Origin of the sequence: Streptomyces sp. S.PNR 29, from assembly GCF_030386795.1 — a bacterium.
Lineage (GTDB): Bacteria > Actinomycetota > Actinomycetes > Streptomycetales > Streptomycetaceae > Streptomyces.
The window spans coordinates 171,180-228,850 of the sequence record NZ_JANUQM010000001.1 but is presented as its reverse complement, the minus strand read 5'-3'; the positions used below and the strand labels follow the sequence as shown (position 1 = coordinate 228,850).

The window sequence follows — 57,671 nt, the reverse complement described above, 5'->3', positions numbered from 1 at the left end:
CCCTGGACTCGTTGCTCGCGCAGGACCATCCGCACTTCGAGGTCGTCGTCGTCGACAACGCGCCCGTGACGACCGAGACCCGGGAGCTGGTGGAGCGCAAGTACGGCGAGCGGGTCCGCTACGTGTGCGAACCGGTGCCCGGGCTCGCCATCGCGCACAACAGGGGAGTCGCGGCCGCCCGCAACGAGGTGGTGGCCTTCACCGACGACGACGTGGTCGCCGACCCGCGCTGGCTCACCGAACTGACCGCGCCCTTCGCCGCCGACCCGCGCCTCGGCTGTGCCACCGGGCTGATCCTGCCCGCGCGGCTGCGCACTCCGGCGCAGGTCCTGCTGGAGAGCCACGGCGGCTTCGCGAAGGGCTTCACGCCACGGACGTACGACCCGAAGAGCCCCCCGCCCGACGAGCCGCTGTTCCCCTTCACCGCGGGGCGGTTCGGCTCCGGCGCCAACATGGCCTTCCGTACGTCCGTGCTGCGTGCCGTGGGCGGCTTCGACCCGGCGATGGGCGCGGGGACGTACGCCAAGGGCGGCGACGATCTCTACGGTTTCGTCCGCGTCCTCGCCGAGGGGCACCGGCTGCACTACACGCCGCAGGCGCTGGTGTGGCACCACCACCGGGAGACCTGGCGGGACCTGGAGACGCAGGCGTACGGCTATGGCGCGGGCCTCACCGCCTACCTCACGGCGATCCTGGTCAACCGCCCCGGGCTGCTGCCGGCGTTCCTCGCGAAACTGCCGGGCGGCCTGGCGCACGCCCGCGCGCTGACGGCGGCCCGGGACACGGACGGCGGGGGCGGCGCACCGGGCGCCCACGACACCCGTACGCATCCCTGGCCTCGGCGTCTGTCCCGCCTGCAACGCCGGGGCATGCTGTACGGCCCCGTCGGCTATCTGCGCGCCCGGCGCGCGCTGCGCACGGTCACGCTGGAGTCGAGATGAGAACGAAGGGGCGGGGTGAGGGCACGGTGGACGACGGCGGCAGAGGATCGGCCCGGGGCCCCGCGCACCGTGCGGGCGGCCGTGCGGGCGCGCAGGCGGGTGCCGTCCGGGATCGTGGGACCATCCCCGTCTTCCTCTATCACGCCGTGATGGAGGACCCGCCGTCCTGGATCGCCGAGTTCACGGTCACGCCGAAGGAGTTCGCCGCCCACCTCGACGCGATCGTCGACAGCGGGCGCACGCCCCTCACCATCGGCGCGGTCGCCGACCACCTGACCGGGCGGGTGCCGCTGCCGCCCCGGCCCGTGCTGCTGACCTTCGACGACGGTTTCGCCGACCTTCCGGGCCCCACGGCCGAGGCGCTGGCCGCGCGTTCCCTGCCCGCCACCGCCTATCTCACCACCGGCGCCATCACTCCGGGCGGACGCAGTCTGCTGCCGCCCGCTCCGATGATGACGCTGGACCGCGCGGCGGAGCTGGAACGTTCCGGCATGGAGGTCGGCAGCCATACCGTCACCCACGCCCAGCTGGACACGCTGTCCGCGAAGGCCCTGGCGTACGAACTGCGCGTGTCCAGGTCCGTCCTGGAGGACGCCCTCGGCCACCCGGTCCGCCACCTCGCCTACCCGCACGGCTACAACAGCGTGAAGGTGCGGGCCATGGCGGCCGACGCCGGTTACGAGACGGCGACCGCCGTGCGGCACGCGCTCAGCTCGGACCGCGACGAGGCGTACCGCATCGCCCGGCTCATCGTGCGGCGCAGCCACACCGTCGCCGACGTCGAGGCCTGGCTGGCGGGCGAGGGCGCCCGTGTCGCGCCGTACCGCGACGGGCCGAAGACGGTGGCGTGGCGCTGGTACCGGCGGGCTCGCGCGGCCGTTCGGGGGCCGGAGTTCGCGGGCTGACGCCGATTGCCTCAGCGGCTCGGACCCGTCGCTTCAGCGGCCGGTCACGTCGACGGCTGGTTGAGGTACGGGTCCGACACCGCCTCGCGCAGGCTCGCCCACGCCTCGTCGTTCGCCACCGCCAGATCGCAGTGCGGGCCGGGGTCGCGGTAGTTCCACTGCAGCGCGGCCTTGACCCCGTCCAGGTTCTTGAGCACGCCCGGCACCTGGGCGTACCACTCGGCCTGCCGCTCGGGCCGGTCCGGATCAAACGCGCTGCCGAACTCGGACAGCATCAGCGGTTTGTCGTCGGAGAGGTTCTCGCGGATCCAGTCGTGCGTGGCGTTCTGGGTCTGGGCGAAGGTCAGCCAGTCGGTCTTGTGGCAGCGGTAGTAGTTGTACTGGTTGTAGCCGATCCAGTCGACGTAACTGTCGCCCGGATACATCCGCTTCATGAGGTCGGCGTGGTCCAGGTATCCGGTGGTGATCCACGTCCACACGACGTTGTCGACGCCGAGCTCGCGGAACCGGTCGTGGAGGTGCCGGTAGGCCTTCACATAGTCCTCGGGACTGCCGCTGGCCGGCGTGCGGGTGTCCATCTCCAGGTCGAAGGAGAGGAACACCTTCTTGCCGGTGCGCTGCCCGTACTCCTTGACGCGCCGGGCCTGGACGTCGATCACGGAGGCGTCCAGGTGCCCGTCCGCTATCTGCTTCCAGGTGGGCTGCTGCTGCTCGGTACCGCCCCACCACTTGCTCTCCCAGGACAGCAGCAGCAGATGGTCCCGGCCGACGCGCTGTTCCTCCTCGGTCAACAGCTGGCCCTCCCGCCGGGTGCCCTCGACCGCGGACATGTCGTGGTACGTGTACACGATGTCGAGCTCGCGGCCCACGCGCTGCTCGTAGGCGCGGACCTTCTCCCCCAGGTTCGTCCTGTCGTGCGGGACGAAGGCACCGAACCAGGCGCCGCAGGGCGGTTCGAGGAGCGCGGTGGGGCGGCACCGCGCGCCGGAGGTGTCCGCCCCCGGGTCCGGTCCCGAGGCGTTGCGGAGGGCGAGCACGGCCAGCATGACCGCGCAGGTGACGGTGGCGGATGTGATCAGCAGACGGCGCCGGCCCTTCGCCGGAGGGCCGGCCGGACCCCGCCCCGGCTTCGGTTTGCGGCGCCGTCCGGCCGGAACGGTCTGAACGGTCTGAACGGTCGTACGGCGTAAGGGACGGGCGAACCTCACAGGGGGGAACCCTTTCCTGTCCTCGGCGTCGGGGAGGCGCGCAGGCGCGGGCAGAACGCGGCGAGCGTGGTCAGCAGCGTGAGCGCCAGCAGCACGCGCTGCCCGCTGAAGGCGTGCGCGGCGATCAGTACCGTCGCGACGAGCATCGCGGCGCTCACGCTGGCCAGGACGGCCAGCATCAGCCGCTCCAGAAGGCCGGAGCGGCGTTCGAAGCCGGGGTCCCGGCGCTCGACGGGTCCTTCGGCGGGCCGCGCCCGCATCGCGGGCCCGCAGACACCGACGAGGGCCGCGCCCGGGCCGACGGCCAGGAAGAGGGCCACCGCCGCCCCCCGCAGCGGTGAGCCGCCGGGCAGGGCCAGCGCGGCGAGGGCGAGCCAGCCGCCGAAGGGGGGCAGCATGCGGACGACGAGTTCCTGCGGTGTCATCGGCGCTCTCCCCCCGTGCCGCTCGGCTGCTTCAGGGCGTAGACCACCCCGGCGCTGTTCTCCGCCACCAGCTCGAAACGCGGTGATGCGGCGACGGATCTGCGGATGCGGTCCAACTGGGCCTGGTCCAGCTGCCCGTTCATCTCGGAGTTGGCCGACTGGCCGTCGGTGAGCAGGAAGTAGGCCCGGCCCGGCGACTCGATGCCTGTCATGTCACGGGCGAGAGTGGCGGCCGGGTTCCGGACGATCTCGTCGACGTGGCGCCGGTCGTCGTCGAGGAACCAGTAGTGGTCGACGCTCCAGTACGCGTCGTAGGCGAGCGGGTAGTTCCGGTTGGCGGCGACCACGAGGGAGCCCTCGGCCGCCCGGTCGAAGAGCTGCCGCACGAGGGCGACTTCCTGCGGTGTGAAGTAGCTGATGCGGTCCTTGCCGGAGTAGCTCGGTACGAACGCGAGCGTGCCGCCGAGCAGCGTGAGCAGGGGCAGCCATGTGCCGTACCGTCCGATCGTGAGCCCCGAGCGCCTGGTCGTGCCGGGCTGCCGGCGACCGGCCTCCCTCGCGGCGGCGTCGGCGGCCAGGGTGCGCACCTGGGGCAGCAGCGCGGCGGCGGCGAAGAAGGCGGCGCCGGGCAGCATGAACATCAGGACCCGGAAGATCATCTCGCTGCCGTAGCTGCTTGCCGCGAGCATGGGCAGCGGGGCCGCCGCGACCAGCAGCAGGGGCAGCGCACGGTGGCGCAGCACGCGCTGGCGCAGCACTCCGAGGAGCGCGAGCAGCAGCACCAGGGCCGACAGCAGTCGTGCCGCCCAGGAGGTCGCGATCGCTCCGGTGCCGGTGGGGGTGGCCCCGTACCCGGTTTCGACGTTGGCGCCGACATCGCCGACGGAGCGGATCATGTCCGGCATCACGGCGGACAGGAAGGGCAGCGCGGCCGTCAGGCACCAGGCCAGGAAGATCACGACGGCTGTGACCGGCGGGACCCAGCCGCGGTACCGGCCGGTGAGGCACAGGGCGACCAGCGAGACGATCAGCATGCCGGGCGTCAGCTGGTGCGAGATGACGATGGCCACGAGCAGCAGGGTGATCAGCACCGTCCAGACGGCCGGCCGCTGTCCCTGCCGACCGCCCGAGCGGCCGTACCGGCGCAGGACGAGGGCCAGCACGCCGAGGTGCAGCGCGAAGGCGACGGACTGCGGGGAGAAGTAGTCCTGGCCGACCCAGTTGCCGATGCAGAACAGCCATACCGCGGTCCAGATGTGCCGCCGGTCCTCGGTGAAGGTGCGGTAGATCAGCAGCAGCGGGAGCAGCAGCATCAGGCTGGAGACCAGCGGCCACCACGCCATGTACATCGCGGCGTTGTCCACGCCCAGCAGCCGCACCAGCGCGGCCTGCGCGGCGAAGAACCCCGGCCACTGGTCGTACACGGCCATGTCGCCGAGTTGGTCCGCGGTCTGCAGCCGGCCCGCGGTCAGCAGGTGGTCGATGACCGCGTCGTGCTTCCACGCCCAGGCGTAGAGCGGCGTCGGGTAGACCACGGCCTGGGTGGCCCGCTCCATCACCAGCAGTCCCAGCACATACGCCGGCGACCAGCCGTTGCGGCGCCGCGGATCGCGGACGGTGAACCAGAACCCGGTGGTGAGCACCACGAGACCGGCCCAGAACGTCGGGTGCAGCGCGGTGACGAGCCCGAAGTCGTCGAGACGGGACACATCGGTGTGCCGCACCGCGTACACCCACAGGGCGAGCGCGACGAGCAGCGGGACGGCGGGCCGGGCGGCCAGACCGCGCGCGGGCAGGACAGGGGCGAGGTCGGAGAGGTCCGTCACGGGCTCGGCGGCGGAGCGGGACGGCTCCGGGGTGGTCATGGGGGCGTCCGAAGCGTCCGCGTCCTCCCTTGCGGGCATGGGTGGTTCGGGCCCGGATCTCTCCCGTGGAGTGGCTGGCGGACGCACGACGGTTCCCCCCTGGCGGTTCGGCTCTGTGCTCGATCAGTCCCTGGATCTGCCGTTCGGTCTGGTGCGGTGCGGGGGCTCGGTCGTCGGTGCGGAGGTCGTCGGGGCCGGGCGGCGCGGCGACACGAGCAGGGCGACGAGGACGAGCAGGAGCAGCAGGGGTGGCGCGTAGGGCGCGAGCGCGTGCTGCCCCACCCAGCCGCCCACCGCGGCGAGATACAGAACCCCCCAGCGTCCCGGCCACGGCAGCCGTCCGCCCGCGCGCGCGAGCAGCAGCCACAGCGGTACGAGACACAGCGGCTGGCAGACGAGCGGCGCCCAGCGCAGCAGCGGTTCGGGCCCGTCGAGCCACATCGCGTCCGCGAGGAAACCAGCCGTCTTCGAGTACCACGTCCCCTCGACCGCCCGCGGTTCCCGGCCGAGGGCGACGGGTGCCGCGTACAGGGCGAGGACGACGGCGCCCAGCGCGGCCCCGGGCAGCCACGGCTCGCGGCGGGCGCTCAGCGTCACCGCGGCCACGAACACGAGCAGCAGCACCGTCCCGGCGGCGAGTGCCGTCAGGGGCAGTCCGTCCAGCACCTCCCGCCCGGACAGGGCGGCTTCGGGCGCGCCGCTGAGCCACGGAAGGTCGCGCAGGGCCGCGCAGAAGAGTGCGGTGGCGGTGGCGAGCAGCGCCCACAGGGCCGGCCTGAGGGCGCGTTCGCCGGTTCCCTCCTCGGGAGCCGGCGCGTTCGGCTGCGCTGGAGTGCCGGATCCGGTCCGTCCGTCTCGTCCGGCCGGAGCCCCGGTGTGGGGCTGCGGGGGCCGGACGATCACCGCGAGGGTGTCCGCCTCCAGGGCCTCACGCTCGTACCCCGGGCGCCCTATGAACAGCGTGACCGTGTCCTGGTCCGGCTGCTCGTGCTCGTACGCCGCCCGGCGGGCCCAGCTCGTGCCGTACCCGGCGGTGGCGTTCAGCTTGGCCCAGCGGGTGCCGTAGGCGGGGGTGCCGACGGCACCGGCCGTCGCCCGGTCGGCACCGCCGATGCCCCGCAGTGCGGAGCGCAGTCCGGGCGCGCAGAGGGCGGCGACCACCGTCATGCTCAGCAGCACCGCCCAGCCGGCGCCCGCGATGCCGGCCGGGGTGAACAGCATGGCAGCGCTGCCCAGCACCAGGGCGCACATGACGCCCTGGACGGCGGCGAGCACGCCGGTGCGGCCCTGGACGCGCAGCACCCCGATGTACAGCTCGACGACGACCCTGGGCAACGCGCCGAGGGCGAGCAGCCGCAGCACCGTGGAGCCGTGTTCGGCGTAGTCCGGGTGGAAGGGGGCGAGGATCTGCGGGGCGAAGAGCACCAGCACCAGCACGACCGGCACCAGCAGCAGCGTCATGCGCCGCAGCGCCCCGCGGACGCCGTCGGCGAGCCGGCGCGGGTCGTGCGAGGCGTGCGCGGTGAGCGAGGAGGCCATGTTGATGGCCATGAACTCCATCGTCCCGCCGACGGTGTACGCCACGTAGAAGTAGCCGTTCTCGGCGGCGCTGAAGCGGACGGCGACCATCACCGGCAGCAGGTTGATCATCGCCAGGCTGAACAGCGCGCCGAGCGAGTCCCCGGCCAGGAAACGGCCCATCTCCCGGAGTCCGGGCGGCTCCAGGTCGCGGTCGGCGGCGGCCTGGCGCGGGATCAGCCTGCGGAAGATCAGCCAGCCCAGCGGCAGGGTGGAGAAGGCGATCGCCACGGCCCAGGACACGAAGATGCCCAGTACCGGCAGGGTGCCGGCGAAGACGGCCAGCAGGACCAGCTTCCCGACCGAGAACACCGCGTTCCCGGCCGGCACCCACTCCGCCTTGCGCAGCCCGGTCAGCACTCCGTCCTGCAGGGTGAGCAGCGCCCAGGACACACACGCCGCGACGAACAGCGCCCCCGCCGCGGGGGTGCCGAGCGGTGCGTACGACGCCCCCCACAGGTCGAGCGTGAGCAGGAAGACGACGGCGGCCAGCGTGACGACCACCGAACTGGCCGCGTACGTGCGCCACACCAGCGAGCCGGTCTCACGGCCCGCGCGCGGCACGAAGCGGACCACGGCGCCGATCATCGTCGTCGCCGTGATGCTGGCGAGCAGCCGCATCGCGGCGATCGCGGCGGAGCCCTGGCCGACGGCCTCCTCCGAGTAGTAGCGCGCGGCCACCAGCCAGAAGCCGAGGCCCAGCACGGCGGACACGCCGGTGCTGAGCATCAGGAAGTAGGCGTTCTTGAACAGCGAGTCGGCGCCGCCGCTCCTGTTCCCGGGCGCCTTCGAGCCGCCGTCGGCGGGCGCCGCGGCGGTCTCGTGCACCTGTGTCTCAGCCACGGGACGGACCCGGCCCTCCCGGTGTCGGGCCTGGGGGCGCCCCGGCCGGCCGTACTCCGGACTCGCGCAGCGCGTCGATGACGGCACGGGCCCGCAGCGGGTCCACGGGCAGCGCGTGCCGCGCGAACCAGCGTGCCCCTTCCGGGGCGGGCGAGGGGTCGGTGAAGGCGGCGCCCGCGTAGTCGTCGAGGGGCGGGTCGTAGAGGTAGCCGACGATGATGCCCCGGCGTGCCAGTGCCGCGGCCGCCGCGTCGCGGTCCTCGACGAAGAGAGGGACGCGGAACAGCGGCTGCGCGGCGGGCGCCGGCCGGGCGCCGGTCTTGGGTGGCCCGCCGGGTGTCCCGCCGGGTCTCCCCCACGGCGTCGACAGCAGCAGCTCCGTGCCCGCCCGGCAGGCCGCCAGCACGTCGTCCAGGCGGTCGAGTTTGCGGGCGATGCGGGCGAGCCGCAGCCGTCCGGACTCCTGCCGGTAGTCGTGCAGGTCGACGCGGACCCAGGGATCGTGCGCCGCGAGGTCCGGGGCGGCGGCGACGGCACGGGCCAGCGCCTGGGGGCGCAGCGGCATCCGGATCTCCTCGCGCTCCATCCGCCCCAGCAGCCGCAGCGTGGCCCAGGCCGCGCGCCGCAGCCGCAGCCCGCGCACCGCGGCCTCCGCGTACGGCCGTACGACGAAGGCCAGTTCGGAGGTCATGCGGCATGGGGTGAGCAGCTCTCGGCCGGTCTCCTCCAGCGCCTTGCGCAGGTCCGGATCGGCTACGGAGAGCATGCCTCCGGCCTTGGCGCCGACGTGCTTGGACAGGCTGAAGACGGAGGCGTCGCCCCAGGCCCCGACCGGGCGGCCGCCCACCTGGCTGCCGATGGCGTGCGCCGCGTCCTCGATCAGCGGGATTCCCGACGCGTCGCAGCGGCGCCGCAGTTCGGGTGCCCGGTCGGGGTTCCCGTACAGGTTGGTCGTCAGCACGGCGGACAGCGATCCCCACACCTCGTCGGGCACGGCATCGATGTCGATGGACGCGTCCAGCGGGTTCAGTGGCGCCTGCACGGGCCGCAGCCCGGCCGCGAGCACGACGAAGAAGATGACGTCGTCGTTGACCGGCGACATCAACACCCGGCCGCCGGGCGGGCACCAGTGGCGCAAGGCCACGAACAGGCCCAACCGGCACGACGGTACGTAGACACATTCCCGGCCGAGTCGTCCGCGCATGGTCTCTTCCAGCCGCTTCGGCTGTGAGCCCGGGCGCGCAGACGTAAGGCCGGCCTCCCCAATGGCCATCCGCCCCCCTGGTGTGCCATGGGAACACCCCCTCCCCGAGGCCTTCCGGCACCCGCCCAGAGTCGCCCCCTTCGCACCGCTCCGTCAAGATTGCGCACCGGTCTGTGGACAACTTTCCGCACACAAACGGAAGCGGAGCGCCACAAGCCGAGGGGTGGGCGCGAACCTCACCCGTCACGCTCTGCCCATCAGCGGCGCGCCGGCCGTAACGTGTGGCCGACCACGGACACGTGACCGCACATCACCTGGCCGCACATGGCGAGCACGAAAGCGAGGCAGCACCCGATGCCCCCCTTCGATGTCCCCGAGGGCGACCCCTTCGGCCCGCACAATCTTCCGTACGGCGTGTTCTCGATCCCCGGCACGCAGGAGCGGACAGTGGGTGTCCGGCTCGGCGACCACGTCCTCGACGCCGGCGCGGCGGCCCGCACACTCGGATCGCCGTATGTCTCCCTGCTCGCGCAGCCCACCCTCAACCCGCTGCTCGCAGCCGGCCGCACCGCGTGGTCCGACGTGCGGCGCGCGCTGACCGCGTGGGTGACGGTCCCGTCCCACCGGGAAGCCGTCGAACCGCTGTTCCACCCACTGTCCTCGGTGACCCTGCACCTTCCCTTCGAGGTCGCCGACTACGTCGATTTCTACGCCTCCGAGAACCACGCCCGGAACGTCGGCCAGATCTTCCGCCCCGACGCGGCCGATTCGCTGACCCCCAACTGGAAGCACCTGCCGATCGGCTACCACGGCCGCTCCGGCACGGTGGTCGTGTCGGGCACGGACGTCGTACGGCCGTCGGGGCAGCGGAAGGCCGCTGCGGACCCGGCGCCGGTGTTCGGCCCGTCGGTCCGCCTGGACATCGAGGCCGAGGTCGGCTTCGTGGTGGGTGTGCCGTCGCGGATGGGCAGGCCGGTGGCGCTCGGCGACTTCCGTGAGCACGTCTTCGGGCTGTGCCTGCTGAACGACTGGTCCGCGCGGGACATCCAGGCCTGGGAGTACGTCCCCCTCGGCCCGTTCCTCGGCAAGTCCTTCGCCACCTCGGTGTCGGCGTGGATCACACCGCTGGACGCCCTGGAGGAGGCGCGGGTGGCACCGCCGGAGCGGACGCATGCGCTGCTGCCCTATCTGGACGACGCGGAGGAGGAGCCGGGCGGCTACGACCTGCGGATCTCCGTCGCGATCAACGGGCACGTGGTCTCCGAGCCGCCTTTCTCCACCATGTACTGGACGGCCGCCCAGCAACTGGCGCACATGACCGTCAACGGCGCCTCCCTGCGGACCGGGGACCTGTACGGCTCGGGCACGGTCAGCGGCCCGGAGGAGCGGCAACGCGGCTCCCTTCTGGAGCTGACCTGGAACGGGCGTGACCCGCTGGAACTTCCCGACGGCAAGCGGGCGTTCCTGGAGGACGGGGACGTGGTGACCCTGTCGGCGTGGGCACCGGGGCCGGACGGGGCCCGGGTGGGGCTGGGCGAGGTGACGGGCCGGGTGGTCGCGGGGTGACGGCAATCGGCCGGCCGCCGACTGCTGACTCATGAACTCCTGGGTCACGGACTCCTGACTGACGGACTCCCGGCTCACGGACTCCTGACTGACGGACTCCTGACTCACGCCGCCCGGCGCCGTCATACTGGCGTCGGGCGGTGTGCACGGCACGCGTGTCGCGCGGTCGCGCACGCTGCGCCGCCGTGAAGCACGACCTGCATCACGACCTGCATCACGACCTGCATGGCCTGAAGCACCACATGCATCTCCAGAAGCACGAACGCACCGCCCCCGCACGACCCGCACCCCCTGAAGCACCACCCGAGCCGCCCCGTTTTCTTCGACCTTCGACCATGATCCGGAGGCCGTGGCATGACCGTCTGCCTGCTCCTGCTGAGCGTCGTCGCCCTGACCGCCGCCGTGCCGGTCCCGCGTGCGCTGACCCGGGCCGCGTGGCCCGAGCGGGAACCCGTGGTCGCGCTGTGGGTGTGGCAATGCCTCGTCGCCACCGTCCTGCTGTGCTGTCTGACGGCGCTGGCCCTGGGTGCCGCCGCCGTCTTCAGCACCGTGCGAGCCCAGCTCTTCGCGCCGGCGCCGCCGGCGGTGACCGCGGCGTACGACCTGTCCACCGCCCCGCTCTGGGCGGCCGCCCTCACCCTGCTGCTGGCCTGCGGCGCCGCCTGGACGACGGCGATGCTGGCCCGTGAGATCGTCGAGGCCCGCCGCCGCCGCGCGCAGTCCCGCGCCCACCTGCGCGAACGCGCCCCCGACCTTCCCGCGGGCCTGGGGGCCGCGCGTGGCCCTCTCCTGGTGCTGGAGGACGAGTACCCCGACGCCTGGTGGATGCCCGGCAACCCGCCCCAGCTCATCGTCACCACCGGCGCTCTGCACCGCCTCACCGACCACCAGCTCGACGCCGTCCTCACCCACGAGCGCGGCCACGCCCGCGCCCGCCACGACTGGCTCCTGCACCTGTCCACCGCCCTCGCCACCGGCTTCCCCCGCGTCCCTCTCTTCGCCCACTTCTGCGACCAGACGCACCGTCTGGTCGAGCTGTCCGCCGATGACACGGCCTCCCGCCGCTGCGGCCACCTCACCACCGCCCTCGCCCTGATCGAGCTCAACCAGCACCGAGGCGTCCTGTCCTGCGCCTCCAGCCACCGCTTGCTCGGCGAACGCGTGGACCGCCTCCTTGAGCCCCCGCCCCGCCTGGACCGCAGGCACCGGGCTCTGACGACGACGGTGGCGGCGCTGGTGCCGCTGCTGCCGCTGCTGATCACGTTCGCACCGGGACTGACGGCGCTGGGGTAACTGCGCGGTGCCGTGCCGCCGAGGCGGCAGGGCTGAGCAAGCGCCACGGCCGGCACCGACGCGGCGTCAGGGCCTACGCGGCACGGGCGCTGTTACCCGCGTGCGGCGGGGGCGGGAGGTGGCCACGGGCGCCTGTATGTGGCCAGGGCGCCTATATCCAGTCGTCCTGCTCCGGCTCCGGTTCCGCGTCCGTCTCGGGCCAGTCGTCCCCACCCGGCTCGGCATGGTGCGCCGGAGCCGGCGCTGACGTCCCAGACGTCCCGCCCAGCGAGGCCAGCACCGCGAGCACGCCCTCCCCGTACGTCGCCAGCTTCTTCTCGCCGACGCCACCCACGCCGCCCAGCTGCGCCACCGACGTCGGCCAGACCGTGACGATTTCCCGGAGTGTGGCGTCGTGGAAGATGACGTACGCCGGTACGCCCTGCTCACGGGCCTGCTCGGCGCGCCAGGCACGCAGCGCCTCGAAGGCGGGGAGCAACTCCTCGGGAAGCTCGGCCGCGGCGGCTTTCGTCCTGCCGCGACCGGAACCCGACGAGCCCGCGGTACCCGAGGAGGCCGACCGCGCGGCCACCGGCTTCTTCGGCTCCTTCCGCAGCGGCACCTCCCGCTCCTGCCGCAGCACCGCCCCGCTGTCCTCGGTCAGCACCAGGGTGCCGTACTCCCCCTCGACCGCGACCAGCCCCTGCGCCAGCAACTGCCGGACGACACCGCGCCATTCGCCCTCCGAGAGCTCCGTGCCGATGCCGAAGACGGACAACTGGTCGTGGTCGAACTGGATCACCTTGCCGGTCCGCTTGCCCAGCAGAATGTCGATGATCTGCCCCGCGCCGAACTTCTGCCCGCGCTCCCGCTGCAGCCGCACCACCGTCGACAGCACCTTCTGCGCCGCGATCGTGCCGTCCCAGGTCTCGGGCGGGGTGAGGCAGGTGTCGCAGTTGCCGCAGCCCGCCGGGTCGGGGTCCTGCCCGAAGTAGGCGAGGAGCTGGCCGCGGCGGCACTGTGCCGTCTCGCACAGCGCGAGCATCGCGTCCAGGTGCATGGCCGCCCGGCGGCGGAACGCCTCGTCGCCCTCGCCCGACTGGATCAGTTTGCGCTGCTGTATGACGTCGTTGAGGCCGTACGCCATCCAGGCCGTCGACGGCAGCCCGTCCCGCCCGGCGCGCCCCGTCTCCTGGTAGTAGCCCTCGACCGACTTGGGCAGGTCGAGGTGGGCGACGAAGCGGACATCCGGCTTGTCGATGCCCATGCCGAAGGCGATGGTCGCCACCACGACCAGCCCGTCCTCCCGCAGGAACCGCGACTGGTGGGCGGCACGCGTGCCCGCGTCGAGGCCCGCGTGGTACGGCACCGCCTCGATGCCGTTGCGGCTCAGGAACTCCGCCGTCTTCTCCACGGAGTTGCGGGACAGGCAGTACACGATGCCCGCGTCTCCGGCGTGCTCCTCGCGCAGGAAGCTCAGCAACTGCTTCTTGGGGTCCGACTTCGGCACGATGCGGTACTGGATGTTGGGCCGGTCGAAGCTGGCCACGAAGTGCCGCGCCGTCGGCATGTTCAGCCGCTGTGTGATCTCCTGGTGCGTCGCCCGGGTGGCCGTCGCCGTGAGCGCGATCCGCGGGACGTCCGGCCAGCGCTCACCCAGCAGCGACAGCGCCAGGTAGTCGGGCCGGAAGTCGTGGCCCCACTGGGACACGCAGTGCGCCTCGTCGATGGCGAAGACGGAGATCTTCCCGCGGGAGAGGAGGTCCAGCGTCGAGTCGAGCCGCAGCCGCTCCGGCGCCAGGTACAGCAGATCCAGCTCGCCGGCCAGGAACTCGGCCTCGACGACCCGTCGCTCGTCGAAGTCCTGCGTCGAGTTCATGAACCCGGCGCGCACGCCGAGCGCCCGCAGCGCGTCCACCTGGTCCTGCATCAGCGCGATGAGCGGGGAGACCACGACGCCCGTGCCCGGTCTGACCAGGGCCGGAATCTGGTAGCACAGCGACTTGCCGCCGCCGGTCGGCATGAGGACGACGGCGTCCCCGCCCGCCACCACGTGCTCGATGACCGCTTCCTGCTCACCGCGGAAGGCCTCGTACCCGAAGACCCGGTGCAGCGCGGCCAGCGCCTCGCTCTGCGTCATTGACATCTCGGCGATACCGCCCGTCCCAGCCATCGTCCCGTCCCCCGTACGTCGTCCCTCGACCACTGAGACCACGATAGGGGGCGGCACCGACAGCCCCGGAGTTATCCACAGGCCGCCCCCTCCAGCCTGCGTCAAGGACACGATCGTCGTTCACACGTTCGCGGGAGACCTGCCCGTTTCCGGCGGATAGTCTGAATGCACCGGCGAGACTCCGTCCCATGGGAGCACTGATGAGCGTCGCACCGAAGGCGTCCGAGCCCACCTGGCCGACCCCGCCGGAGGGCGGCTGGACCGCCGACGACCTGGACCGGCTTCCGAATCTGCCTCCGCATACGGAACTGATCGACGGAAGCCTGGTCTTCGTGAGTCCGCAGACCATCTTCCACATGCGCGCTGTGAGCTTCTTCGAGTGGCAGCTCCAGTCTCTGGCGCCCGCGGACCTGGAGGTGTTCCGCGAGTTCACCATCGACCTGGACCGACAGAACCGGCCCGAGCCGGATGTGGTCGTCGTGCGTGGGGAAGCGGTGGAGGACCCTGAGCAGACCCGGATCCCGGCGGAAGCCGTCGTCCTGGCCATCGAGGTCGTCTCTGCGGATTCCGTCTCCCGGGACCGCGAGACCAAGCCTCTGAAATACGCGCGGGCCAAGATTCCCCACTACTGGCGGGTCGAGAGCGAGAAGGGGCGTGCCGCGGTGCACGTCTTCGAACTGGAGCCCACCACGGGCACCTACACCAGCACCGGCATCTTCCGCGAGCGGATGAAGGCAGACGTTCCGTTCCAGGTTGACCTGGACCTCACTCAGATCAGGGCACGCCGGGACAAGGCTCAGTAACCCCTGGGTACGCCGCTGCCCGGCACTCCTGACGAAGGGTGCCGGGCAGCCGCCTGTGCGAAGACCGCGTCAGCGCACGAACACCCCCGCCTGACCGGCAAGGTCCAGGAAGTACTGCGGCGCCACACCCAGCACCAGCGTGACCGCCACACCGACCGCGATCGCCGTCATCGTCAACGGCGACGGCACGGCCACCGTCGGCCCCTCCGGCCGCGGCTCGCTGAAGAACATCAGCACGATCACGCGGATGTAGAAGAACGCCGCGATCGCCGACGAGATCACACCGATCACGACCAGCGGAGCCGCACCGCCCTCCGCCGCCGCCTTGAACACGGCGAACTTCCCGGCGAACCCGGAGGTCAGCGGAATACCCGCGAAGGCCAGCAGGAACACCGCGAACACGGCCGCGACCAGCGGAGAACGACGGCCCAGCCCGGCCCACTTCGACAGGTGGGTCGCCTCACCGCCCGCGTCCCGCACCAGCGTGACCACCGCGAACGCGCCGATCGTCACGAACGAGTAGGCCGCCAGGTAGAACAGCACCGAGGACACACCGTCCGGCGTCATCGCGATGACACCCGCGAGGATGAAGCCCGCGTGCGCGATCGACGAGTACGCCAGCAGCCGCTTGATGTCGGTCTGCGTGATCGCGACGATCGCGCCGCCCAGCATGGTGACGATGGCGACACCCCACATGACCGGCCGCCAGTCCCAGCGCAGTCCGGGCAGCACGACGTACAGGAGCCGCAGGAGCGCGCCGAAGGCCGCCACCTTGGTCGCCGCCGCCATGAACCCGGTCACCGGCGTCGGCGCCCCCTGGTACACGTCCGGTGTCCACATGTGGAACGGCACCGCGCCCACCTTGAACAGCAGGCCCATGACGACCAGCGCGGACCCGACGAGCAGCAGCGCGTCGTTGCCCATGGTGTCCGCGAGCGCCGGGTTGACGTCCTGGATCGTTCCGTCGACGACCTGCGCGATCGTCGCGTACGACATCGAGCCCGCGTAGCCGTACAGCAGCGCGATGCCGAACAGCGTGAACGCGGAGGCGAACGCGCCGAGCAGGAAGTACTTGACCGCGGCCTCCTGCGACATCAGCCGCTTGCGGCGGGCCAGCGCGCACAGCAGGTACAGCGGCAGCGAGAAGACCTCCAGGGCCACGAACAGCGTCAGCAGGTCGTTGGCCGACGGGAAGATCAGCATGCCGGCGATCGCGAAGAGCAGCAGCGGGAACACCTCGGTGGTGGTGAACCCCGCCTTCACCGCCGCCTTCTCGCTCTCGCTGCCCGGCACGGACGCGGCCTGCGCGGCGAAGGAGTCGACGCGGTTGCCGTGCGCCGCCGGGTCGAGCCGTCGCTCGGCGAAGGTGAACAGGCCGACCAGGCCGGCCAGCAGGATCGTGCCCTGCAGGAACAGGGACGGCCCGTCGACGGCGAGCGCGCCCATCGCCGCGATGCGTGCCTTGGTCGTGCCGTATCCGTCGGCGGCGAGCGCGACGACCGCGGCGAATGCGGCTGCCAGCGCGACGACGGACACGAACATCTGGACGTAGTAACGGGACTTGCGCGGTACGAACGCCTCGACCAGCACCCCGACGATCGCCGCGCCGACGACGATCAGGGTGGGGGCCAGCTGTCCGTACTCGATCTTCGGCGCGTCGATCTTCGAGATCGGGTCGGCCGCCGTTGTCCACAGGCTGTGGACGGCTGTTGCGCTCACTTGGCCGCCTCCACCTCGGGCTGGGGATCCTTCTTCTGTACGTCGGACATGGTCTGCTTGACCGCCGGGTTGACGATGTCCGTCACGGGCTTCGGGTAGACGCCCAGGAAGATCAGCAGCACGACCAGCGGGGCGACGACCACGAGCTCACGCACCCGCAGGTCGGGCATCGCGGCTACCTCCGGTTTCACCGGGCCCGTCATCGTCCTCTGGTAGAGGACGAGGGTGTAGAGCGCGGCGAGGACGATGCCGAAGGTGGCGATGATGCCGATCACCGGATAGCGCGTGAACGTGCCGACCAGGACCAGGAACTCACTCACGAAGGGGGCGAGTCCCGGCAGCGACAGAGTCGCCAGACCGCCGATGAGGAACGTCCCGGCGAGCACCGGCGCCACCTTCTGCACACCGCCGTAGTCGGCGATGAGCCGCGAGCCGCGCCGCGAGATCAGGAAGCCCGCCACCAGCATCAGGGCGGCGGTCGAGATGCCGTGGTTGACCATGTAGAGCGTCGCCCCGGACTGGCCCTGGCTGGTCATCGCGAAGATGCCCATGATGATGAAGCCGAAGTGCGAGATCGACGCGTAGGCCACCAAGCGCTTGATGTCCCGCTGGCCCACCGCGAGCAGCGCCCCGTAGATGATGCTGATCAGCGCCAGTACGAGGATCACGGGCGTCGCCCACTTGCTCGCCTCCGGGAACAGCTGGAGGCAGAAGCGGAGCATCGCGAAGGTGCCCACCTTGTCGACGACGGCTGTGATCAGCACGGCGACCGGTGCGGTGGCCTCCCCCATCGCGTTGGGCAGCCAGGTGTGCAACGGCCACAGCGGCGCCTTCACCGCGAAGGCGAAGAAGAAGCCGAGGAACAGCCAGCGCTCGGTGTTGGTCGCCATGTCCAGCGAACCGTTCGCCCGCGCCTCGGCGATCTCCTGCAGGGAGAAGTTCCCGGCGACCACATACAGACCGATCACCGCGGCCAGCATGATCAGACCGCCGACCAGGTTGTAGAGCAGGAACTTCACCGCCGCGTACGACCGTTGCGTCGACGCCGCCTCCTCGCCGTGCGCGTGGGCACGGTCCCCGAAGCCGCCGATGAGGAAGTACATCGGGATCAGCATGGCCTCGAAGAAGATGTAGAAGAGGAAGACGTCGGTGGCCTCGAAGGAGAGGATCACCATCGCCTCGACGGCCAGGATCAGGGCGAAGAAGCCCTGTGTCGGCCGCCAGCGCCTGCTGCCGGTCTCCAGCGGGTCGGCGTCGTGCCAGCCCGCGAGGATGATGAACGGGATCAGTACGGCGGTCAGCGCGATCAGCGCCACCGCGATGCCGTCCACGCCCAGCTCGTATCTGACACCGAAGTCCTTGATCCAGGCGTGGGACTCGGTGAGCTGGTAGCGGTCGCCGTCGGGGTCGAAGCGCACCAGGACCGTGATGGCGAGCGCGAGCGTGGTCAGGGAGACCAGCAGCGCCAGCCACTTGGCGGCGGTGCGCTGCGCGGCCGGTACGGCGGCCGTGGCGATCGCCCCGATGGCCGGGAGTACCGCCGTCGCTGTCAGCAGAGGAAAGGACATCGGTATCAGACCGCCCTCATCAGCAGGGTCGCGGCGACGATGAGCGCCGCGCCGCCGAACATCGAGACCGCGTAGGAGCGGGCGAAGCCGTTCTGCAGCCTGCGCATCCGCCCGGAGAGGCCGCCGACCGAGGCCGCCGTGCCGTTGACGACGCCGTCGACCAGGCTGTGGTCGACGTACACCAGGGAGCGTGTGAGGTGCTCGCCGCCGCGCACGAGGACGATGTGGTTGAAGTCGTCCTGGAGCAGGTCGCGCCGGGCTGCCCGGGTGAGCAGCGACCCGCGCGGGGCGACGGCCGGGACCGGACGGCGGCCGTACTGCGTGTAGGCGAGGGCGACGCCGAGGACCATCACGGCCACCGTGGACAGCGTGACCGTGAGGGCGCTGATCGGCGCATGGCCGTGATCGTGCCCGGTGATCGGCTCCAGCCAGTGCAGGAAGCCGTCCTGCCAGTTGAACAGGAAGCCCGCGGCCACCGACCCGACGGCCAGCACGATCATCGGGATCGTCATGACCTTGGGCGACTCGTGCGGGTGCGGCGGGGCGTACTCGCCGCGCGTCTCGGCGGCGGGCTCCACATCGGGCTCGGCCGGGGACGGCGTCGGGGCATGGCGCCAGCGTTCCTCGCCGAAGAAGGTCATCAGCATCACGCGCGTCATGTAGTACGCGGTGATGGCCGCGCCCAGCAGGGCCACGCCGCCGAGGATCCAGCCCTCGGTGCCGCCCTTGGCGAACGCCGACTCGATGATCTTGTCCTTGGAGAAGAAGCCGGACAGGCCCGGGAAGCCGATGATGGCGAGGTAGCCGAGTCCGAAGGTGACGAACGTGATCGGCATGTACTTGCGCAGACCGCCGTAGCGGCGCATGTCGACCTCGTCGTTCATGCCGTGCATGACCGAACCGGCACCGAGGAACAGCCCGGCCTTGAAGAAGCCGTGCGTCACCAGGTGCATGATCGCGAAGACGTAGCCGATGGGGCCGAGGCCCGCGGCCAGCACCATGTAGCCGATCTGCGACATGGTCGAGCCGGCCAGCGCCTTCTTGATGTCGTCCTTCGCGCAACCGACGATCGCACCGAAGAGGAGCGTGACCGCTCCGACGATGGTGACGACCAGCTGCGCGTCCGGCGCGCCGTTGAAGATGGCCCCGGAGCGGACGATGAGATACACGCCCGCCGTCACCATCGTCGCGGCGTGGATGAGGGCCGAGACCGGGGTCGGGCCCTCCATCGCGTCCCCGAGCCAGGACTGCAGCGGCACCTGGGCGGACTTGCCGCAGGCGGCGAGCAGCAGCATCAGGGCGATGGCCGTGAGCTTGCCCTCACCGGCGGCACCGGCGAGCCCGGCCTCCTCGTGGGTGCCGAGCACCGGCCCGAAGGCGAAGGTGCCGAACCACAGGAACATCAGCATGATCGCGATCGACAGGCCCATGTCGCCGACGCGGTTGACCAGGAAGGCCTTCTTCGCGGCCGTGGCGGCGCTGGGCTTGTGCTGCCAGAAGCCGATCAGCAGGTAGGAGGCGAGACCGACACCCTCCCAGCCGACGTACAGCAGCAGGTAGTTGTCGGCGAGGACGAGCAGCAGCATCGCCGCGAGGAACAGGTTCAGGTAGCCGAAGAAGCGGCGGCGCCGCTCGTCGTGCTCCATGTACCCGACGGAGTACAGGTGGATCAGCGAGCCGACCCCGGTGATCAGCAGGACGAACGTCATCGACAGCTGGTCGAGGCGGAAGGCGACGTCGGCCTGGAATCCCTCCACCGGAACCCAGCTGAACAGGTGCTGCGTCAGGGTGCGGTCGTCGGCGCTCCTGCCCAGCAGGTCGGCGAAGAGCACGACGCCGATCACGAAGGAGACGGCCGCCAGCAGCGTACCGATCCAGTGACCGACGGCGTCCAGCCGACGTCCGCCGCACAGCAGGACCGCCGCTCCGAGCAGGGGCGCCGCCACCAGCAGCGCAATCAGGTTCTCCACGATTCAGCGACCCCTTACAGCTTCATCAGGCTGGCGTCGTCGACCGAGGCCGAGTGGCGGGTACGGAACAGGGACACGATGATCGCGAGCCCGACCACGACCTCCGCGGCGGCGACGACCATCGTGAAGAAGGCGATGATCTGGCCGTCGAGGTTGCCGTGCATCCGGGAGAAGGCGACGAACGCGAGGTTGCAGGCGTTGAGCATGAGCTCGATGCACATGAAGACGACGATCGCGTTGCGCCTGATCAGCACGCCGGTGGCGCCGATCGTGAACAGCAGGGCCGCGAGATAGAGGTAGTTGACGGGGTTCACTTCGACGCCTCCTCGGCCCGCCCGAACTTCGCCGGCTCGATGGACTTGCGCTCCAGGCGCTCCTCGGCCCGCTGCTCCAGCGCCCGCAGGTCGTTGAGCGCCTCCGTCGACACGTCACGGATCTGGCCCCGCTCGCGCAGCGTCTTGTTGACGGTGAGCTCGGACGGGGTGCCGTCGGGCAGCAGGCCCGCGATGTCGACGGCGTTGTGCCGGGCGTACACACCGGGCGCCGGCAGCGGCGGGATGTACTTGCCTTCCCGGATGCGCTGTTCGGCCAGCTCGCGCTGCGTCTTGGCGCGTTCGGTGCGCTCCCGGTGGGTGAGCACCATGGCGCCGACGGCGGCCGTGATGAGCAGGGCGCCGGTGATCTCGAACGCGAAGACGTACTTGGTGAAGATGAGGGACGCGATGCCCTCCACGTTGCCGTTCGCGTTGGCCTGGCCGATGCCGTTGAACTCCCTGAGGGAGGCGTTGCCGATGCCCGCGAACAGCAGGATGCCGAAGCCGAGCCCGCACAACAGGGCCAGCCAGCGCTGACCCTTGATGGTCTCCTTCAGGGAGTCCGCCGCGGTGACGCCGACGAGCATCACCACGAACAGGAACAGCATCATGATCGCGCCGGTGTAGACGACGATCTGGACGACGCCCAGGAAGTAGGCGCCGTTGGCGAGGTAGAACACCGCCAGAATGATCATGGTTCCGGCGAGGCAGAGCGCGCTGTGCACGGCCTTCTTCATCAAGACGGTGCACAGGGCGCCGATCACGGCGATGGTGCCGAGCATCCAGAACTGGACGGCCTCTCCGGTGGAGGTGCTGTAGGCGGCGAGTTGGGAGGTCATCGGCCGATCACCTTCTCCGAGGCCGGTTCGCTCTCACCGAAGGTGGAGGAGGCCTCCTGCGGGACCTCCCCCTTGGAGAGGGCGACCTGGCGCACCGTGCCGGGCGCGGCTTCCGTCACCAGGCCCCGGTAGTAGTCCTGTTCGTCGGTCCCCGGATAGATGGCGTGCGGGGTGTCGACCATGCCCTCCTCGAGGCCGGCGAGCAGCTGTTCCTTGGTGAAGATGAGGTCGGCTCGGCTGGAGTCGGCCAGCTCGAACTCGTTGGTCATCGTGAGCGCGCGCGTGGGGCACGCCTCGATGCACAGCCCGCACAGGATGCAGCGGGCGTAGTTGATCTGGTAGACGCGGCCGTACCGCTCGCCCGGCGAGTAGCGCTCCTCGTCGGTGTTGTCCGCACCCTCGACGTAGATCGCGTCGGCGGGGCAGGCCCAGGCGCACAGCTCACAGCCGACGCACTTCTCCAGGCCGTCCGGATGGCGGTTGAGCTGGTGCCGTCCGTGGAAACGCGGAGCCGTGGTCTTCTGCTGCTCCGGGTACTGCTCCGTCAGCCGCTTCTTGAACATGGCCTTGAAGGTCACACCGAAGCCGGCCACGGGGTTCTGGAAACCGGGGTCGGTCTCCTTGGGCTGCTCAGCCATCGGACGCCTCCTTTCCATCCAGAGATCCGTCACTCTGAGTATCCGCCCCACCACTGACAATCAGCTCCCGCTCACGGCGCGGACGGCGTCGCGGCACCGGCGGCAGCTCCTGTCCCGGCAGCGGCGGCACGGGGAATCCGCCGGCCATCGGGTCGAAAGCGGCCGGTTTCTCAGCGGGCTGCTCGGCCTGCTTGGCCTTCTCGCGGAACATGTCGGCGACGAAGGACAACAGCAGCAGGGCGAGGACGGCGCCGCCGACGTAGAGGACGATGTCGCTGAAGCCGTATCCCTCGTTCCGAAGGGCCCGCACGCTGGCGACGAGCATCAGCCACACCAGCGAGACCGGGATGAGGACCTTCCAGCCGAGCTTCATCAGCTGGTCGTAGCGGACCCGCGGGAGCGTGCCGCGGATCCAGATGAAGAAGAACAGCAGCAGCTGCACCTTGACGACGAACCACAGCAGCGGCCACCAGCCGTGGTTCGCGCCCTCCCAGAAGGTGCTGACCGGCCACGGGGCACGCCAGCCGCCGAGGAAGAGGGTGGTGGCCACGGCCGAGACCGTCACCATGTTCACGTACTCGGCGAGCATGAACATCGCGAACTTGATCGACGAGTACTCGGTGTTGAAGCCGCCGACCAGGTCGCCCTCGGACTCCGGCATGTCGAAGGGGGCGCGGTTGGTCTCGCCGACCATCGTCACGATGTAGAGGACGAAGGACACCGGCAACAGCAGGATGTACCAGCGATCGGTCTGCTGCTCGACGATCGTCGACGTCGACATCGACCCCGAGTAGAGGAACACGGAGGCGAACGCGGCGCCCATGGCGATCTCGTAGGAGATCATCTGCGCGCACGAGCGCAGACCGCCCAGCAGCGGATACGTGGATCCGGAACTCCAACCCGCCAGCACGATGCCGTAGATGCCGACCGAGGCGACCGCGAGGACGTACAGCATCGCGATCGGCAGGTCGGTGAGCTGCATCGTGGTGCGGTGGCCGAAGATCGAGATCTCGTTGCCGGCCGGCCCGAAGGGGATCACCGCGATCGCCATGAAGGCCGGGATGGCCGCGACGATCGGTGCGAGGACGTACACCACCTTGTCCGCGCGCTTGACGACCACGTCCTCCTTGAGCATCAGCTTGATGCCGTCGGCGAGCGACTGGAGCATGCCCCAGGGGCCGTGCCGGTTCGGGCCGATGCGCAGCTGCATCCACGCGACGACCTTGCGCTCCATGACGATGGAGACGAGCACGGTCACCATCAGGAAGGCGAAACAGAACACCGCCTTGATGACGACCAGCCACCAGGGGTCGTGGCCGAACATCGAGAGGTCTTCAGCGGCGAGGTACGGGCTCATGCCTCCACCTCCTTGGGGGCCTCGCCGGCGAGCGTCGCCGGGCCGATGCGGACGAGGGATCCGGGCAGCGCCCCGGTGTCGGAGGCGACGCCCCCGCCTTGGGAGTTCAGCGGGAGCCAGACCACCCTGTCGGGCATCTCGCTGATCTGCAGCGGGAGTTCCACGGCTCCGAAGGAGCCGGTCACGGCGAGGAGGTCGCCGTCCTTGACGCCCGCCTCGGCGGCCGTGGCGGCCGACACGCGCGCGCGTGCGGCGTGCCGGGTGCCGGCGAGCGCCTCGTCGCCCTCCTGGAGGACGCCTTGGTCGAGCAGCAGCCGGTGCCCGGCGAGCACGGCCTCCCCGGCGGCCGGCCGCGGCAGCGCGCCCGCCGTCTCCAGCGGTTCCGTGGCCCGCGGCCCGTCCCAGGCGCCGAGCCGGTCGATCTCCGCCCGCGTGGTGCGCAGATCCGGCAGGCCCAGGTGTACGTCCATGGCGTCGGCCAGCATCTGCAGCACGCGCGCGTCGGTGGGCGCGAGGCGGCGGGTCATCTGGTCGGGCTTGAGCGCGGCCTCGAAGAAGCGGACCCGGCCTTCCCAGTTGAGGAAGGTGCCGGCCTTCTCGGCGACCGCGGCGACCGGCAGGACGACGTCGGCCTGCTCGCTGATCTCGCTGGGCCGCAGCTCCAGCGACACCAGGAAGCCCACCTCGGTGAGGGCCTCACGCGCGCGTGCCGGGTCGGGAAGGTCGGCGATCTCGACCCCGGCCACCAGCAGCGCCTGGAGTTCGCCGGTCACGGCCGCCTCGATGATCTGGCCGGTGTCGCGCCCGTAGCGGTGCGGAAGGTCGGCGACGCCCCAGAGCGCGGCGACCTCCTCCCGCGCGCGCGGGTCGGTGGCCGGACGCCCGCCCGGCAGCAGCGACGGCAGCGCACCCGCCTCGACGGCACCGCGCTCCCCCGCCCGGCGCGGGATCCACACCAGCCGGGCGCCGGTCGCGGACGCGGTCCGTACGGCGGCGGTGAGACCACCGGCCACCGCGGACAGCCGCTCGCCGACGACGATCACCGCTCCCTCGGTGCGCAGCGCCTGGGCGGCCTTCGTCCCGGTCTCGTCCAGGCCGACACCGCCGGCGAGCGCGTCCAGCCACTCGGTCTCGGTCCCGGGCGCGGCCGGCAGCAGCGTGCCGCCCGCCTTCTCCAGACCCCGCGTGGCGTGCGTGGCCAGGGAGAACACCTGCTGTCCGTGCTTGCGCCAGGCCTTGCGCAGCCGCAGGAAGACGCCGGGCGCCTCCTCCTCGGCCTCGAACCCGACCAGCAGGACGGCGGGCGCCTTCTCCAAGGAGGTGTACGTGACGCCCGTACCGTCGAGGTCACGGCCGCGGCCGGCGACCCGGGCGGCCAGGAAGTCGGCCTCCTCGCTGCTGTGCACGCGCGCGCGGAAGTCGATGTCGTTGGTGTCCAGCGCCACGCGCGCGAACTTGCTGTACGCGTAGGCGTCCTCGACGGTGAGGCGGCCTCCGGTCAGGACACCGGTCCGGCCGCGCGAGGCGAGCAGACCCTGCGCCGCGATCTGCAGCGCCTCCGGCCAGGAGGCCGGTTCGAGGTCGCCCTCCGCGTTCCGCACCAGAGGGGTTTCCAGCCGGTCCCGTGTCTGCGCGTACCGGAACGCGAACCGCCCCTTGTCGCAGATCCACTCCTCGTTGACCTCGGGGTCGTGGGCGGCGAGCCGCCGCATGACCTTGCCGCGCCGGTGATCGGTGCGGGTCGCGCAGCCGCCCGAGCAGTGCTCGCAGACCGACGGCGAGGAGATCAGGTCGAAGGGGCGGGAGCGGAAGCGATACGCCGCCGAGGTCAGCGCGCCGACCGGGCAGATCTGGATCGTGTTGCCGGAGAAGTACGACTCGAACGGGTCGCCCTCGCCGGTGCCTACCTGCTGCAGCGCGCCCCGCTCGATCAGCTCGATCATCGGGTCGCCCGCGATCTGGTTGGAGAACCGGGTGCAGCGCGCGCACAGCACGCACCGCTCGCGGTCGAGCAGCACCTGCGTGGAGATCGGCACGGGCTTCTCGTACGTCCGCTTCTTTCCTTCGAAGCGGGACTCGGCGTTGCCGTGCGACATGGCCTGGTTCTGCAGCGGGCACTCGCCGCCCTTGTCGCAGACCGGGCAGTCCAGCGGGTGGTTGATGAGCAGCAGCTCCATCACACCGTGCTGTGCCTTCTCGGCGACCGGGGAGGTCAGTTGAGTCTTCACGACCATTCCGTCCGTACACGTGATCGTGCAGGACGCCATGGGCTTGCGCTGGCCCTCGACCTCGACGATGCACTGGCGGCAGGCGCCGGCCGGGTCGAGGAGAGGGTGGTCGCAGAACCGGGGGATCTCGATGCCGAGCTGTTCGGCGGCGCGGATGACCAGGGTGCCCTTGGGCACGCTGACCTCCACGCCGTCGATCGTCAGCGTCACGAGGTCCTCCGGCGGGACCGCCGCCTCTCCCCCGCCTGCGGGAGCGTTGGTGGTCACGGTCATGCGTTCACCTCCGTGCGGTCGGCCCAGGCCGTCGACTTGGCCGGGTCGAAGGGGCAGCCGCGGCCCGTGATGTGCTGCTCGTACTCCTCGCGGAAGTACTTGAGCGAGGAGAAGATCGGCGAGGCGGCGCCGTCGCCGAGGGCGCAGAACGACTTGCCGTTGATGTTGTCGGCGATGTCGTTCAGCTTGTCGAGGTCGGACATCGTGCCCTTGCCGGCCTCGATGTCGCGCAGCAACTGCACGAGCCAGTACGTCCCTTCACGGCAGGGCGTGCACTTGCCGCAGGACTCGTGGGCGTAGAACTCGGTCCAGCGGGTGACGGCGCGGACGACGCAGGTCGTCTCGTCGAAGCACTGCAGGGCCTTGGTGCCGAGCATGGAACCCGCGGCGCCCACTCCCTCGTAGTCGAGCGGGACGTCGAGGTGCTCGTCGGTGAACATCGGCGTCGAGGAACCGCCCGGTGTCCAGAACTTCAGCCGGTGGCCCGGCCGCATGCCGCCGCTCATGTCGAGCAGCTGGCGCAGCGTGATGCCGAGCGGGGCCTCGTACTGGCCGGGGCTCGCTACGTGGCCGCTGAGCGAGTAGAGCGTGAAGCCCGGCGACTTCTCGCTGCCCATCGACCGGAACCATTCCTTGCCCCGATGCAGAATCGCGGGAACCGACGCGATCGACTCGACGTTGTTCACAACAGTCGGGCACGCGTAGAGGCCCGCGACAGCAGGGAAGGGGGGACGAAGCCGCGGTTGACCCCGGCGGCCTTCGAGCGAGTCCAGCAGCGCGGTCTCCTCACCGCAGATGTACGCGCCCGCGCCCGCGTGCACGGTGAGTTCGAGGTCGAGTCCGCTGCCCAGGATGTTCTTGCCGAGGTAGCCCGCCGCGTAGGCCTCAGCGACGGCCGCGTGCAACCGCCGCAGCACTGGGACGACTTCACCACGCAGATAGATGAAGGCGTGCGACGACCTGATGGCGTGACACGCGATGACGATGCCCTCGATGAGGCTGTGCGGGTTCGCGAAGAGGAGCGGGATGTCCTTGCAGGTGCCGGGCTCCGACTCGTCGGCGTTGACAACTAGATAGTGAGGCTTGCCATCCCCTTGGGGAATGAACTGCCACTTCATTCCCGTCGGGAACCCCGCGCCGCCGCGCCCGCGCAGACCGGATTCCTTGACGTACGCGATGACGTCGTCAGGCGACATGCCCAGCGCCTTGCGGAGCCCCTCGTATCCTTCGTGCCTTCGGTAGACGTCCAGCGTCCAGGACTTGTCCTCGTCCCAGAAGGCCGACAGCACGGGTGCGAGCAGCTTCTCCGGGCTGGTGTCCTTGATCTCGGGTGCCAAGGTCATCACTCCCCCTCCTCGGCGACAGGACCCGCCGGGTGGGCGGGGTCGGAGGCCGATGTGTCCTGCGGCGCGTCGTGCGAGCTCAGGTGCTCCGTCGGTGACGGTTGGTGCACGGTGCTGTCCTGCGGCTCGTCGTGCGGTCCGCCGTCCCGCGGATGGACCACGCGCGCGGGTGCGGTCTCTCCCCTGGCCAGGCGGAGACCCACCAGCGACGCCGGTCCCGCACTGCCGCTCGCCTCGACGGCCCCCTCCCGCTCGTCGGCGAAGCCCGCCAGGATCCGGGCGGTCTCCTTGAACGTGCACAGGGGTGCCCCGCGCGTCGGCGAGACCGGCCTGCCCGCGCGCAGGTCGTCGACGAGGTTCTTGGCGGTCTGTGGGGTCTGGTTGTCGAAGAACTCCCAGTTGACCATCACGACCGGCGCGTAGTCGCAGGCCGCGTTGCACTCGATGTGCTCCAGGGTGACCTTGCCGTCGTCGGTGGTCTCGCCGTTGCCGACGCCCAGGTGCTCCTGGAGCGTCTCGAAGATCGCGTCGCCGCCCATCACCGCGCACAGCGTGTTGGTGCACACGCCTACCTGGTAGTCACCGGAGGGCTTGCGCCGGTACATGGTGTAGAAGGTGGCGACCGCGGTGACCTCGGCCGTGGTCAGGCCCAGCATGGTCGCGCAGAACTGCATTCCGGTGCGCGTGACATGCCCTTCCTCCGCCTGCACCAGGTGCAGCAACGGCAGGAGGGCGGACCTGGAGTCCGGGTAGCGGGCGATGATCTCGCGCGCGTCCGCCTCCAGCCGGGCTCGAACGTCGTCCGGGTAGTCGGGCGCGGGCAGTTCGGGCATGCCCAGGCTGACGCCCCGCTCCGAAGAACTGGTGGTCACCGGTCGACGCCTCCCATCACGGGGTCGATGGACGCGACGGCGACGATGACGTCGGCGACCTGGCCGCCTTCGCACATCGCCGCCATGGCTTGCAGGTTGGTGAAGGACGGATCGCGGAAGTGGACCCGGTAGGGGCGGGTGCCGCCGTCGGAGACGACGTGCACTCCGAGCTCGCCCTTGGGCGACTCGACCGCCGCGTACGCCTGTCCCGGCGGGACACGGAAGCCCTCGGTCACCAGCTTGAAGTGGTGGATCAGGGCCTCCATGGAGGTGCCCATGATCTTCTTGATGTGGTCGAGGGAGTTGCCGAGCCCGTCCGGTCCCAGGGCGAGCTGGGCGGGCCAGGCGATCTTCTTGTCGGCGACCATGACCGGTCCGGGCTGCAGCCGGTCCAGGCACTGCTCGACGATCCTGAGCGACTGGCGCATCTCCTCCAGCCGGATGAGGAAGCGGCCGTAGGAGTCGCAGGTGTCGGCGGTCGGGATCTCGAAGTCGTACGTCTCGTAACCGCAGTACGGCTGGGCCTTGCGCAGGTCGTGCGGCAGGCCGGTGGAGCGCAGGATCGGCCCCGTCGCGCCGAGGGCCATGCAGCCGGCCAGGTCCAGGTAGCCGACGTCCTGCATACGGGCCTTGAAGATCGGGTTCCCGGTGGCGAGCTTGTCGTACTCCGGGAGGTTCTTCTTCATCTTCTTCACGAACTCGCGGATCTGGTCCACCGCGCCGGGCGGCAGGTCCTGGGCGAGTCCGCCGGGGCGGATGTACGCGTGGTTCATCCTGAGGCCCGTGATGAGCTCGTAGATGTCGAGAATCAGTTCACGATCTCGGAAGCCGTAGATCATGATCGTGGTGGCGCCGAGTTCCATGCCGCCGGTGGCGATGCACACCAGGTGCGAGGACAGCCGGTTCAGCTCCATCAGGAGCACACGGATGATCGAGGCCCGGTCCGGGATCTGGTCCTCGATGCCGAGGAGCTTCTCGACCGCGAGGCAGTACGCCGTCTCGTTGAAGAACGGCGTCAGGTAGTCCATGCGCGTCACGAACGTGGTGCCCTGGGTCCACGTCCGGTACTCAAGGTTCTTCTCGATACCGGTGTGCAGGTAGCCGATGCCGCAGCGGGCCTCGGTGACGGTCTCGCCCTCGATCTCCAGGATCAGGCGGAGCACGCCGTGCGTGGAGGGGTGCTGGGGACCCATGTTGACGATCAGGCGCTCGTCGTCGGCGCGGGTCGCGGTCTCGACGACCTCGTCCCAGTCGCCACCGGTGACGGTGTAGACGGTGCCCTCGGTGGTCTCCCGGGCGGATGCGGCGGAAGAAGGGGTCTGCGTGCTCATGAGTACGACCTCCGCTGGTCCGGAGCCGGGATCTGGGCGCCCTTGTACTCGACGGGGATGCCGCCGAGGGGGTAGTCCTTGCGCTGCGGATGGCCCTGCCAGTCGTCGGGCATCATGATCCGCGTCAGTGCCGGGTGACCGTCGAAGACGATGCCGAAGAAGTCGTACGTCTCGCGCTCGTGCCAGTCGTTCGTCGGATACACGGAGACCAGCGACGGGATGTGCGGGTCGCTGTCGGGGGCGCTGACCTCCAGGCGGATCAGCCGGTTGTGGGTGATCGAGCGCAGGTGGTAGACGGCGTGCAGCTCGCGCCCCTTGTCGTTCGGGTAGTGGACGCCGCTGACGCCGGTGCACAGCTCGAAGCGCAGGGCGGGGTCGTCGCGCAGGGTCCTGGCGACCCGGACCAGGTGCTCGCGTTCGATGTGGAAGGTGAGCTCACCGCGGTCGACGACCGTCTTCTCGATGGCGTTGTCGGGGAGGAGCCCCTGTTCCTCAAGGGCGCCCTCAAGCTCGTCGGCGACCTCGTCGAACCAGCCGCCGTATGGCCTGCTCGCCGGTCCCGGGAGCCGGACCGAGCGGACCAGGCCACCGTAGCCGGAGGTGTCGCCGCCGTTGTTGGCGCCGAACATGCCGCGCTGGACCCGGATCTCCTCGCCGCCCTGGCCGCGCCGGCCGGGGAGGTTGGAGGCCGACAGGTCCTTCTCGGGGTTCACGCCGCCTGCGTTGCCGTTCGCGTCGCTCACCGCAGCAGCCCCTTCATCTCGATCGTGGGCAGGGCCTTGAGCGCCGCCTCCTCCGCCTCGCGGGCGGCCTCCTCGGCGTTCACGCCGAGCTTGGAGTTCTGGATCTTGTGGTGGAGCTTGAGGATGGCGTCCATCAGCATCTCGGGCCGTGGCGGGCAGCCCGGGAGATAGATGTCGACCGGGACGATGTGGTCGACGCCCTGGACGATCGCGTAGTTGTTGAACATGCCGCCGGAGGAGGCGCAGACCCCCATGGAGATCACCCACTTGGGGTTCGGCATCTGGTCGTAGACCTGCCTGAGCACCGGCGCCATCTTCTGGCTCACCCGGCCCGCGACGATCATCAGGTCCGCCTGGCGCGGTGAGCCGCGGAAGACCTCCATGCCGAAGCGCGCCAGGTCGTAGCGGCCGGCGCCGGTGGTCATCATCTCGATGGCACAACAGGCGAGGCCGAACGTGGCGGGGAAGACCGACGCCTTGCGCACCCAGCCCGCGGCCTGCTCGACGGTGGTCAGCAGGAATCCGCTCGGCAGCTTTTCTTCGAGTCCCATGTCCCTAGGCCCCTCAGTCCCATTCCAGGCCGCCGCGCCGCCACACGTACGCGTACGCGACGAAGACGGTGAGCACGAAGAGCAGCATCTCCACGAGCCCGAAAATCCCCAGGGCGTCGAAGGTGACGGCCCAGGGGTAGAGGAAGACGATCTCGATGTCGAAGACGATGAAGAGCATCGCCGTCAGGTAGTACTTGATGGGGAAGCGCCCGCCGCCGGCCGGCGTGGGGGTCGGCTCGATACCGCACTCATAGGCTTCGAGCTTGGCGCGGTTGTACCGCTTCGGACCGATCAGCGTGGCCATGACCACGGAGAAGATCGCAAAGCCTGCCCCGAGGGCTCCCAGTACGAGGATGGGCGCATACGCGTTCACCGCTCCTCGCTCCTCTCAGTCGGCACTGACTGCTGGCGGTTGCGCCGGGCTCACATCCGCCCCACCAGTCCCACGAACTCCGCCCGCCCCGGCGAAGATCGGGAACATGTGAAGCAGGTCACAAGCCCGACTGCCTCGCATCTTATGCCTGTGGGTCTGTGATCTGCGACACGGGGTATTGCACAAGCTTTGTGATCTCCACCACCTGACGAAGGATCATGAAGTCGGATGAGCGGTGATCTTCGCACAAGAAGCGTCCGAGTGATCACCAGAGGTGACATTTTCGCTCGTCACCGCTGACCAGAAGGGGCGTCTCCATATCAAGAGACTTCCCTTGCATGCAAATTGGCACTGGAATCGATCTCTTGATAGAGGGCGTCGTTCACACCTCGGAGGGAGGGGCGGGGGGCGGTGTGGACGTGTGCACGCGTTCACGAGCGGAGCCGGGTCGTGATCCGCGCGCAATCCGGCCGTGATCAACGCGCGAGACGCGGGCGCCGCCGTAACCGTTGCGTGACCTCCGCCACATCCATGGGGAGGGCCTGAGAAGAGGGCTTGGCCAACCGCCTCAACAGATGGTAGGCGGGGGGCAATCCGGGCGAAATGATGAAAGGCCGAGATCACAGGCGGATTGCCGGGCGTCCGCAATGTCCGTTACGGCGTCAATAAAGAACTACACGCCAGGCATTTGGGGCCCCGTTTGAACAACTGTGGCGCAGCACACGTTTCTTGAAGATATGAAGGAGCCCCTGATACCGGTTGGTCTCATGTCCCACACCGCTCACATACGCAGCCACCGGAAACCCCGCCGCAGCGCCTCCAAAATCGCGATGCGGGCCGGAGTTGCCGGTGGTGTCCTCAGCACCCTGGCAGTGGCCGGGGCGTCGGGTTCGGCGAACGCCGCCGAGCCGGTGACGCAGACCCTCGAACTGCCCACCCTGACGGCCGACCTGGCCGCTCAGGTCGCCGAGTCCGCGGACGCCACGCAGCAGGCCGCCGCGAACTACCAGCTGCAGGCAGAGCGTGACGCGGCCGCCGCGAAGGCTGCGCAGGAGGCGAAGAAGGACCTCGCGGAGGCGAAGAAGAAGGCGGAGGCCAAGAAGAAGGCCGAGGAGGCTCGCAAGGCCGCGGCCGAAGCCGCCGCCTCCCGATCCGCTGAGCGGGCCACCCTCTCCGCTTCCGCCTCCACGTCGACGCCCGCTCCCGCGAGCGGTAGCGTCGCGACGGTCATCTCCTTCCTCAGGGCCCAGGTGGGCGACGCCTACGTCATGGGCGCCACCGGTCCCAACGCGTGGGACTGCTCCAGCCTCGTCCAGGCCGCGTTCAAGCAGGTCGGCGTGGACCTGCCGCGCGTCTCGCAGGACCAGTCGACGGTCGGCACCGAGGTCTCGCTGTCCAACCTGCAGGTCGGCGACATCCTGTACTGGGGCTCGAAGGGCTCCGCGTACCACGTGGGTGTGTACATCGGTGACGGCCAGTACCTGGACGCCGCCAACCCCTCCAAGGGCGTCGTCATCCAGGACCTGTCCGGCTACCCGGCGACGGGCGCGGTGCGGGTGCTCTGACCCGGAGTCGTACGGAAGAGGCCGCAGCCGCTCGGGGGGCTGCGGCCTTTCTGGCGCGCCGACGGCCCACCCCAGGTCGAAGGTGGTGGGCAGACAGAGCCGGTGGCGCACCTCGTCGACGCGTTCCAGGGGTTCCGTCTCGGGCGGCCGGTACAGCTGAGCGGAGACAGACCATGTGAAGGGCGACCCGACGTGACGAGGTGTTCGCCCGCCGGGCCGCCCGCGCGGAAACCCTGAAGAGCCAGGTCACGCCTTCGGTGCCACCTTGCTCAGCCCGTTGATGATGCGGTCCATCGCGTCGCCGCCCGTCGGGTCGGTGAGGTTGGCCAGGAGCTTCAGCGTGAACTTCATCAGCAGGGGGTGCGTGAGGCCGCGCTGGGCCGCGATCTGCATGACCTTCGGGTTGCCGATGAGCTTCACGAAGGCGCGGCCGAGGGTGTAGTAGCCGCCGTAGGTGTCCTTCAGGACGCGCGGGTAGCGCTGCAGCGCCGTCTCACGCTGGCTCGGCGTCGCCCGCGCGTGCGCCTGGACGATGATGTCGGCGGCGATCTGGCCGGACTCCATGGCGTAGGCGATGCCCTCGCCGTTGAAGGGGTTCACCAGGCCGCCCGCGTCGCCCACCAGGAGCAGCCCGCGGGTGTAGTGCGGCTGCCGGTTGAAGGCCATGGGGAGCGCCGCCCCGCGAATGGGCCCGGTCATGTTCTCCGGCGTGTAGCCCCAGTCCTCCGGCATGGAGGCGCACCAGGCCTTCAGCACCTCGCGCCAGTCCAGTTCCTTGAAGGAGTCGGAGGTGTTCAGCACGCCGAGGCCGACGTTCGACGTGCCGTCGCCCATGCCGAAGATCCAGCCGTAGCCGGGCAGCAGACGGTCCTGCGGGCCACGGCGGTCCCACAGTTCCAGCCAGGACTCCAGGTAGTCGTCGTCGTGCCGCGGCGAGGTGAAGTACGTCCGGACCGCGACGCCCATCGGGCGGTCCTCGCGGCGGTGCAGGCCCATCGCCAGGGACAGACGGGTGGAGTTGCCGTCGGCGGCCACGACGAGCGGCGCGTGGAAGGTGACCTCGCGCTTCTCCTCGCCGAGCTTGGCGTGGACGCCGGTGATGCGGCCGGTGCGGTCGTCGACGATCGGGGCACCGACGTTGCAGCGCTCGTACAGCCGCGCGCCCGCCTTCTGGGCCTGCCGGGCGAGCTGTTCGTCGAAGTCGTCGCGCTTGCGGACCAGTCCGTAGTCGGGGAAGGAGGCGAGATCCGGCCAGTCGAGCTGCAGCCGCACCCCGCCGCCGATGATGCGCAGCCCCTTGTTCCGCAGCCAGCCGGCCTCCTCGGAGACGTCGATGCCCATGGCCACGAGCTGCTTGACCGCGCGGGGGGTGAGTCCGTCGCCGCAGACCTTCTCGCGCGGGAACTCGGTCTTCTCCAGCAGGAGTACGTCGAGTCCGGCCCGGGCGAGGTGGTAGGCGGTGGTGGAGCCGGCCGGCCCCGCGCCGACGACGATCACATCGGCCGTGTTCTCGGAGAGGGGCTCAGTCACGACGGTCACGGCGGGATCTCCCCAAGTTCGAAATCTGCGTGCCGACCGGCACTGGACATGGGCAGTCTATGCAGCGTCACCGATCACCGGCTGAAGGGCTGCCCCCGTGAACCGAGCTCTCCCCGAGGTACAGCTGCGCGTTCCCACCGACGAGGACGCCGTCACATGGCATCGGATCTTCGACGACCCGGATGTCATGGAGTTCCACGGCGGGAGGTCCGCGGAGCTGTCCGTCTACGAGGAGCTCACCGCCCGCCAGCGCAAGCACGACGCCGAGCTCGGCTTCTGCCTGTGGACCATGCTGGACGAGTCCGGTGGGGTCATCGGTTTCACGGGCGCCCAGCCGTGGGAGCGCACCTGGGGTCCCACGGGCGAGATCGAGATCGGCTGGCGGCTCGGCCGGGCGTACTGGGGCAGGGGGTACGTCACGGCGGCCGCGCTGCAGACACTGGAGCGGGTGCGCGCGGCGGGCCCGAAGAGCGTCGTGGCGATGGTCGACGCCCGCAACACCCGGTCGATCGCGGTGACGCGACGGCTGGGCATGAGCCTCGCCCAGACCTTCACGACGCCGGCCTCGCAGCGGGAAGGCCACTGTTACCGCCTCGACCTGTGACGCGGAGTAGTCACCTGCTACGGAAAGACACCCGACGCTTCCGGCCGGTACGTGGCGAGGGTTACTCTGCCCGTACCGCTGGGGGTGACGTCTGTGCGCATAACACCCAAGACACCCGAAGTGCGCGTACCGCGTCTGGTCGGCCTGATGGCCGTGGACGCACGGGAGGCGGCCCAGGCGCAGGGTCTGTTCCTCAACGCGCCGGACCGGCCCGACTTCCACCGCGCCGTCGTCGACTACGTCGTGCGCCAGTACCCTCAGCCCGGTGCCGAGGTGCCGCGGGACTCCATGGTCTACGTGTGGTTCGACCTCGGTGACGGTGAGGGCGGCGGAGGCGTGCGCGAGCCGCGCCTGCCGGGACCGCCCAGGGGCGGGCTGCAGCGGGAGCTGGACGAGCCGGGCGACCCGTACGCCGTGCTCGGCTCCCACTGAAGCCCGCGGCACGGCCAGAAGGCTCAGCTGTCCTTGAACCCGCGGTGCAGGGCGACGACCCCGCCCGTGAGGTTCCGCCACGCCACCTTGCCCCAGCCGGCCTTCTGCAGCCGTTCGGCCAGGGCGGGCTGGTCGGGCCAGGCGCGGATGGACTCGGCGAGGTAGACGTACGCCTCCGGGTTCGAGGACACCGCCCGGGCGACCGGCGGCAGGGCGCGCATCAGGTACTCGGTGTAGACGGTCCGGAACGGCGCCCACGTCGGGTGCGAGAACTCGCAGATCACGAGCCGTCCGCCGGGCCGCGTCACCCGGTGCATCTCGCGCAGGGCGGCGTCCGTGTCCTGCACGTTGCGCAGCCCGAAGGAGATCGTCACGGCGTCGAAGGTGTCGTCCTGGAACGGCAGCCGCGTCGCGTCGCCCGCGGTGTACGGCAGCCAGCTCCGGCGCCGCTTGCCGACCTGGAGCATCCCGAGGGAGAAGTCGCAGGGGACGACGTACGCGCCGGTGCGGGCGAAGGGCAGCGAGGACGTGCCCGTGCCGGCCGCGAGGTCCAGGACCTTCTGCGCGGGGCGCGCGTCGACGGCCTTCGCGACCTCCGTGCGCCATCGGCGGTCCTGGCCGAGGGACAGCACGTCGTTCGTCAGGTCGTACCGTTCCGCCACGTCGTCGAACATCGAGGCGACTTCGTGCGGCTGCTTGTCCAGGGATGCGCGGGTCACGGGCCCATTGTTGCAGTACGCCCTCCCGGCAGGAGCCGCGGCTTCTTCCGCGCGGCCACGTCCTCCACCCACCCGCACACCAGGACGAACACCCCGATCAGCACTCAGCCGACGCCGAACAGGAACCACTGGCTCTCCAGCGGCAGATACGCCTCGAACGCGGGCACCTCCCAGAACCGGTCGATCAGCGGCACGGCCAGGATCAGCGCGATCTCGTGCCGGAGGTAGATCGTCACGGCCCGCGCGTTGAAGACGGTCACGAGACGGTCCACCCGCCGGAACCGGGTCAGCCCGGCGAAGTCCACTCCGAGGGGCGCCTTGGAGTACAGCAGCAGCGTCACGTACCCGGCCGACCAGAAGGCCTGCGCGAGCGGGTTCTCGTCGAGGTCGTACATGAGCGCGCTGCCGAGGCGGCCGTCCGGCGGCTGGCGCGAGGCGGAACACCTTCTGCAGGAGCGGGGAGAGCAGGACGAACCAGAGGTACGTCCGCAGGCACCAGAGGATCTCCCAGGCCTGCTCGCCCCAGGCGTTGCCCGGCGGATCGGCGAGCGGCACGACCCAGTAGAGGATCTGCCGGCCCGGCATCCAGCCGTGCACCAGCATCGCGACGACCACGAAGATGCCCCAGAACCAGAAGGGCGGCAGAAGCCGGCTCAGTCGGTCGCGGACCACCGTGAGCGCGGGCCGCTCAAGCGACTTCGCCATCAGGGTGCCGGCCAGGCCGCCGTCCCGGCCCGCTCCGCGACGGGCCCCTTGCTGTGCGCCCCCATCAGCCCGCACCCGCCGGCGTGCCCACCTCACCGGTCCGCTTCAGCTTCTGCCACCTCAGGCGGCCGCCCGTGAGGGCCGTGATGCAGGAGTGGATGAGGACGAGGTACATCATCTGCCGGTACGCCAGCTGCCGCAGCGGCATCATCAGCAGATACCGGTACTTCTCCCGGTCGAGCCGGAAGGCGTAGGCCGCGCGCAGCAGTTGGACACCCAGCACCGCACAGCAGCTTGGAGCGGCGTCCGGAGTTGTCAGCGAACACGGGCCCCTCGGCCGAGGTGGAGGACCCGTTGCCGCGTTTGCGGCGGCGACCGCGCACGGCGGGATCCGCGGCGCGGTTTTTGATGGCAGGCCCGGAATGCATTCCCCGGACATTAGAGAGCCTTTATATGCACTAAACCAGGAATTTCATGTGAGAGGCCCACGAGAAACGCCTCGACCTGTCCTTTCCCTGAGAGATTTCGGGAAAGCCCAGCGCGACGCGCCCCGCGACGGTAGGAGTAGATTGATCTGGAAATTGACCGAGAGCGGGTGCATGTGCCATGAGGAGTCCCCTGACGCCGGCGGCCGGGCTGACCTGCCTGTTCGCTCTGGCCACCACGGGATGCTCCACGAACTCAGGGGCGGCGCCCTCCCCCGCTTCCGACTCCCCCACCGCGTCCGGTTCTCCCACGGCGGGCGCCTCCGCCCCCGCGTACAGCCCCGCGTACGCGCCCTATGTGAGCGCCACCACGGCCTCGGACAACGACTCGGCGGGCGCGCCGAAGACCTACAATCTGGCTTTCGTGGTCTCTTCGGGCGGTAGCTGTACACCGAAATGGGACGGAAGCCATGCCATCTCCGACTCCGCCGTGAAATCCCGGATTTCGCGGCTCACCTCGGACGGCGCCACGGTCCGCGTCTCCTTCGGCGGAGCCACCGGAAAGGAACTGGCGGCGACCTGCGACAGCGCGTCCGAGCTGGCGGCGGCGTACGGGAAGGCGCTCGACGCGGCCGGTTCCTCCCAGGCCGACTTCGACATCGAGGGCGACGAGCTGGCCGACGACGACTCCGTCGCCCTGCGCTCGGAGGCGATCGCGCTGCTGCAGCAGGAGCGTGCGGACCTGCGGGTCTCCTACACGCTGCCGGTCATGCCCTCCGGCCTGGGCGAGGACAGCCTGGCGGTGCTGGAGTCCGCCAACCACCACGGCGTACAGGTCTCCACCGTCAACCTGATGACGATGAACTACGGCGAGTCCTACACCGGCGACATGGGCGACTACGCCGTCACCGCGGCCGGGGCCGCCCACCCGCAGCTGAGGAAGGTGTTCGGGACGTCCGACGCGGCCGCCTGGCGGGGCATGGCGCTCACCTCGATGATCGGCGTGAACGACGTCGACGGTGAGACGTTCACGCTCGCGGACGCCGCGCAGGTCCGCTCCTTCGCCGAGGAGAAGGGCATCGCCTGGGTGTCGATGTGGTCGGCGCTGCGGGACCAGCAGTGCGAGAAGGGGAACGCCACGCAGGACGAGGCCGCCACCGACTGCAGTGGGGTGACGCAGAGTCCGGGGGCGTTCGGGGAGGCGTTCTCGGGCTGAGGGGTCCTGGGACGGATCAGCGGCGCCGGTGCACCAGGCGCCCGTCGACGACCGTCGCCACGCAGCTCGCGGCCCCGACGCCGGGGAGCGCCGCCTCGTCCGGGACGTCGAAGAAGGCGAACCGGGCGGCGGAGCCGCGCTCCCTCGGCGGCGCGAACCGCACCGGCAGTCCGGAGGCGTACGGGTCGAGCGAGGGCACTCCGCCGGGGCGCCCGAGCCGGCCCACCACGCCCAGGCCGGAGCGGTGTACGGCGTCCCGGACCGCGCGGTTGCGCAGTTCCTCGCAGGCGGCCGCGACCGTTCCGTGCGCCAGCATCCGCTGCACTGCGCGCCGGGCGCTCGCACCCCAGCGGGCGTCGTCCAGCGCCAGTGCGGCGAGGGCGTCCCCGGTCAGCGGCTCGGTGCCCAGCTGATCGGCCTCGCGCGGGTCGGGGTGGTACGCCTCCTCCAGCAGCTCCGTGCCGTGCATGTTGACGAGCCCGGGGGTGAGGATGCCGGGCCACTGGCGCACCCGGGCCCGCGGATGAGCGGCGGCGAGTTGCTCCAGGGGGCCCGCCGCCGCGATCCACGCGCCCTCGACGGCGAGCGCCCGGCCGGCCGAGTCCGCGTGAATCGTGAGCATGGGCCGGCTAGTTGGACGCGAGCAGCTTCAGCTCGGGGTGCGCGGTGCCGCCCTCGATCGCCGTGGACGAGATGTGGGACACGACCCGCTCGTCGACGGGGTCGTTCGCCGGGTCGTCGTGCACCACCAGGTGCTCGTACGTGGTCGACCGCTGTGCGGGCACCCGCCCCGCCTTGCGGATCAGGTCGATGATCTCCAGCCGGTTGGAGCGGTGCTTCGCGCCGGCCGACGACACGACGTTCTCCTCCAGCATGATCGAGCCGAGGTCGTCGGCGCCGTAGTGCAGGGAGAGCTGGCCGACCTCCTTGCCCGTCGTCAGCCACGAGCCCTGGATGTGCCGGACGTTGTCGAGGAACAGGCGGGCGATCGCGATCATCCGCAGGTACTCGAAGATGGTGGCCTGGGTGCGGCCCTTCAGGTGGTTGTTCTCCGGCTGGTAGGTGTACGGGATGAAGGCGCGGAAGCCGCCGGTGCGGTCCTGCACGTCCCGGATCATCCGCAGGTGCTCGATGCGCTCGGCGTTGGTCTCGCCCGTGCCCATCAGCATGGTGGACGTCGACTCGACGCCCAGCCGGTGCGCGATCTCCATGATCTCCAGCCAGCGCTCACCGGACTCCTTCAGCGGCGCGATGGCCTTGCGCGGCCGCTCGGGCAGCAGCTCGGCACCGGCCCCGGCGAAGGAGTCGAGACCCGCCTCGTGGATCCGGGTGATGGCCTCCTCGACGCTCACGCCGGAGATCCGGGCCATGTGCTCGACCTCGCTCGCCCCCAGGCTGTGGATGACGAGCTGCGGGAAGGCCTCCTTGATGGCGCGGAAGTGCTTCTCGTAGTACTCGACGCCGTAGTCCGGGTGGTGGCCGCCCTGGAACATGATCTGGGTGCCGCCCAGCTCCACCGTCTCGGCGCAGCGCCGCAGGATGTCGTCCAGGTCGCGCGTCCAGCCCTTGGCCGTGTCCTTCGGAGCCGCGTAGAAGGCGCAGAACTTGCACGCCGTGACGCACACGTTCGTGTAGTTGATGTTGCGCTCGATGATGTACGTCGCGATGTGCTCGGTGCCCGCGTAGAGGCGACGGCGTACGGCGTCGGCGGCGGCGCCCAGCGCGTGCAGCGGGGCGTCGCGGTAGAGGTCGAGGGCCTCTTCGGGGGTGATCCGCCCACCGGCGGCAGCACGGTCGAGGATGGGCTGAAGGTCGGCCTTCTCGGTCACCGGGCGTCCCTTTCGTCAAGGGTTGTCGACGGACAGTCGGTCGTGGACGGGCCGAACCAGCGTACGCCAGCCATGTCGTCACGCCGACGTCAGGCTCGTCGGTCCGCAGGGTCTCGGCGGCGGGGAGCGGCGGCCGGGTCGGGGCTCGGCCGATCGGCGCTATGCCGCGTACGCGCCGACGAGCAGCCCGAGCAACGCGCCGCTGATCAGGAACGGCCCGAACGGGATGGCCGTCTTCCGCCCGGCCCGCCGGGCGACGACGAGGGCACCGCCGTACAGGGCCCCGAGCAGGAATCCGGCGAAGGTGCCCAGCATGACGGTCGGCCACCCGTACCAGCCGAGCACGGCGCCCGCGCCGAGGGCCAGTTTCACGTCGCCGAAGCCCATCCCGCCCGGGTTGATGAGGAACAGCACGAAGTAACCGGCGCCGAGCGCGAGGGCGCCCAGCACGGCGGTCGTCCACTCCCCGGCGTGCTCGGGCACGAGCGCGGTGACGCCGAGGAGGGCGAGCGCGGCACCGGCGAACGGGAGGGTGAGGGGGTCGGGCAGCCGTCGTACCCGGAAGTCGACGACCGCCAGCAGCACGCCGACCGGTGCGAGCAGCAGCCAGACGGCCAGCTCGGGACGCGTGCCGGTGGCTGCGGCGAGGGCGGCGCAGACGAGGGCGGTGACGGTGGTGAGGGAGGCGGTGCCGGGACCGTACGAGCGCTCCGGGCACTGTCCGCACCGCGCCCGCCCGAGCCATCCGGCGACCCGATGCCCGCCGGGACACGACTGCCGCCACTCCTCCCCCGACGGCACCGAGAACCGGTACGCCGCCCGCGGCAGCAACGCGCCTGCCGCCGCGCCCCACAGCGCGGCGGCGAGCACGAGCAGACCGGTGTTCATCCCACGGCCGCGGCGCCGTCGCGCCACGTCGGCAGCAACTCGTCGAGCAGGGCTTCCGTGCGCGGCGGCAGGCCCCGTGCCCCGCTCCGGCCGATGAGGTCGGCGGCCAGGGACCGGAGCCGGGCGGGGTCGCCGGTCGCGTGCGTGGCACGCAGCAGTTCGTGCCACAGGCGCTCGTCGGCGGGTGCCGTCCGCAGGGCCGCGTTCAGCGCCTCGATGGCCTTCTCCGCGCGGTCCTTCTCCATGTGGAACTCGGACAGCGCGAGCCCGGTGTCCGCGACCAGCAGCGGGAGCTGGGCGTCGATGATCTCGTGGGTGAGCCAGCGGTAGCGGCCCTCGGGCCGGTCGGCGAGCAGCGGCCCGCGCACCAGCACCAGCGCGTCCGTGAGCAGCCGCCCGCGCACGGCCCGGCTGTCGACGCCCTTGCCCTGCGTGGCCTCGTAGTAGAGGGACCGCAGTACGTCCAGGTCGGAGACGACGGACTTGGCGAGGGTGAGCCGCCCGGTGTCGTCGCTGCGCAGCCGGGGGCTGCCGTCGGGGTCGGTGCCGAGCCAGCTGCGCAGCCGCTCCAGGAGGGCGTCGCGTACGTCGTCCGTGACACCGCGCGGCCACAGCGCGGAGGACAGCACGCGCGGGTGCACGCCCTCGCGGTGCAGGAGCAGCAGCGCCAGCGCCTCGTGCAGCAGCGCGCTGCGGTCGCCGTCCGGGGTGTCCAGGCCGATGATCTCGTACGGCCCGACGAGGCGGGCGTACACCGCGGGCCGCCCCTGCTCGCTGATGTCGACGAGGAACGGCGGGGTGTTGGTCGGCCCGTCCGGCCGGTGGTCCGGGTCGGCCTCGACGAACAGCTCGACCACGGCCCGCTGCTGGGTGGCCGGCAGGAGCTGGGCGTCGAGTTCGAGCCCGAGGAGCGGGGCGAGCAGCTTGCCCGCGCTGGTGATCTCCATCTCCCAGGCGGCGCCCGGCAGATCGCCGGTCTCGGTGCCGACGAGGTATCCGATGCCGAGGCGGGAGGCATCGGCGGCGAGTTCGGCGAGCTTGACGGCGTCCTCGGCGGAGGGCTGGGCGGCGAGCAGGACGAGGTGCGGGGCCCAACGGGTGTGCTGGGCGGGCCCGGTGCGGCCGGTGAGCACGGAGTCGTGCCCGGCGGCGCCCAGCGCACCGCGCCGCTGCCGCGTCTCGGCCTCCATGGTCTCGATGAGCGCCTCGATGTCGTCGAGGTGCCGGAGCCGGTTGGGCGCGAGGGGGGTGAGGTCCTCCCCGAACCCGACGAGGGTGATGGTCATCCGGTCCGACCAGCCGTTCGTCGCCAACTCGGCGGCGACGGAGGCGAACACGGCGGCGCGGTCGGCCTCACGGCCGGAGAGGGACACGATCCCGGGCACGGACTCCAGGTTGAGCAGCAGCCGGGAGTCGTCCATGGTGCCGAGGCTGACGAGGCCGGGGTAGGGCGCGGCCGTGTCGACGTCCTCGTACCGCTCGGCGTCGGTCCGGGCCAGCATCCAGAAGGTCTGGTCCTGCCCGAGCTGCCACGGCGCGGGCGGCTTCCCGGAGGGCTGGGCGAGCTGCAGATGCAGATCGCCGTTGCTCAGCCAGGCGGCGTACACGGTCGGCAGCGGGCGGGACTCGGCGGCGAGAGAGGCCGCAAGCCCGCGCAACGACCGGTCGAGCAGGCGTACGCCCTCGGGGTCGGCGCCCACGAGCAGCGCGTCCTGCACGTCCTGGGCGTCCCCGGTCGGCGTCGGCGGCTCCATGCCGCGCCGCCCGCCGACGGCACCGAACGCCGACTGCCACAGCGCCTGCCGACGCCGGCGCCCGAGGGCACCGAGGAGGCCGGCGGCGAGGAGCGGGGCGCCGAGGAGGGCCTCGGGCAGGCCGAAGGAGTGGCTGCCGGACTCGGCGTCGGTGGCGTGCTGTTGGTGCTGCTGCTGATGTTCGGGTGCGGGCTGCTGCTCGGGCGCGGAGACGTGCGAGCCGCCGCCTTGGGCGTGACCGCCACCGCCCTGGGCTTGCGCGTGATCCCCGGTCCGGGCGTAGTCGTGGATCTGCTGCTGCACGTCCGGCGAGACGCTGGGCGCCTCGTCCGGCATCTCTACGAGGTCGCCACCGCGCGCGTCGCCGGGCATCTCCATGATCCACCCGGGCCGGATGAGGCTGGCCTCGGAGAGCCGGGAACCGTCGGGCTGGATGCGGTCCTTGTTGAGCTCGAAGATCTCCTTGTACCGGCGTCCGTCACCGAGGTGCCGTTCCGCTATCTCCCAGAGCGAGTCGTGGTGACGTCCCTCGGGCGGCTGGATCCGGTAGTACTTGGTGTCGCCCTGCTTGGCGGTGCTGCCGCCGGCGTCGGCGTGGGAGGCCGCGTGGGAGGCCTGCTCGGCGAGGGCGGCCGCGGTACTGGCGGCCTGCTCCTGCTGCTGGGCGAACAGTCCCGGCGTCTGCTGGGCCGCGGCGACGGTCGGCTTCTGGTTCCCCTCCATGCTGTGCCCCAGCTGCGACAGCCCCGGCGTGAGGCTGGCGGCGGTGGCGCCGACGAGCAGCAGCGCGGCGACCAACTGCCGGGCGAGCAGCTGACTGGGCCCGGCGCCCGGCACCCGGCCCGGCACTCCGACGCCGGACAGCGCGGCCTTCACCTCGACCAGGACGCAGGCGGTGAACTGGGCCCAGGCGAACCAGACGATGACGGTCAGGATGTGGATGAACGTCCAGACCGTGATCTCCTGCTGCAGCCAGTCCAGGCTCGGCACACCGCTCGGCAGCGGCCACCCGATGGTCGAGGCCAGCGCGAACGGCACCCCGACGACCAGAGCGACGAGCGCGACGAACGCGAAGAACGCCTTGACGAAGTCCCCGAACGAACGCCGCCGCACCCGCACCGGCTGCGGTGTCCGGTTCCGTGGGGCCGTCGAACTCCCCGTCGGGTTTCCCGTCGAGCTAGACGAGCTTGAAGTGCGGCGTCGCGGCATGGCGGGTGTCCTGGGTGGTGTGTTGGAGCCAGTGGAGTGAAAGGTGTGCTGAGCCTACAGAGATCTTATTGACTCGCACTGACACCGTCGAAGCGCGGACTCCCGCAGTGCCGCACGGCTCAGGATCCACGCCGTTCACAGCCGCCAACACCACACTCCTCACGTTCCCCACACAATCCCCCACTACCTCTCAAGGGCCCCTTACCCACCCCTGATAGCGTCCTTCCCTGTCGCACACGCCGAACCTCGGGGGAGATCAACCGTGGCCCGCCGCGCCCTGACCACCACAGCCGCCGCGTTCGCCGCGACGGCAGCACTCCTTCTGACCGCCTGCGGCGGGGGCGACGACTCGTCCTCGGACGACATCAAGGGGGCGGACAGCGGGTCGGGCAGCCCGTCGGCGTCGGCATCGGCCGCATCCGGCACGAAGCGACCGGTCATCAAGCTCCCCGACAGCTTCCAGGCGAAGTTCGACAGCTGGACGAACAGCGACCCCGAACTCCAGACCGCGCTGAACGACGGCAAGGAACGGCTCAGAGCGTCCTACGCGGCCATCATCGCCGGCGACCCGCAGTACAGCGCGCTGGCCTTCTACAGCGGGCAGTCGGCCATGAGTACCGGCGCCGCGTGGGTCAAGGGATACAAAGGCCTGACCATCATCGGTGAGGTCAAGGTCTACGACCCCCGGATCACGTACCTCGGCAACAGCAAGAAGCGTGCGACGCTCTTCTACTGCGTAGACGAGAGCAAGGGCTACAGCAAGGACCTCAAGACGGGAGAGACCGCCGGTACCCCGAAGGGTGAATCCCCCCGGGTCCAGTACCGGACGAGCCTGGGCAAGCAGGCCGACGGTGTCTGGAAGACCATGACGGTGGAGACCCAACCGGGAGGGTGCTGATATGAGCCACCCCCGCACGGCGTACAGCGGTCTGCTGCTCTCACTGGCACTCGGAGCCGCCCTGCTCTCTTCACCCGCCTCGGCACTGGGCGAACCCGGACACGAAGGTGAGACCAAGAAATCCTCCGGCGGCGCCCAAGGCAAAGACATCTACGCCTCCGCCACCCACTCCCGGATCAAGGTCCGCCAGGTGAGCGGCCCTTCAGGGGGCAAGACGGGCAACCTCGCGCCGGTGGACACCAACTGGAAGCCTCCCGCCTGCTGGTACGAGCCCGTCTTCACCGGCGAGCAGTTGAAGGCGTTCGTGGACAGGACGGACGGCCAGGGCGACGTGGGCATCCACGAGTCCTGGTACGGCAAGGAACTGTGGACGGATCACTACCGGGACGGTAAGCCGGAGACCAACTTCGACGACGAGCTCAGCACCGCCGAGGGCTACAAGAACTACAACATCGGCAAGGACGGCTACTTCTGGCGCAGCGTCGCGCCCGACGAGAACGATCCCGAGTCCTGGGACTGCGGCAGGATCATGTTCTGGCAGGACGCCGGCGAGATACCCAGGATTCCCCATGCCCCCTCGGCCAAGACGCTCGCCGACTACGCCTACGACAAGGTCGAGGTCCCGGACACCGAGATCGAGCTGAAGCCGCAGGCCGAGTCCACGGTGAACCTGCCCACCTGGGTCTGGCTGGACAAGGGCACCTTCAAGGAGGTCAAGGTCCGCGCGGAACTCCCGAACACGGGCCTGTGGGCGGAGACCACGGCCAAGCCGGTCGCCCTCCACCTGGACCCTGGCACGGAGGACGCGGAGACCTTCCCCGCCTCCGGCGACTGCGAGATCAACGACGACGGCTCGATCGGCACCCCGTACAAGGCGGGCGACGCCGACAAGACCCCGCCGTGCGGCATCCGGTATCTCCGCGCCACCAACGGCACGCCGTACCACCTGTCGGCATCCGTGACTTGGCAGATCACCTGGACCGGCTCCGACGGCACCGGCGGCGCCCTGCCCGACGGCACGTTCGAGACGACGCAGGACATGAACGTCCAGGAGATCCAGTCGGTCAACCGCTGACCACCGATCAGGAGATCACCTGTGGTACGCCCCCCCTCTGACCGCCACCGCCTTCGCCGCGGGGACGACGCTGCTCCTCACCGCTTGCGGCGGGGGCGGCGATTCGTCATCGGACGACATCAAGGGACGGAAGGCGGCTCGGGCCGCCCATCGGCCTCCACCTCGGCGTCGCCGGCGCCGTCCGAGGGCAAGCGAACCTGACCGTCATCGGCAAGCTGCCCGCCTACGGCGCGCAGGGCGTGTGGCAGAACTCGTCGGTGAACTCCGAGCGAGGCGGGTGCGCCGAGCAGGGCACATGACCATGCAGGTCCGGGCATCGACGAACAGATCCTCGTCACCTCGCCGACCGGGGCTTCGTGCCGTCACGCCTGACACACTGGGCGAGCCAGTCGCCGAGAGCGCGATGCACGCGCGACGGCGTTTCGACGGGGGCGAGGTGCCCGACCTCCTTCAGCGTGACCACGGGTGGACTTCCGGGTAGCAGGTCCCGCAACCGAGCTGACTGGTCGACAGGAATCCAGGGGTCCTGATCCCCCCAGCCGATCGTCACCGCGCAGCTCACCTGCTGCAGGCGTTCCGCGACCGGCCGGGTGTGTTCAGGCCGGAGCGCAGCGATCTGACGGTAGAAGGCCGGCTGACCCGACGCCCCCAGCCACGGCTGACTCAATGCCTCTACGCAATCGTCTGCCAACCGGTGACGTGCCGCACCGGCGATGTACTCCTTGACCAAGGCCGTGTGGAGCGCGGCCGGGAGTTCCACGAACACGTCGGCGTGGTCGGCGACCAGACGGAAGAACGGCGATCCCCACGGATCGAGGGTCACCACGTCCCAGAGAAACAGACCCGCGTACTCGCTGCCGTGAAGCAGGTGAGACCCGAGCGCCACGGCTCCTCCGATGTCGTGTGCGACGACGTATGGCCTGTCCAGGCGCCAGTACGTGAGCAGTTGAGCGAACCGCGACATCTGGGAGGCGAGATCGACCGGTACGGCCGGATCCTTCGCCGATCGGCCGTAGCCGGGCATGTCCCACAGGAACACCCGATGGCCGCTGCTCAGGTGCCGTGCGGCCTCCGCCCACACCTGTGACGACCACGGTGTGCCGTGGCAGAACACCACATCCCCCACCGGAGCCCGCCGCTCGGACGCCCATACGTATGTTGCGATGCTTGCTCCGTCCACGCTGATGTGGACGGGCTCTGGCAGACGCCATTCCCTCAGGCTCATGCGGTGAAGCTAGAACCTCAGGTCGACCTGAGGTCAAGCAGGGACAATGACCTCATGAAGATCGGAGAGGTCGCTCGCCGCCTGGGAGTAGCTGTGCATGTGCTGAGGCACTGGGACGATGCAGGCGTCGTCGTCCCCGACCGCACACCGTCAGGCCAGCGCGACTACAGCGAGGAGCACATCCACCGCTTGCGGGTCCTGCGGGCATGCCAGGACGTCGGCATGAGCCTGCAAGAGATCCGGCAGGTCCTGCACCGAGGTGAACCCGAGCGAACGGGCGTGATCGAGCGGCAACTCCACCGCATCCGGACGCAGCGCGCACAGCTCGAGAATGCCGAACGATTCCTCGTGCACGTGATCAACTGCGAGCACGATCTACTCACCAGGTGCGCCATGTGCACGGGATACGCCGCAAGCGTCCCGCTGCGGGAGAACGAGCACGTGACGCCGTGAACTGCGAGTCCCGCTCGGTCACGCGGCATACCGAAAACCGAGATACTCGTATTCTTCTTCGAAGATCACAACCAAGGCCGTTTTGTCCTGCGAGACAAAAATGAGATCGCTCCCCAGCGCCTCACGAATCGACCGAACCCACCCTTTGCCGGAAACGAGACATTCAAGCCAGGGAAAAAATTCCATCCAGGTACGCAGGTAGAATCTTTGCCCAATGCTCGACTGCTCAACAAACTCCTCGATCCACAGATTCACCTCCTCATCGCTCACCTCATCCCCGATCCGAGAATCCGGCACTGAATCGGTTCTACGATATTGCGCCAGCAGACTGTCCAGCCAATCAGGCATCTCGCCGTCCTGGTGGTAGCCGAAAGCGTGCACTCCGACCAGTAGCTCTGGAAGCCGTGCAGCCTCAGTTTCCTCGCGGCGCAGCTGAATCTTCTTGCGCAACTCCTCGCTCGGCACTAGGTCCCCTCCGGGTAGTAGAAGTGATGCTTGTCTCCGATCTGCTGATAGCGCTCCCCCATCATGTCGACGTTACGACCTCCCCCCTTGGGTTGCCCTGCGTGGAAATGCGGGTGTGGGGCATTGGGGTCATTCGTGTGATTGACGACCACTCGTGTACCCTCAGGGGTTTCATATTGGTAGTAGCGCCCATGAGATCCAGGACTTTCGTCGTACACGTAGTTGCTGGTCCTGTGTCGCATGGTTGGATCATCGCCGACCGTCCACTGGTGGGTGGGTTGTTGGCTGCGGGGAACACCGGCCCGATCCTTGGCGGCATTGAATGCCTCTTGACGCGTGTCGAAGTTCCTGTTGTACGGAGCGAGGCCGAGCGGATCAGCCCATGTATGGGGATTGTGGACGTAGGCGGTGGGGTTGGGCGCGGGTTCGATTCCCAGGGGGTCGGGAGATGTGTAGCGGGCTGTCTCGGGGTCGTAGTAGCGAAGATAGTTGTAGTGGAGGCCGATTTCGGGGTCGTGGTACTGGCCGGGGAACCGTAGTGGTGTGTAGGCGGTGCTGTCGGACTGCCACGTGGTGATGCCCCACAGGGTTCTGCGTGAGCGCCAGGCGATGTTTCCGGATTCGTCAACGAGTTCGGTGGGCGTCCCGACGAGGTCGGTGACGATGGCGAAGAAGCGGCAGTCGATCTCCTCTTGCGTCGTCTGGTCGGTGAGGCGTTCGGTCTGGGCCACGGGGAACAAACCGTCGTGGTCCCAGGTGAGTGTCACCGGATGGGGCAGGCCGGCAGCGGTGGTGGTCTGCTCGGTGACGTTGAGGCCGTCCCATGTGAAGTGGGTTTCCTCCACGACCGTGACCCCGTCGGCAGCCAGGCGCTGTTTGGCTGTGCGGCGGCCGAAGGGGTCGTAGCGGTAGCGCCACACAGTCCCGTCGGGGGTGGTCACCGAGGTGAGGCGGTCCTCGGCGTCCCACGCGTACCGCCAGACGTCGGGCTTGCGCGACAGACGGGTCTTGCGGCGCACCACGACGCGCCCTGCCCTGTCGTACTCGTAGCGCATGGAGCCTGCGTGTGTGAGGCGGTTGCCGGCGTACCCGCGGTCGCCTTGCGCTTCCCGGCCGGCGTGCTGGCCCGGCCAGGCTGCCCGGGTCTGGTTGCCTGTGGCGTCGTAGGCATAGGACTCGGTCCAGTCACGAGCGTTGATCTGCGTCACTCGGCCGGCGTCGTCCAGGCCGATACCGATCTCGCCGTGCATGGGGTCGTCAACAGCGATGAGGGAGTTGTCCGGACGGAAAGTATAGGAGCGGCGTTGGATCAATCCGTGGGCCGATGTCACGGTCTGCTCCGTCAGTCGCCCCGCACTGTCCCAGCTCTGGGCAAGGCTGAGGGAGTTGCCGATCAGGCGGGACGTCTCGCGACCGGCGGCGTCGTAGGTGAAGGACAGGGCGTGGCCGGAGGTGTTCAGGGATGTGGTGTGGCCAGCAGCGTCATAGCCGTAGACAGCGCGGGCACCCGTGGGTGTCGTCCGCTCGGTACGTCGGCCCGTCTCGTTGTAACGGAACAACAGCGTTCGGCCGTTCACCGTCTCGGCGACAGGCCTGCCCGTTTCATCTCGTTCCCAGACCATCTCGCAGTCGGCACTCGTGGCCCGCAGCCTCCTGCCCACGCTGTCGTACTCGTACGTCGTGACCGCGCCGTCCACGTTCTTGGAGGTCAGTCGGCCCAGGGCGTCGTAATCGTAGACGACCGTCTGACCCAGCGGGTTCGTGCGTGCCACCACGCGGCCCGTCGCATCGCGCGTGTACGTGACCCGGCGGTCGTCGAAGTCGGTCTCCGCGACCAACCGGCCGGCCGCATCGTACTCGTACTCCCACGTCAGGCCGCTGGGAGCCGTGACCTTGGTCAGCCGCAGCGAGGAGTCGTGCTCGAACTCGTACCGGACTCCGTCGGGGCCGGTCCGTGCGGTCAGCAGGTCGAAGTGGGTGTACTCATAGCTGGACACACCGCCGACCGCATCCGTGTGGCGGATGCAGTTGCCTTCCCCGTCGTACTCCCACGACTGTTCCGCCCCGTCCGGGCCCAGCATGCGGGCGAGGCGTCCCTCCACGGTCCACCAGCGGCAGGTCTGCGCTCCCAGGGGATCTGTGGCCACTTTGACCCGGCCGAAGGCGTCGTGGTGTGCGGTCAGGTGATGGCCCAGTGGGTCGGTCAGTTCGGCCACCAGGCCGGTGGTGGTGCACCGTACCCGCGTGGTCGCCCCGAGCGCGTCGGTGACGGCCGTCAAGCGGCCGGAGTCGTCGTAGAGGTATCGAACTGTCGCGCCTGCCGGGTCGGTAACGGCGATGCAGTTGCCACGCTCGTCGTACGCGCGGCGCCAGCTGGACCCATCGGCCAGGGTGACGGTGGTGGGGCGTCCCAGGTCGTTGTACGTGTAGCGGGTCACCTCGCCATCCGGATGGCTGACCGTGAGCGGCCGCCCCGTCGGGTCGTTGGTGAACCGGGTGGTGTGGCCGAGGGCATCCGTCCAGGCCAGGACGTGGTGGTCGTGGTCGTACTCGGTGCGTGTGACGCCACCGTTGGCATCGATCTCGGCCACGACCTGGCAACGGTCGTTGATCACGAATCGGCTTGCCGCGCCGTCGGCCGTGGTAAGCGTCGTGATGCGGCAGTCGGGCCAGGCGGAGTCGGTGCCGTCGTAGTCGAGGGTGATGGCGATGTGGCCGGCCTCGCCGCCCTCGGCGATGCAGCGGTCCTGGTCGTCGTAGGTATAGGCGTAGCTGCGCTCGTTGGTGTCCGTCCAGGACGTGATGCGGATCCGGTCGTCGTAGGTGAAACGCAGCGGAAGGCCGGAGGAGTTGATCGTCTCGGTGAGGCTGCCGTCGGTGTAACCGTAGCGCTTGATGACGACATCCGAGCCGTCCTCGGCCGCACCGGCCAGGCTCAGAGCGGTGACGCGGCCGCCCTCGGTGGTGAGCTTGAGGTGGTAGCCGCCGGAGTGGCGCACGGCGAGCGGGGTGCCGTGCTCGTCATAGTGGAAGGTGATGGTGTGCTGGTTGCGGTCGGTGATGCGGTTCAGCAGGGCAACGCCGTCGACAGGCCGGGTGAAGTGGCGGGTGTGGCCGGTGAGGGGGTCCTCGACGCGGTAGCCGCCGTCCTCCAGGCGGGTCAGCGGTCGGCGAGGACCGGTCTCGGGCAGGACCGGACTGGACGGGCTGTGAGGATGTGGGTACGCGAGCAGCAGGCCGTCCTCGGTGACGAAGACGATGCCGTCAGGGTCGATCTCCAGGCGCTGGTCGATGGTGGAGGCCCAGGTGGGGCCGAACCACCAGCCGCATCGGTAGTCGGAGGCGACCCGGCGGTTGAAGCCCAACGGCAGCAGACCCGGCAGTTCCACGTCCGTCTGTGGCAGGTACATGGCGCCGGTGGCCATGTCGACGGGGTCGGTCCCCTTGGAGCGGACCACGTTCTTGACCCGGTTGTAGGCGCCCTTGGCGCCGTCGGCGAGCATTGCTCGCGCGTTCTTGCCCAGGCCCCGGACTGCCAGCCCCATGCCCTTCAGGCCGCCCCTGAGCCCCTTGGCCGCCGCCAGGCCGCCCTTGAGTCCCTTGGCGAGGCCGCCAAGGGTGGTCAGGCCCTTCATACCCGGGATGCAGTCCAGCGCGGCGAAGCCCACGTCCCATAGGGACGCCTGGCCCTTTGAGTACTTGTAGAGCGTGTCAGCGAGCACGACGAGGGCGGCCACGACCACTATCGCCGCCAGGATCGGCCCGCCGATGATCATCGCCACGATCCCGACAACCGCTACCACGATCTTGCAGGCGGCGACGATGGTGTCCCAGTTGTCGGTGAACCAGTCGCCGATGTCCTCCCACCAGGACCGGTTCTGGATCCCGGCGTCCGAGGCCTCGTCGATCTTCGACTTCGCCTCGCGGGCGGCCTCCTCGCGCATCTTGCGGGCGTCCTCGGCCATCTTCTTCGCGGCATCGAGGGCGTCCTGGGCGTTGGTGACGTCCGACTGGGCCTTGGTCTGGGCGGACTTGGCGTGCTGGACGTCCCGGGTGGCGGCGCGGACCTTCGCCTCGTCCGGCTTGTCGGCGTCGGACTTGCTGCCGGTGGGGTCGTCCTTGTACTTGTCGGCTTCCTTGGTGGCGCGGGTGACCCAGGAGTCGGCCGAGGACAGACGCGACTGCGCTGAGGAAAGGTCGTCGCGGGCCTCGCGGGCCTTGGCGAGCGCCTTGTCGGCCAGGGCCTGCGCCCGCTCCAGCTTCGGCCAGAAGTCGGCGAGGGCGTCCCCGCACATCTCGTACGACTTCTTCAGCTTCTTGAGGTTCTTCGGGACGCCGGAGAACTCCTCCTTGAACACCGCCGCCGACTTGCCCGCCCACTCCAGCAGCGTGTCCTCGTCCGCCATGCCCTTGACCAGACGCAGGGCATCGGAGACGTCGTCGGCGAAGTCGTGCAGCTGCTTGGCGAGTTGGCGGACGCGATGGGGGTCGCCCGGAGTGGGGTCCTTGTCCAGGCCCAGGACATGCCAATCGTGCGGCCGATGGCCCGCCATACCCGTCAACCCCCGTCACCTGCGCATCGCCAGCGTCGTCAACAACCGTGTGCACACGTGAACTTACAGGGCAGCTACACGAACGTGCGAGCGGGCCCCGGATCCGGTGATCCAGGGCCCGCGGCACACGTTCCGCCAGTACGAAACGGCTCCGTCAGAAAGAAGCGGCGTGCAGGTGCGCGTCCGCCGCGACGCCCTCGGGCGAGACGCCGGCGCCGACACCGCCGCCGATGCCGACGGGCCCGGCCTCGACGTAGAAGCCGGCAGCCGTGCCGAGGCCGGCAGGGGACGCGCCCGCCTGACCGCCCGCGATGTCGTCCAGGTCAGCGTCGGAGATCTGGGCGGTGTGGACCTGGGGGGCGAGGTTCATGTCGCGCGTTTCCCTTCACAGCAAAAATGGGCGATGGCAGAGATCACCGGGATCCCCGGAACCGGGACCGATCATGACCGGTGACCTGCGCCCATCGATCAAAGCACGGCGAAGGAGAGGTAACCAGCCGCCCGAGGCCGGTACACGAGGTCACGGCATGCCCGGCTTCATCGGTGTGGCAACGCGGTCACCGAATGGGCGGACTTCTTCACAGGACCTGTGGTTTTCGCGGTTCCGGTCCCTGCCGTCGACCGGTACGCATGAGGGCCGATCCGGTTCTCCGGAGTCTTCGCACGACCTCATGGTGAACGGTGTGCAGGTCCGCGGGAGTTTCCGCAGGGACGGCTAACCGACGAACCGGAACGTCGACGTGATCGCGTCGAAGATGTCGAAGAAGGAGTCCGCGAGGTCGAGGACCTGGCTGCTGCCGGCCACCAGCGCCACCTTCCCCTCCTGACCCGGCACCGGAACGAACGTCTGCATCAGTACGGCACGGATCGTGCGGTTCAGCGAATCCCCGGGCACCGGGATGTCCTCGATGCCGTACGTCCGGGCCGCCGGGCCGACGCCGGGGATGTCGACCGTCGTCACCTTCCGCCAGGAGTCGCCCTCCCTCCTGGCCTCCTTCACCGCCAGCTGCCCCGCGATCACCGCCGGATCGGTCGACAGCGGCTCACCGGACCGCGTACGGCCGCCGGCCAGCGAGACCGTCACCGAGGCCGTGATCGGCGTGTCACCGCCGAAGTTCTCCGCCATGCACCCGCAGTACAGCGCACCCGACTTCCACGCGTCGGCCGCCGCCTTCTGCAGGAACGCCGTGTAGGTGTCCCGGTACGGCTCCAGTTCCGGCCGCTGCCGCAGTCGCTCGGTCACCATCCGCCGGATCGAGTCGTCGCGCGACTCCGGGCGTACGTCGAACTCCCACCACGACTCCGGCACCTTGATGCGGAAGCCACCGCGCTCGATCGTGAGCGTCTCCATGTAGCGGGCCATACGTCCGTCCACCCCGTTCACTCGGCGCATTACTCGATCACACATGCCAACGTCGTCACGTTGTACGGTGCCGCTCAGACTACGACGTTGGGGGACTGACGCATGGGCAAGGGCAAGAGCGACCTCGCGCTGCCGCTGAGCGAGCTGGAGGGCTTCGGGCGCCGGCTGCGGTCCATCAAGACCCGGCTGAACCACACCAAGAAGATGTTCGAGTCCTACCGGGACGACATCGGAGACGGCAGCGTCAACGACGCCCTCGACGACTTCGAGTCCAACTGGGAGGACGGCCGCGAGGACATCACCCAGCAGCTCGACGCCCTCTCCGACATGTCCGACGCCGTCGTGCGCGAGTTCAAGAAGCTCGACGACGAGCTCGCCAAGCAGGTCAACGACAAGATGAAGACGGAGGACAAGCGGGGCGGGAAGGGGGACAAAAAGAGCGGCTGAGCCGACCGTCACTCGCCCGCTCAGCCCACCTCGTTCTCCGCCACCGCCTGCCCGTGCACCACCACGTCCCCGCCGTAGAACATCCCGGTGAAGACCGGCGAGTACGTCAACTGCACCTCGACCTCCACCTCCTGCGCGTTCGCCGCCACGCAGTGGGTCGCGGCGATGTCCGCGAGGCTCATGTTCATCTCGCGGGCGAAGGTCTTCACCCGCGCGTCGCAGTTCTCGAAGTTGATCGGCGCGGGGCCGCCCTCGTTGTCGTAGAGGGCCTCCCGGTCGATGTCCTGGGCGGCGAAGCGGGCCGCCTGCTCGGCGATGTCGGCGGCGCGCTCGCGCTTGGAGATCGACATGCCGCCGTCGATCACGAAGGCCGACAGCGACAGGAAGACGATCGCGAAGATGATGACCGCGCCGGCGCCCGAGCCGCGGTCGTCCAGCCGACCGAGACGGGACGCCGTCCACGTACGTGTCCGAGCCCTCACACCGTCCTCCGGAACGGGTCCAGCGGTGAGCTGAAGCTCGCCGTCAGCGTCGTCGGGACGTCCAGGCCGAGCATGGCCAGGCCGCGCACCTGGCAGCTCACCTCGACCGTGAAGATGGTGTCGGGTTCGAAGCCCTGGCTGGTCTGCCGGACGGACACCGGACCCGAGCAGACGTCCTCCAGGTCCGCCTCCGCCGCCTTCCTCGCCTCGGCCATCGCCGTCGCGTGGTCCTTCTGGATCGAGCCCGCGCGTGCCGCGTCCCGCGCCGCGCCGTCGAGCGCCCCGCGGCCGTCCACCAGCTGCCCGAAGGCCACCAGGACCAGGATGAAGAGGATCATCACCGGGGCGAGGATCACCACCTCGACGGTGGACAGGCCCCGGTCGTCCCGCAAGCCGTGGCTCTGCAAGGCGGCCATCTAGTTCCCGTCCTCCGTCACGAACCGCTCCACCGGCCCCACCGACTGCGCGTGCACCGTCAGATCCAGCCCGGGAAACACCGTCGGCACGCGTGCCGCGATCTCCACACCCACCGTGTTCTGCTCCGGCTGCAGCATCGTCACGTCCGGCGACAGGACGAGCTGCGGCCCGAGCTGGCGGATGTAGCTGTCCACCACGTCCTGGGCCTCCCCCCGCCACGCCCCCGGCTGATCGTGCGCCGTCGCCCGCGCCTTGCGCGCCCCCGCCTGGGCCGCCGCCTGGGCGACGTGGTCGGCGAAGAAGTACAGGGCGAACTGCACGGTCGCGAAGATCATGAAGAAGAGGACCGGCGTGAGCAGCACGAACTCGATCGCGGTCATGCCGGAGTCACCGCGGGCGGAGGCGGCCTCCACCCGGCGGCGTACCCAGCGACGTACGGCCACCAGCAACCCCGTTGTCCGGTACGAGCGTTCAGCAGGTCTTGCCCGCGTCCGCACCCTTGATGCAGTCGCCGACCTTGTTGGCACCCTCGCTCAGCGCGGCGTTGATGATCGCGGCCACGACGCCGACGATCGCCACGACGACGGCCGAGATGATGACCCACTCGACCGCGGAGGCACCGCGGTCCAGTTCCCCGGAGCGGGCGCGCTCGACGCGGGCCTGGAGGAAGGTGACCAGGAAGTCCATGGCCGGGATGCCGGTGTGGAAGGTACGTCCGTTCATGACGCGTTGTCCTCTCGAAATCGGTTCACGGAAGCTCTGAAGTTGAAGCCCGGGGTTCTCAAGCTCTGGAGTCGGCTCACTGCACCTGGAACACCCGCATCGCCGCCGGAAAGATCAGGAACACCAGGAACCCGGCGCACAGCAGCAGCTGCGCCACGAGCATCGACTGGGACTTCTCGCCCGCGCTGCCCTCGATCTCGGCGAGTTCGCGGTGCCGCATGGTCTCGGCGCGGGAGGCGAGGGACTCGCGGACCTTCGCGCCGTCGTCCGCGACCAGGGCGAGCGAGGCCGACAGGTCCTTCAGCTCCTCCACGCCGATCTCCTCACCCAGCTGCCCCAGCGCCTGCCACTGGCTGATGCCGGTGATGCGGGCGTCGGCGAGGGCGTTGCGGATGCGCTGGGTGGCCCAGCCGTCGGAGACCTCCGCCGCCGCCATCAGGGCCTCGGGCAGGCCCCGGCCGCCGGCCAGGCTCATGGAGACCAGGTCGAGGTACGCGCCGATGACACGCCGCAGGTCACGGCGCTTCTCGGCCGCGTCCCGCCGTACCTCCAGGTCGGGCAGGAAGAAGAACACCAGCGCGAACATCAGCGCCAGCCACACCGGGATGATCGGGCTGCGGCCGAACCCGAGCGTCCACACCACCGCGAACACGAACGGGCCGAAGAACAGGCCCGCCGCGCCCAGCAGGGCCTTGGTCGCGAGGAACTTCTCCCAGCTGCGGTCCAGGACGGCGAGGTCCGCGCGCAGCGACCGCTGTTCCCAGCCCTGCTGCAGATAGAACTCGGCGACCCGCTGGCCGACCTCGCCCCGCAGCGAGCCGAGGCGTCCGGTGTCCTTCGCCTGGCGCGCCGACTCGTACGCCGCCCCGCGCGCCCGCATGGCGTCGATCCGGGCGACCTGCGAGATCGCGCTCCGCTTGCTCGGCATCAGCGCGCGGACGAGGGCGTAGACGCCCAGGCCGATGACCGCGCCGACCACTACCGGCATCGTCAGGTTCACCGTCGTACCCCCTCTTCCGGCAGCGTCTGCGGCGCCTGCGGCTGGGCCGGCGTCCGGGGACGGACGAACTGGACCGCCGCCTCGTCCCGCACCAGGAAGCGTTCGGGTGTCTCGATGGTGGACAGCTTGCGCAGCCACCAGAAGCCCAGCGCGAACAGGCCGCACACGCAGGCCAGGACGAGCTGGCCGACGGCGGTGCCGTACGGCGCGACGAAGTCCCGGTTGAAGATGGACAGGCCCAGGACGAAGGCGATGGAGACCGCCACGACGATCTGCACGGACCGGCGGGTCGAGGCGCGCTGGGCCATTACGCGCTGACGCATGTCGACCTCCTCGCGCGCCGACTTGGCCAGGGCGCCGAGGACTTGGCGCAGACCCGGGCCGCGCAGTCGCGCGTTGAGGATCAGGGCCGCGACGATGATGTCCGCCGACGCGTCGTCGATCTCGTCCGCGAGCTGCTGGAGCGCCTCCGGCAGCGGGGTGCGGGCGCGCAGGCGGTCGACCAGGGCGTCCAGGTGCGGGCGGAGCACGGGGGCGGCGGCCCGGGCGGAGGCCGGGATGGCCTGCTCCAGGCCGACCGCGCCGGCGATGGTGTCGCGCAGCGACTCCGTCCAGGAGGCGAGGGCCTCGACGCGGCGCATGGCGGCACGTTCCTCCGCCGCGCCGCCGAAGAGGCGGTCCCAGAAGAAGACGAGGACGCCGGCCGCGATGCCCGCGACCGCCCAGCGGGTCAGGAGCAGGACGACAAGGCCGACGATGGCCGCGAGGGAGCCGCGCTGACCC

Annotated in this window: 50 protein-coding genes and 2 pseudogenes (2 of these 52 cut by a window edge); 13 read left to right on the top strand and 39 right to left on the bottom strand. The window is 70.0% G+C overall.

Features of this window, described 5'->3' with window-relative positions; translation table 11 throughout:
• Positions 1-941, top strand: the 3' portion of a protein-coding gene (locus NW895_RS01125; RefSeq protein ID WP_289933092.1) for a glycosyltransferase. It extends 340 nt beyond the left edge of the window; 941 of the gene's 1,281 nt are visible here — the last part of the coding sequence; the start codon falls outside the window, past its left edge; it ends in the stop codon at positions 939-941.
• A gap of 149 nt (positions 942-1,090) precedes the next feature.
• Entirely contained in the window at positions 1,091-1,846 is a 756-nt protein-coding gene (locus NW895_RS01120) for a polysaccharide deacetylase family protein (RefSeq protein WP_289933907.1), read from the top strand.
• Positions 1,847-1,890: 44 nt separating this feature from the next.
• Here NW895_RS01120 and NW895_RS01115 read toward each other — a convergent pair whose 3' ends face one another.
• The 5 genes from NW895_RS01115 to NW895_RS01095 all read right to left on the bottom strand — a co-directional run bounded on the left by NW895_RS01115 (position 1,891) and on the right by NW895_RS01095 (position 9,038).
• Positions 1,891-3,054, bottom strand: coding sequence for a glycosyl hydrolase (locus tag NW895_RS01115; RefSeq protein WP_289933091.1), 1,164 nt, complete (start codon positions 3,052-3,054; stop codon positions 1,891-1,893).
• The gene (locus NW895_RS01110; RefSeq protein WP_289933089.1) at positions 3,051-3,479 is read right to left on the bottom strand and encodes a hypothetical protein; all 429 of its coding nucleotides are present in this window, start codon (positions 3,477-3,479) and stop codon (positions 3,051-3,053) included. Before NW895_RS01110 ends, NW895_RS01115 begins: the two co-directional genes overlap by 4 nt.
• Positions 3,476-5,344: a glycosyltransferase gene (locus NW895_RS01105; RefSeq protein ID WP_289933088.1), complete on the bottom strand. Its 1,869-nt coding sequence runs from the start codon at positions 5,342-5,344 to the stop codon at positions 3,476-3,478. The genes NW895_RS01110 and NW895_RS01105 overlap by 4 nt, the downstream gene beginning before the upstream one ends.
• Positions 5,345-5,467: 123 nt before the next feature.
• Positions 5,468-7,765, bottom strand: coding sequence for a lipopolysaccharide biosynthesis protein (locus NW895_RS01100; protein ID WP_289933087.1), 2,298 nt, complete (start codon positions 7,763-7,765; stop codon positions 5,468-5,470).
• The gene (locus tag NW895_RS01095) at positions 7,758-9,038 is read right to left on the bottom strand and encodes a DegT/DnrJ/EryC1/StrS family aminotransferase (protein WP_289933086.1); all 1,281 of its coding nucleotides are present in this window, start codon (positions 9,036-9,038) and stop codon (positions 7,758-7,760) included. The genes NW895_RS01100 and NW895_RS01095 overlap by 8 nt, the downstream gene beginning before the upstream one ends.
• Positions 9,039-9,323: 285 nt before the next feature.
• Between NW895_RS01095 and fahA the strand changes: the two genes are divergently transcribed.
• Together fahA and NW895_RS01085 are read left to right on the top strand one after the other, a co-directional pair.
• Positions 9,324-10,535, top strand: coding sequence for a fumarylacetoacetase (gene fahA, locus NW895_RS01090; protein WP_289933084.1), 1,212 nt, complete (start codon positions 9,324-9,326; stop codon positions 10,533-10,535).
• Positions 10,536-10,889: 354 nt separating this feature from the next.
• Positions 10,890-11,828, top strand: a complete 939-nt coding sequence (locus NW895_RS01085) for a M56 family metallopeptidase (RefSeq protein ID WP_289933082.1) — start codon at positions 10,890-10,892, stop codon at positions 11,826-11,828.
• A gap of 151 nt (positions 11,829-11,979) precedes the next feature.
• Here the strand turns inward: NW895_RS01085 and recQ are convergent, their stop codons facing one another.
• On the bottom strand, positions 11,980-13,980 hold the full coding sequence (gene recQ / locus NW895_RS01080) for a DNA helicase RecQ (RefSeq protein ID WP_289933906.1): 2,001 nt from the start codon (positions 13,978-13,980) through the stop codon (positions 11,980-11,982).
• A 200-nt stretch (positions 13,981-14,180) separates the two neighbouring features.
• Between recQ and NW895_RS01075 the strand changes: the two genes are divergently transcribed.
• Positions 14,181-14,783: a Uma2 family endonuclease gene (locus NW895_RS01075; protein ID WP_289933080.1), complete on the top strand. Its 603-nt coding sequence runs from the start codon at positions 14,181-14,183 to the stop codon at positions 14,781-14,783.
• A gap of 69 nt (positions 14,784-14,852) precedes the next feature.
• On the opposite strand, the gene nuoN is transcribed toward NW895_RS01075, so the two are convergent.
• From nuoN to NW895_RS01005, 14 genes are read right to left on the bottom strand one after another with little or no spacing between them, the layout of a single operon-like run.
• Positions 14,853-16,502, bottom strand: coding sequence for an NADH-quinone oxidoreductase subunit NuoN (gene nuoN, locus NW895_RS01070; RefSeq protein ID WP_289933079.1), 1,650 nt, complete (start codon positions 16,500-16,502; stop codon positions 14,853-14,855).
• Positions 16,499-18,070 carry an NADH-quinone oxidoreductase subunit M gene (locus tag NW895_RS01065; RefSeq protein WP_289933078.1) on the bottom strand — a complete coding sequence of 524 codons (1,572 nt, stop codon included), beginning with the start codon at positions 18,068-18,070 and terminating at the stop codon, positions 16,499-16,501. Before NW895_RS01065 ends, nuoN begins: the two co-directional genes overlap by 4 nt.
• 5 nt (positions 18,071-18,075) lie before the next feature.
• Entirely contained in the window at positions 18,076-20,040 is a 1,965-nt protein-coding gene (gene nuoL / locus NW895_RS01060) for an NADH-quinone oxidoreductase subunit L (RefSeq protein ID WP_289933077.1), read from the bottom strand.
• Positions 20,041-20,054: 14 nt separating this feature from the next.
• Positions 20,055-20,354: an NADH-quinone oxidoreductase subunit NuoK gene (gene nuoK, locus NW895_RS01055; protein WP_028420845.1), complete on the bottom strand. Its 300-nt coding sequence runs from the start codon at positions 20,352-20,354 to the stop codon at positions 20,055-20,057.
• Positions 20,351-21,193 carry an NADH-quinone oxidoreductase subunit J gene (locus tag NW895_RS01050; protein WP_289933076.1) on the bottom strand — a complete coding sequence of 281 codons (843 nt, stop codon included), beginning with the start codon at positions 21,191-21,193 and terminating at the stop codon, positions 20,351-20,353. The genes nuoK and NW895_RS01050 overlap by 4 nt, the downstream gene beginning before the upstream one ends.
• Positions 21,190-21,831, bottom strand: coding sequence for an NADH-quinone oxidoreductase subunit NuoI (gene nuoI / locus NW895_RS01045; RefSeq protein WP_289933075.1), 642 nt, complete (start codon positions 21,829-21,831; stop codon positions 21,190-21,192). Before nuoI ends, NW895_RS01050 begins: the two co-directional genes overlap by 4 nt.
• Positions 21,824-23,188 (bottom strand): NADH-quinone oxidoreductase subunit NuoH, encoded by a 1,365-nt coding sequence (gene nuoH / locus NW895_RS01040; protein WP_289933074.1) that lies wholly within the window; start codon positions 23,186-23,188, stop codon positions 21,824-21,826. The genes nuoI and nuoH overlap by 8 nt, the downstream gene beginning before the upstream one ends.
• Positions 23,185-25,689 carry an NADH-quinone oxidoreductase subunit G gene (locus tag NW895_RS01035; RefSeq protein ID WP_289933073.1) on the bottom strand — a complete coding sequence of 835 codons (2,505 nt, stop codon included), beginning with the start codon at positions 25,687-25,689 and terminating at the stop codon, positions 23,185-23,187. Before NW895_RS01035 ends, nuoH begins: the two co-directional genes overlap by 4 nt.
• Complete coding sequence (gene nuoF, locus NW895_RS01030; protein ID WP_289933072.1) at positions 25,686-27,035, bottom strand: NADH-quinone oxidoreductase subunit NuoF; 1,350 nt, start codon at positions 27,033-27,035, stop codon at positions 25,686-25,688. Before nuoF ends, NW895_RS01035 begins: the two co-directional genes overlap by 4 nt.
• On the bottom strand, positions 27,032-27,904 hold the full coding sequence (nuoE, locus tag NW895_RS01025; RefSeq protein ID WP_289933071.1) for an NADH-quinone oxidoreductase subunit NuoE: 873 nt from the start codon (positions 27,902-27,904) through the stop codon (positions 27,032-27,034). Before nuoE ends, nuoF begins: the two co-directional genes overlap by 4 nt.
• Positions 27,901-29,235, bottom strand: a complete 1,335-nt coding sequence (locus NW895_RS01020) for an NADH-quinone oxidoreductase subunit D (RefSeq protein ID WP_289933070.1) — start codon at positions 29,233-29,235, stop codon at positions 27,901-27,903. The genes nuoE and NW895_RS01020 overlap by 4 nt, the downstream gene beginning before the upstream one ends.
• Positions 29,232-29,978, bottom strand: coding sequence for an NADH-quinone oxidoreductase subunit C (locus tag NW895_RS01015; RefSeq protein WP_289933069.1), 747 nt, complete (start codon positions 29,976-29,978; stop codon positions 29,232-29,234). The genes NW895_RS01020 and NW895_RS01015 overlap by 4 nt, the downstream gene beginning before the upstream one ends.
• A complete protein-coding gene (locus NW895_RS01010; RefSeq protein ID WP_055635348.1) occupies positions 29,975-30,529 on the bottom strand; it encodes an NADH-quinone oxidoreductase subunit B in 555 nt (184 codons plus the stop codon). Before NW895_RS01010 ends, NW895_RS01015 begins: the two co-directional genes overlap by 4 nt.
• Positions 30,530-30,542: 13 nt before the next feature.
• On the bottom strand, positions 30,543-30,902 hold the full coding sequence (locus NW895_RS01005) for an NADH-quinone oxidoreductase subunit A (RefSeq protein ID WP_003992243.1): 360 nt from the start codon (positions 30,900-30,902) through the stop codon (positions 30,543-30,545).
• A gap of 737 nt (positions 30,903-31,639) precedes the next feature.
• Here NW895_RS01005 and NW895_RS01000 point away from each other — a divergent pair.
• Positions 31,640-32,467: a C40 family peptidase gene (locus tag NW895_RS01000; protein ID WP_289933065.1), complete on the top strand. Its 828-nt coding sequence runs from the start codon at positions 31,640-31,642 to the stop codon at positions 32,465-32,467.
• A gap of 246 nt (positions 32,468-32,713) precedes the next feature.
• Here NW895_RS01000 and NW895_RS00995 read toward each other — a convergent pair whose 3' ends face one another.
• Positions 32,714-34,006, bottom strand: coding sequence for a geranylgeranyl reductase family protein (locus NW895_RS00995; protein ID WP_289933064.1), 1,293 nt, complete (start codon positions 34,004-34,006; stop codon positions 32,714-32,716).
• Positions 34,007-34,103: 97 nt separating this feature from the next.
• On the opposite strand from NW895_RS00995, the gene NW895_RS00990 reads away from it, so the two are divergent.
• Both NW895_RS00990 and NW895_RS00985 read left to right on the top strand, forming a co-directional pair.
• On the top strand, positions 34,104-34,610 hold the full coding sequence (locus NW895_RS00990) for a GNAT family N-acetyltransferase (RefSeq protein ID WP_289933063.1): 507 nt from the start codon (positions 34,104-34,106) through the stop codon (positions 34,608-34,610).
• 120 nt (positions 34,611-34,730) lie between these two features.
• On the top strand, positions 34,731-35,042 hold the full coding sequence (locus NW895_RS00985; protein ID WP_289933061.1) for a PASTA domain-containing protein: 312 nt from the start codon (positions 34,731-34,733) through the stop codon (positions 35,040-35,042).
• Positions 35,043-35,065: 23 nt separating this feature from the next.
• Here NW895_RS00985 and NW895_RS00980 read toward each other — a convergent pair whose 3' ends face one another.
• The 3 genes and pseudogenes from NW895_RS00980 to NW895_RS00970 all read right to left on the bottom strand — a co-directional run.
• Positions 35,066-35,761 (bottom strand): demethylmenaquinone methyltransferase, encoded by a 696-nt coding sequence (locus NW895_RS00980; protein WP_289933060.1) that lies wholly within the window; start codon positions 35,759-35,761, stop codon positions 35,066-35,068.
• Positions 35,758-36,484, bottom strand: a pseudogene (locus NW895_RS00975) (acyltransferase family protein); the annotation flags it as partial. The gene NW895_RS00980 and the pseudogene NW895_RS00975, both read right to left, overlap by 4 nt.
• Before the next feature lie 46 nt (positions 36,485-36,530).
• A pseudogene (locus NW895_RS00970) lies at positions 36,531-36,752 on the bottom strand (bi-functional transferase/deacetylase); the annotation flags it as partial.
• Between the two features lie 320 nt (positions 36,753-37,072).
• On the opposite strand from NW895_RS00970, the gene NW895_RS00965 reads away from it, so the two are divergent.
• Positions 37,073-38,107: a chitinase gene (locus tag NW895_RS00965; protein ID WP_289933059.1), complete on the top strand. Its 1,035-nt coding sequence runs from the start codon at positions 37,073-37,075 to the stop codon at positions 38,105-38,107.
• Positions 38,108-38,123: 16 nt separating this feature from the next.
• Here NW895_RS00965 and NW895_RS00960 read toward each other — a convergent pair whose 3' ends face one another.
• The 4 genes from NW895_RS00960 to NW895_RS00945 form a co-directional block, all read right to left on the bottom strand.
• On the bottom strand, positions 38,124-38,729 hold the full coding sequence (locus NW895_RS00960) for a hypothetical protein (RefSeq protein WP_289933058.1): 606 nt from the start codon (positions 38,727-38,729) through the stop codon (positions 38,124-38,126).
• A 7-nt stretch (positions 38,730-38,736) separates the two neighbouring features.
• Positions 38,737-39,936 (bottom strand): cyclic dehypoxanthinyl futalosine synthase, encoded by a 1,200-nt coding sequence (gene mqnC / locus NW895_RS00955; RefSeq protein WP_289933057.1) that lies wholly within the window; start codon positions 39,934-39,936, stop codon positions 38,737-38,739.
• Positions 39,937-40,095: 159 nt separating this feature from the next.
• Complete coding sequence (locus NW895_RS00950) at positions 40,096-40,824, bottom strand: A24 family peptidase (RefSeq protein WP_289933056.1); 729 nt, start codon at positions 40,822-40,824, stop codon at positions 40,096-40,098.
• A complete protein-coding gene (locus tag NW895_RS00945) occupies positions 40,821-43,787 on the bottom strand; it encodes a BTAD domain-containing putative transcriptional regulator (protein ID WP_289933055.1) in 2,967 nt (988 codons plus the stop codon). Before NW895_RS00945 ends, NW895_RS00950 begins: the two co-directional genes overlap by 4 nt.
• A gap of 262 nt (positions 43,788-44,049) precedes the next feature.
• Between NW895_RS00945 and NW895_RS00940 the strand changes: the two genes are divergently transcribed.
• Complete coding sequence (locus tag NW895_RS00940) at positions 44,050-44,685, top strand: hypothetical protein (protein ID WP_289933054.1); 636 nt, start codon at positions 44,050-44,052, stop codon at positions 44,683-44,685.
• 1 nt (position 44,686) lies between these two features.
• The gene (locus tag NW895_RS00935; protein WP_289933052.1) at positions 44,687-45,760 is read left to right on the top strand and encodes a hypothetical protein; all 1,074 of its coding nucleotides are present in this window, start codon (positions 44,687-44,689) and stop codon (positions 45,758-45,760) included.
• Positions 45,761-46,094: 334 nt separating this feature from the next.
• On the opposite strand, the gene NW895_RS00930 is transcribed toward NW895_RS00935, so the two are convergent.
• On the bottom strand, positions 46,095-46,985 hold the full coding sequence (locus NW895_RS00930; RefSeq protein WP_289933051.1) for an alpha/beta hydrolase: 891 nt from the start codon (positions 46,983-46,985) through the stop codon (positions 46,095-46,097).
• A gap of 54 nt (positions 46,986-47,039) precedes the next feature.
• Here NW895_RS00930 and NW895_RS00925 point away from each other — a divergent pair, with 54 nt between their 5' ends.
• Complete coding sequence (locus tag NW895_RS00925) at positions 47,040-47,438, top strand: MerR family transcriptional regulator (RefSeq protein WP_289933050.1); 399 nt, start codon at positions 47,040-47,042, stop codon at positions 47,436-47,438.
• An 18-nt stretch (positions 47,439-47,456) separates the two neighbouring features.
• Here the strand turns inward: NW895_RS00925 and NW895_RS00920 are convergent, their stop codons facing one another.
• The 4 genes from NW895_RS00920 to NW895_RS00905 form a co-directional block, all read right to left on the bottom strand.
• Complete coding sequence (locus tag NW895_RS00920) at positions 47,457-47,903, bottom strand: hypothetical protein (RefSeq protein WP_289933049.1); 447 nt, start codon at positions 47,901-47,903, stop codon at positions 47,457-47,459.
• Positions 47,903-52,456, bottom strand: coding sequence for an RHS repeat-associated core domain-containing protein (locus NW895_RS00915; protein WP_289933048.1), 4,554 nt, complete (start codon positions 52,454-52,456; stop codon positions 47,903-47,905). The genes NW895_RS00920 and NW895_RS00915 overlap by 1 nt, the downstream gene beginning before the upstream one ends.
• 154 nt (positions 52,457-52,610) lie before the next feature.
• Complete coding sequence (locus tag NW895_RS00910; protein WP_289933046.1) at positions 52,611-52,826, bottom strand: hypothetical protein; 216 nt, start codon at positions 52,824-52,826, stop codon at positions 52,611-52,613.
• 345 nt (positions 52,827-53,171) lie between these two features.
• Positions 53,172-53,819: a hypothetical protein gene (locus NW895_RS00905; protein WP_289933904.1), complete on the bottom strand. Its 648-nt coding sequence runs from the start codon at positions 53,817-53,819 to the stop codon at positions 53,172-53,174.
• A gap of 102 nt (positions 53,820-53,921) precedes the next feature.
• Between NW895_RS00905 and NW895_RS00900 the strand changes: the two genes are divergently transcribed.
• Complete coding sequence (locus NW895_RS00900) at positions 53,922-54,266, top strand: hypothetical protein (RefSeq protein ID WP_289933045.1); 345 nt, start codon at positions 53,922-53,924, stop codon at positions 54,264-54,266.
• Between the two features lie 20 nt (positions 54,267-54,286).
• Here NW895_RS00900 and NW895_RS00895 read toward each other — a convergent pair whose 3' ends face one another.
• From NW895_RS00895 to NW895_RS00870, 6 genes are all read right to left on the bottom strand, one after another.
• Positions 54,287-54,748 (bottom strand): pilus assembly protein TadG-related protein, encoded by a 462-nt coding sequence (locus NW895_RS00895; protein WP_289933044.1) that lies wholly within the window; start codon positions 54,746-54,748, stop codon positions 54,287-54,289.
• Positions 54,745-55,164: a TadE/TadG family type IV pilus assembly protein gene (locus NW895_RS00890; RefSeq protein ID WP_289933043.1), complete on the bottom strand. Its 420-nt coding sequence runs from the start codon at positions 55,162-55,164 to the stop codon at positions 54,745-54,747. The genes NW895_RS00895 and NW895_RS00890 overlap by 4 nt, the downstream gene beginning before the upstream one ends.
• The gene (locus NW895_RS00885; RefSeq protein ID WP_289933042.1) at positions 55,165-55,614 is read right to left on the bottom strand and encodes a TadE family protein; all 450 of its coding nucleotides are present in this window, start codon (positions 55,612-55,614) and stop codon (positions 55,165-55,167) included.
• A gap of 22 nt (positions 55,615-55,636) precedes the next feature.
• Positions 55,637-55,888 carry a hypothetical protein gene (locus NW895_RS00880; RefSeq protein ID WP_289933040.1) on the bottom strand — a complete coding sequence of 84 codons (252 nt, stop codon included), beginning with the start codon at positions 55,886-55,888 and terminating at the stop codon, positions 55,637-55,639.
• A gap of 76 nt (positions 55,889-55,964) precedes the next feature.
• Positions 55,965-56,876 carry a type II secretion system F family protein gene (locus tag NW895_RS00875; RefSeq protein WP_289933039.1) on the bottom strand — a complete coding sequence of 304 codons (912 nt, stop codon included), beginning with the start codon at positions 56,874-56,876 and terminating at the stop codon, positions 55,965-55,967.
• An 8-nt stretch (positions 56,877-56,884) separates the two neighbouring features.
• Positions 56,885-57,671, bottom strand: partial view of a type II secretion system F family protein gene (locus NW895_RS00870; RefSeq protein ID WP_289933038.1) — the 3' portion only. It continues 197 nt past the right edge of the window; 787 of the gene's 984 nt are visible here — the last part of the coding sequence; the start codon falls outside the window, past its right edge; it ends in the stop codon at positions 56,885-56,887.

Coding starts and splice junctions, on each gene's coding strand:
- NW895_RS00915 (WP_289933048.1), bottom strand. CDS start 52,456: ATGGCGGGCCATCGGCCGCACGATTGGCATGTCCTGGGCCTGGACAAG.
- NW895_RS01120 (WP_289933907.1), top strand. CDS start 1,091: ATGGAGGACCCGCCGTCCTGGATCGCCGAGTTCACGGTCACGCCGAAG.
- NW895_RS01085 (WP_289933082.1), top strand. CDS start 10,890: ATGACCGTCTGCCTGCTCCTGCTGAGCGTCGTCGCCCTGACCGCCGCC.
- fahA (WP_289933084.1), top strand. CDS start 9,324: ATGCCCCCCTTCGATGTCCCCGAGGGCGACCCCTTCGGCCCGCACAAT.
- NW895_RS01075 (WP_289933080.1), top strand. CDS start 14,181: ATGAGCGTCGCACCGAAGGCGTCCGAGCCCACCTGGCCGACCCCGCCG.
- NW895_RS01035 (WP_289933073.1), bottom strand. CDS start 25,689: ATGACCGTGACCACCAACGCTCCCGCAGGCGGGGGAGAGGCGGCGGTC.
- NW895_RS01065 (WP_289933078.1), bottom strand. CDS start 18,070: ATGTCCTTTCCTCTGCTGACAGCGACGGCGGTACTCCCGGCCATCGGG.
- NW895_RS00950 (WP_289933056.1), bottom strand. CDS start 40,824: ATGAACACCGGTCTGCTCGTGCTCGCCGCCGCGCTGTGGGGCGCGGCG.
- NW895_RS00930 (WP_289933051.1), bottom strand. CDS start 46,985: ATGAGCCTGAGGGAATGGCGTCTGCCAGAGCCCGTCCACATCAGCGTG.
- NW895_RS00900 (WP_289933045.1), top strand. CDS start 53,922: ATGGGCAAGGGCAAGAGCGACCTCGCGCTGCCGCTGAGCGAGCTGGAG.
- NW895_RS01095 (WP_289933086.1), bottom strand. CDS start 9,038: ATGGCCATTGGGGAGGCCGGCCTTACGTCTGCGCGCCCGGGCTCACAG.
- NW895_RS01010 (WP_055635348.1), bottom strand. CDS start 30,529: ATGGGACTCGAAGAAAAGCTGCCGAGCGGATTCCTGCTGACCACCGTC.
- NW895_RS00960 (WP_289933058.1), bottom strand. CDS start 38,729: ATGCTCACGATTCACGCGGACTCGGCCGGCCGGGCGCTCGCCGTCGAG.
- NW895_RS01000 (WP_289933065.1), top strand. CDS start 31,640: ATGAAGGAGCCCCTGATACCGGTTGGTCTCATGTCCCACACCGCTCAC.
- NW895_RS00935 (WP_289933052.1), top strand. CDS start 44,687: ATGAGCCACCCCCGCACGGCGTACAGCGGTCTGCTGCTCTCACTGGCA.
- NW895_RS01105 (WP_289933088.1), bottom strand. CDS start 5,344: ATGACCACCCCGGAGCCGTCCCGCTCCGCCGCCGAGCCCGTGACGGAC.
- NW895_RS00890 (WP_289933043.1), bottom strand. CDS start 55,164: ATGGCCGCCTTGCAGAGCCACGGCTTGCGGGACGACCGGGGCCTGTCC.
- NW895_RS01020 (WP_289933070.1), bottom strand. CDS start 29,235: ATGAGCACGCAGACCCCTTCTTCCGCCGCATCCGCCCGGGAGACCACC.
- NW895_RS00945 (WP_289933055.1), bottom strand. CDS start 43,787: ATGCCGCGACGCCGCACTTCAAGCTCGTCTAGCTCGACGGGAAACCCG.
- NW895_RS01110 (WP_289933089.1), bottom strand. CDS start 3,479: ATGACACCGCAGGAACTCGTCGTCCGCATGCTGCCCCCCTTCGGCGGC.
- NW895_RS00875 (WP_289933039.1), bottom strand. CDS start 56,876: ATGCCGGTAGTGGTCGGCGCGGTCATCGGCCTGGGCGTCTACGCCCTC.
- recQ (WP_289933906.1), bottom strand. CDS start 13,980: ATGGCTGGGACGGGCGGTATCGCCGAGATGTCAATGACGCAGAGCGAG.
- NW895_RS00905 (WP_289933904.1), bottom strand. CDS start 53,819: ATGGCCCGCTACATGGAGACGCTCACGATCGAGCGCGGTGGCTTCCGC.
- NW895_RS00910 (WP_289933046.1), bottom strand. CDS start 52,826: ATGAACCTCGCCCCCCAGGTCCACACCGCCCAGATCTCCGACGCTGAC.
- nuoH (WP_289933074.1), bottom strand. CDS start 23,188: ATGAGCCCGTACCTCGCCGCTGAAGACCTCTCGATGTTCGGCCACGAC.
- NW895_RS00965 (WP_289933059.1), top strand. CDS start 37,073: ATGAGGAGTCCCCTGACGCCGGCGGCCGGGCTGACCTGCCTGTTCGCT.
- NW895_RS00880 (WP_289933040.1), bottom strand. CDS start 55,888: ATGAACGGACGTACCTTCCACACCGGCATCCCGGCCATGGACTTCCTG.
- NW895_RS01050 (WP_289933076.1), bottom strand. CDS start 21,193: ATGACCTCCCAACTCGCCGCCTACAGCACCTCCACCGGAGAGGCCGTC.
- nuoI (WP_289933075.1), bottom strand. CDS start 21,831: ATGGCTGAGCAGCCCAAGGAGACCGACCCCGGTTTCCAGAACCCCGTG.
- NW895_RS00925 (WP_289933050.1), top strand. CDS start 47,040: ATGAAGATCGGAGAGGTCGCTCGCCGCCTGGGAGTAGCTGTGCATGTG.